This is a genomic window from Paraburkholderia sp. CNPSo 3272 (assembly GCF_024206495.1).
In the GTDB taxonomy this organism is placed as follows: domain Bacteria; phylum Pseudomonadota; class Gammaproteobacteria; order Burkholderiales; family Burkholderiaceae; genus Paraburkholderia.
Genome location: NZ_JAMBPQ010000006.1, coordinates 284026 through 341213 on the forward strand (window position 1 = coordinate 284026; position 57188 = coordinate 341213).

Sequence of the window (57188 nt, forward strand, 5' to 3'; positions counted from 1 at the left end):
CGCCGAGCGCGAGCACGAACATCATCGTGACGGCGATCGAGCCGATCAGCGTGACGGAGAGCAGCAGGCCCTGAATGTTGCGGGTCGTGAGGAAGTCGGGCACCGTTGCGGATAGCACCGCGAACAGCACCACGAACACCACCGCGATGCCCGATTTGTTGATCATGTCCCAGGCCCGCGCGCGCTGGGGGGTAATCGGCGCGGCGGCTTCGTTGACGGTAGGCGTGCCCTGTGGCTGCATGGCTTCACTCATTTCTGGTTCATCGTTTCGGATCGGTCGCGAGCGTCGATTGAAGACGTTTCAGACGCGACCGGCAAGGCAAAAAAACAGGCTTCAGCGCGGCAGCGCCATCTTGATCAGTTCGTCGGGCGAAGCTTCGGCCTTCGGCAGGCTGCCCGCAATTCGCCCTTCGCGCATCACGATGATGCGGTCCGACACGCCGATCACTTCGGCCAGGTCGCTCGACACCATGATGACGGTCTTGCCCGCTTCCGCGAGCTCGTACAGCAGGTTGTAGATTTCGGCGCGCGCGCCCACGTCGATGCCGCGCGTGGGCTCGTCCATCAGGAACACCTCGATGCGTTCGGCGAGCCAGCGCGACAGAATCACCTTCTGCTGGTTGCCGCCCGAGAGCGTGCCGATGGCCGTGTCGCCGTTGCGCGTCTTGATCGCGAGTTTCTTGATGTAGTCCTGCGCGAGATCGCGCTCGCGCCGCGCGTCGAGGAGGAAGCGCGCGGGGCTGAAGTGGCGGCGCGCGCTGATGTTGAGGTTATCGGCCACCGACGCGATCGCGACGATGCCTTCCTGCTTGCGGTCCTCGGGGCAGAGCGCGAGGCCCGCGCGCACGGCGTCGCGCGGGCTCGCGAAATTGACGCGCTTGCCGCCGAGTTCGACGTGGCCCGCGCTGGCGCGCGTCGCGCCGTAAATCAGCTTCATGAGTTCCGAGCGCCCGGCGCCCACGAGCCCGAAGAAGCCGACGATTTCGCCGCGCCGCGCCGTGAACGATACCGGCTCGGCGAGCCCAGGACCTAGCAGGCCCTTCGCTTCGAGCAGGACGTCTCCCGCTTCGCGCGGACGATAGCCGTACACGTCCTCGATCGAGCGGCCCACCATCGCCGCAATGAGGCGATTGCGGTCGAGATCGGCCACCGAATCGAACGTCTCGATGCGCTTGCCGTCGCGGAACACCGTCACGCGGTCGCAGAGCTCATAGACTTCATCCATGCGGTGCGTGACGTAGATGATCGCGCGGCCATCCGCGCGCAGCGCGTTGATGATGCGAAAGAGGTTCTCCGTCTCGCGCGCCGAGAGCGAGCTGGTCGGTTCGTCGAAGGCGATCACGCGCGCGTCGCGCATGAGCGCCTTGCCGATTTCGATCATCTGGCGCTGGCCGATGGAGAGGTTCTTCACCGGCGTGCGCGGATCGATGCGCTCGCCAAGCCGCTTGAGCTCATCCATCGCGCGCTTGACGAGCGTGCCCTCGTCGAGCACGCCGAGGCGATTGGGCAACTGCCCGAGCATCAGGTTTTCCGCCACCGTCAGCTCGGGCACGAGATGCAGTTCCTGATAGATGATCGCGATACCCGCTTCGAGCGCCGCCTTCGTGGTCGTAAAGCGGTGCTCCACGCCACCCAGCTCGAGCGTGCCTTCCTGCGGCTGGTTCACACCCGATAGCACCTTGAGCAGCGTGGATTTGCCCGCGCCGTTCTCGCCCATCAAGCCGTGTACCTCGCCGGCACGCACTTCCAGCGCCACGCGGTCGAGCGCGCGCACGCCCGGGAAGCTCACGGTAATGCCGTCGAGCTCCAGGTACGCGCGATTCCCCTGTTGAGCGCTCTTCACCGCGTTCGCTTGCGCGCTCGCATCAGTCATCGTTTCAGTCATTGCATCCCTGCCCTTTGCTTCGCCTCAGTCTTCTACGCAGTCCTTAGATACCCAGCTCGCTGCGCACGGCCGTCCAGTTGTCGCGCGTCATCAGCTTGCCGGTGGTCTGCGTGTCGGCGGCCGGCTGCTTGCCGTCGCGGATCCACTCGACGAGGTTCTCGGCACTTTCCTTGCCGTGGTTCGTCGAGCTCACGGCGATCGTGCCGTAGAAGCCCGTAGGCTGCTTCTTCTGGAACTCGGCGAACGCTTCGCCTGCGCCGTTGATGCCCACGCCGATCACGTCAGCCGACGGGATATGCAGCTGTTCGGTCGCGCGCACGGCGCCCAGCACGCTTTCTTCGTTGAGCGCGAACACCACCCACTTCTTGATGTTCGGATGCTGGGCGAGCACCGGCGACGCCGCATTGAAGCCGCCTTCGTCGTCGGTGGTCTTTTGCGGGGCGTCGAAGATGTTTTCCTTCTTGAAGCCGCCGGCCAGCAGCGATTGCGTCGCGCCGTCCGTGCGCAGCTTCGCCGTGGGCAGTTCATAGTCGGTGATACGCAGCGCGCCCACTTCTTCCGGCTTCCAGCCGCGGCGCTTCATTTCGTCGGTGATCGCCTGACCGACCTGATTGCCGATCTTGAGCGCCGACATGCCGAGATGCGGCACGCTGGCGATCGGCTTGCCCGACGAGTCGACGAGCTGGTCATCCACCGTCACGAACTTCATGTTGTAGCGCTTGGCGCGCGCCTGGATCGCCGGCCCGAGACGCACGTCGGGCGCGCAGATCACGAAGCCCTGTGCGCCTTGCGCGCCGAGGTTGTCGATGGCGGCGAGCACCTTCTCGCCGTCCGGCGTGCCGATGTTCACCACCGAGAAGTTCTCCTTCTGGCCGAGCGCCGTGGCGGCCTTCTGCTCGTTGATGAACCATGCCTGTTCCGGCATCTTCACGAGGAAACCGATCTTCACGGGCGAGTCGGCGTGCGCCGCCACGTTCATGCCGAGCGGGGCAATGCACATCGCCGCGAATGCGGCACGAAGGGTCAAACGGCGGATCTTGCTGGTCATGCTCCTGTCTCCTCAGGTGTGGTTTGCTGCGTGTGTAATGCTTGAAAGAAGCGTCGTTAGTGGCCGAAGGCCTCGACTTCGACGTGCCTGCCGAGCAGGAACGCGTCCGCCACGAGGCGCAGCGGGCGCACGTCCACGTCGTCGGTGCCGTGGGCGATCAACCAGTGAAAACGCTCATAGAGCGCCGCATATTCCCGTTCCGCGTCGAGCGCGACCGGCTCGCCCGCAATCGCGAGGCGCTTGCCGCCTTCCGCGATCGAGAGCAGGCCGTCCGTGGTCTCCACATCGATTTCCCATTGCTCGACCGGACCGTGGCGCCAGTCGAACTCGGCGCGCACCGGCACGCCATCGGTGTCGATGCAATCGAGTTCGGCCGCAATCGGCGTGGAGCAATCGCTCGGCACATGCAGCGTCGCGCCCTGCAGCAGAACTTCGCGCGGCAGGATGCGCGTGACGATGGAAAGCGCGTTGATGCCCGGATCGAATACGCCGAGGCCACCCGGTTCCCAGATCCACTGTTGACCCGGATGCCAGCGGCGCACATCTTCCTTCCAGCGCACGTGCACGGCGCGAATGGTGCGCTCGGCGAGCCACGCGCGCGCGGGCTCGACGGCGCTCGCGCAGCGCGAATGCCACGTGGTGAACAGCGTGCGGCCGCGCTTTTGCGCAAGCTCGCGCAGTGCCTCGACTTCGCTCACGCTCGCGCCGGGCGGCTTTTCGAGCATGACGTGCTTGCCCGCTTCGAGCGCGGCGCGCGCCTGCGCGTAGCGAACCTGCGGCGGCGCGCACAGCGAGACGGCGTCGAGATCGGACTCGGCGGCTAACAGCGCACCGATGTCCTTGTAGTTGCGCACGTTCTCCACCTGCGCGTTGCGGCTCGCGCTCGCGACGAGCTCGAACCCCGGATTGCCCGTGATGGCAGGCAGATGCTGGTCGCGCGCAATCTTGCCGACGCCGACGATACCCAACGTATAGGACGCTTTCATGACGTATCTCCGCCCCTTCTTTTCAGGGAGATTTTTTATTCTGCATGACGAATGATTTACTTACCCCAGCGCAGCACGAGCGGATCGAGGCGGCGCGCAATGTCGATCAGCTCGGCGCGCGTCGCGGGATTCATCGCGGGCAGCGGGTGGCGCGGCAGTTCGCACTCGATCACGCCGCCTTCCTTCATCAGCGACTTGCAGGCGAGCAGGCCCGCCTGGCGGTTTTCGTGATTGATGAGCGGCAGCCACTTCTGGTACAGCGCGAATGCGTCGTCGGCGCGGCCTTCGCGGTGGGCTACGATAATCGGGCGAATACCGTCCGGAAAACCGCCGCCCGTCATCGAGCCGGTCGCACCGGCGTGCAGGTCCGCGAGCAAGGTGATGGCTTCTTCGCCGTCCCACGGGCCCTCGACGGCCTCGCCCGCCAGCTTGATCAGCTCGCGCAGCTTGTTCGCCGCGCCCGGCGTTTCGATCTTGAAATACGAGACCTGGTCGATCTCGCGCGCCATGCGCGCGAGAAACGCCGCGGAGAGCACCGTGCCGCTCGCGGGCGCGTCCTGGATCATGACCGGAATGTCGATCGCATCCGACACGCGCGCGTAGAAGTCGTAAATCTGCTGCTCGGGCACGCGGAAGGTCGCGCCGTGATACGGCGGCATGAGCATCACCATCGCCGCGCCCTGCTCCTGTGCGCGCTTGCTGCGTGCGGCGGCAACCGGCGTGCCGTAATGCGTGGTCGTCACGATCACGGGCACGCGGCCCGCCACGTGCTCGAGCACGGTGCGCGTGATGAGTTCGCGCTCGTCGTCGGAGAGCGAGAACTGCTCCGAGAAGTTCGCGAGAATGCACAGGCCGTCCGAGCCCGCGTCGATCATGAAATCGACGGCGCGCTTCTGGCTTGCCAGATCCAGTTCGCCCGTTTCGGTGAACGTGGTCGGCACGACGGGGAAAATGCCCTGATAGCGGGGCGTACGGCTCGTAGTCATGTCTTCAGTCCTGCTTGAGAAAGAGTGTCAGCCCGTGCCTTCACGATTCGCTGGCCAGTTGTCCGGTGCCGCGCCCAGGCGTGCGCAGCACCGCGCGCACGGCGAACGTCACGAGCACCGCGAACACCAGCGTGGCCGCGAGAAAGTAAAGCCCGGCCGCCAGGCTGCCCGTCGCGTCCTTGATGAGCCCGATGCCATAGGGGCCGAGATAGCCGCCGAGATTCGCGAGCGAGTTGATCGTCGCGATCCCCACGGCCGCGCTCGCGCCGGTGAGGAACTCGCCGGGCAGCGCCCAGACCACGGCCTGAATCGAGTAGATCGAAAAAGCGGTCAGGCAGATGAACAGCAGTTGCAGCGCCGGCGCGTGAAACCACGCGCTCGCGGCCATCGTCAGCGCCGCGACGCCCGAGACCACGACAATGTGGCCGTAACGTTCGCGATGCTTGTCCGAATGGCGCGGCACGATCAGCAAGCCCACTACCGCGAACAGATACGGCACCGCGGAAAGCAGGCCCGCCGTGGAATCGCTCACGCCGAACGCCTTGATAATGGTAGGCAACCAGAGCGACAAACCATAGATGCACAGCGGAAACGGCAGAAACAGCAGCGCAAGCAGCAGCACGCGGCGGTCCTTGAGCGCGCTAAACGGGTTGCGATGCGTGTCGAGCCGGTAGGCGCGCTGATCGGCGGCGAGTTCGCGCGCGATCCAGCGGCGCTCGTTGTCGTCGAGCCAGTGCGCGTGCGCGGGCGATTCGGGCAACAGACGCAACGTGGGAATGCACAGCAGCACGGCGGGCAGGCCGCTCACGACAAACAGCGTCTGCCAGTTCGACATGCCGAAAAAGCCATGCGTTTCGAGCAGCGCGCCCGCGAGCGGCCCCGTGACGATGCCGGCGATGGGCTGCGCGAGCACGAGCAGGCCGATCACGCGCCCGCGGTGACGCATGGGGAACCACTGCGTGAGGAAATAGAGAATGCCCGGATAGAGACCGGCTTCCGCCGCCCCCAGCAGGAAGCGCAGCGCGTAGAAGCTTTTCGGGCCGCTCACGAGCGCCATCAGCATCGTGATCACGCCCCACGTGAAGAGGATGCGCGCGAACCACACGCGCGCGCCGAAGCGCGCGAGCGCGAGATTGCTTGGCACTTCGCAGAGGAAATAACCGATGAAGAAGAGACCGGCGCCCAGGCCGTAGGCGCCGTCGGAAAGGCCTACGGCCGCGTTCATGTGCAGCTTCGCGAAGCCGACCACGGTGCGATCGACGTACGCCACCACATAGATCAGCGCGAGAAAAGGCAGCAGCCGGCGCGCGATATGGCCGACGATGTGCTGTTCCTCGCTGCTGGCGCTTGCCAGTGCAGCGGGGCTTTCGTGTTGCAGCACCTGCGGGTTCGTCATCGTGTCTCCAAGCTAATTTCTTCTCTTAAGCGGTGCGCCCTTCGTGTTTGCCGCGCTCAGGGCGCCGGCGCGCCCTGACCCATTGCAACAACCGCTCAGTGCGAATGCCGCGGCACCGCCGCTCCGCGCTTGCCCACGAGGAAGTCGAGGTCGCAACCCTCGTCGGCCTGCAGCACGTGATCGACGTAAAGGCGCGCATAGCCGCCCTTGCCCAGCTGCTCCGCCACGCCGGGCGCCGCCGCCGGATCGACATCGCTCAAACGGCGCGCAAGTTCCTCGTCGCCGATGTCCAGATGCAGGCGACCCGATTCGCAGTCCAGCTCGATCCAGTCGCCGTTGCGCACCGCCGCGAGCGGCCCGCCCGCCGCCGCTTCGGGCGCCACGTGCAGGACCACCGTGCCGTAAGCCGTGCCGCTCATGCGCGCATCGGAAATGCGCACCATGTCCTTCACGCCCTGGCGCAGCAGCTTGGGCGGCAGGCCCATGTTGCCGACTTCGGCCATGCCGGGGTAGCCGCGCGGGCCGCAGTTCTTCATCACGAGGATGGAGTCCTTGTCGACGTCGAGCGATTCGTCGGCGATCGTCGCCTTGTAGTGGTCGAAGTTTTCGAACACCACGGCGCGGCCCCGATGCTTGAGCAGCTCGGGCGTGGCCGCCGAAGGCTTGAGCACGGCACCGCGCGGCGCGAGATTGCCGCGCAGGATACAGATGCCGCCGTCTGCGATCAATGGGTTGTCGAGTTGACGGATCACTTCGTCGTTGTAATTGGGCGCCTCGCGCACGTTGTCCCAGATGGACTTGCCGTTGACCGTGAGCGCATTGGGATGCGGCAGGAGGTTCGCTTCGCCGAGCCGGCGCAGCACCGCCGGCAGACCGCCCGCGTAGTAGAACTCTTCCATCAGGAAGCGGCCCGACGGCTGCAGGTCGACGATGGTCGGCGTGTTGCGGCCAATGCGCTGCCAGTCTTCCAGTTCGAGATCGACGCCGATGCGGCCGGCAATCGCCTTCAGGTGAATCACGGCGTTGGTCGAGCCGCCGATGGCGGCATTCGTACGAATGGCGTTCTCGAACGCTTCGCGCGTCAGGACCTTCGACAGCTTCAGGTCTTCCAGCGCCATCTGCACAATGCGGATGCCCGACATGTGCGCGAGCACGTAGCGACGCGAATCGACGGCGGGAATCGCGGCGTTGTGCGGCAGCGAAACGCCGAGCGATTCGGCCATGCAGGCCATCGTCGAGGCGGTGCCCATGGTGTTGCAGGTGCCCGCCGAGCGCGACATGCCCGCTTCGGCCGAAAGGAACTGGTGCAGGTTGATTTCCCCCGCCTTCAGCTCCTCGTGCAGCCTCCAGACCACGGTGCCCGAGCCGATGTCACGGCCTTCGTGCTTGCCGTTGAGCATCGGACCGCCGGTCACGACGATGGCGGGCACGTCCACACTGGCTGCGCCCATCAGCAGCGCGGGCGTGGTCTTGTCGCAGCCGCACAGAAGTACGACGGCGTCGATAGGGTTGCCGCGAATCGCCTCTTCCACGTCCATGGAAGCGAGATTGCGCGTGAGCATGGCCGAGGGACGCAGGTTCGATTCGCCGTTCGAGAACACCGGAAACTCGACCGGGAAGCCGCCCGCTTCATAGATGCCGCGCTTCACGTGCTCGGCGAGCTTGCGGAAATGCGCATTGCAGGGCGTGAGTTCCGACCAGGTGTTGCAGATGCCGATGATCGGGCGACCATCGAATTCGTGATCGGGAATGCCTTGATTCTTCATCCAGCTTCGGTACATGAAGCCGTTCTTGTCCGTGGTGCCGAACCACTGTTGGGAGCGCAGTTTGGGTTTCGTATCCGACATCGTGTTCGTCTTGTGGAGCGGGTAGTTCGCCGAATGCTTCAAGCGATGGATTCGGCACAGTCTAGGGAGAAGTCTGATAACCTTCTAATGAAATAATGGACGCATCCGATATCGAAATCGGCATTAGTATAAACACCTAAAACTATTTGGGAAATCAGGTGGAGACATGCTGGATACGAGCCCCTGGTACGTACGCACGCGGCTGAAAACGCGGCAATTGCTCCTCGTCGTGGCGCTGGCGGAGGAAGGCAACATTCACCGCGCGGCGGCGGCGCTGAACATGACGCAGCCCGCCGCTTCGAAGCTCCTGCGCGAGCTCGAAGACATGCTCGGCGCGGTGCTGTTCGAGCGCATGCCGCGCGGCATGCGGCCCACGCTGTACGGCGACGCGCTGATCCGCCATGCGCGCGCCGTGCTGGGCAGCCTCGACCAGGCGCAGGAGGAACTGAGCGCGCTCAAGGCCGGGCGCCTCGGCCACGTGGCGGTGGGCGCGATCACATCGCCAGGCGTGCGCGTACTGCCCGCGGCCGTTGCGGCGGTCAAGCGCACGCATGCGAACTTGCGCGTCTCCGTGGAAATCGACGCCAGCAACGTGCTGCTCGAACACCTGGCGCAAGACAAGCTCGACGTGGTGCTGGGCCGCCTTTCCGCCGAGCACGACAAGCTCCAGTTGCGTTACGAACCGCTCGCGGGCGAGCCCGTGTGCGCCGTGGTCCGGCCGGGGCATCCCATGCTTGGGGCATTGCAGGACGAGGCCCAGGCGATCGCGCTCGCCGACATTGCGCGCGCGACGTGGGTCGTGCCGCCGGTCGGCAGCGTGCTGCGCCACCGCTTCGAGCTGATGTTCCAGCGCGCGAGCCTCGCGCCCCCCTCGAACGTGGTCGAAACGCCCGCGCTGCTCTTCATCACGCGCGTGCTGGAGCAAAGCGACATGATCGCCGTGCTCACCGAGGACGTGGCGCGCTACTACGCGGCGCACGGCATGGTCGCGATCCTGCCCGTGCCGATGGATTGCCAGATGGACGACTTCGGCATCATCACGCGTGCGGATGGCCTCCTCACGCCCGCGGCGAGCGTGATGATCGAGGCGTTGCGGCAGGTGAGCGCCGACATTTACGGCACGCACGGCGGCGAGCAAGGCGCGCGATAATCGTGCGACGAAACCCGCGCGAGAGGACCGAACCATGCCCGCCAGCCATCCCGCCGCTCCCGACAGCACCGCCATTCGCGTCGCGCTGTGGCGCGCGCTGCACGTCCAGGTCGACGATGCGCCCCACGTGCTCGAAGACGAAACCGGCATGCAGATCGCCGCGCCCGAGTCGAACTGGCGCGAGCGGGCCGATATGCACCCTGCAGGCACGCGCGGCTATCGTGCGTCGATCGTCGGGCGCGCGCGCTTTGTCGAGGACCTCGTGGCCGAACAGACCGTGAAAGGGCTCGCGCGGCAGTACGCGATTCTCGGCGCGGGACTCGACACGTTCGCGCAGCGCCACCCCGAAATCGCCTCGCGCCTGCACGTGTACGAGGTGGACAAGCCGGGCACGCAGGCCTGGAAGCGTCAGCGGCTCATGGAGCTGGGGTATCGCGAGCAGGCCTGGCTGCGCTTCGTGCCGGTCGATTTCGAAGCCGGTGAAACGTGGTGGGAACGGCTCGCAGCGGCCGGGTTCGATGCCGCGAGTCCCGCGGTGATCGCCTCGACGGGCGTCTCCATGTATCTCACGCGCGAAGCGAACCTCGCGACGCTGCGGCAGATCGCGCAGCTCGCACCGGGCTCGACGCTCGTCATGACGTTCCTTTTGCCGCTCGAACTCATCGACGAGCCCGAGCGCTCGCAGCATGCCGCCGTGTATGAACGCGCGAAGGCGGCGGGTACGCCGTTCGTGAGCTTTTTCGCGCCCGATGAGATGCTTGCGCTGGCAAGCGAGGCCGGGTTGCGCAATGCGCGTCATGTTTCGACCGCGGATCTCACCGCGCGTTACTTCGCAGGACGAAGCGACGGGCTAATTCCGGCTAGCGGGGAATCGATTCTTGTGGCGACGGTTTGAGGGGGGTGTCGGTCGCTCTTGTTGTTCCCCCTATGATTGCGGGCCGGCGCACGGTGCGCGAAGCGACGCGCAGTGGAGTCGAGGGCGGCGCCCCCCAAGGTATGCGTCGTGCAGCGCCTCGATACGGGCGAGTCTCGCACGGCGGTAAAACCGCATGCAAGTTGCTGGCCCCGCGCAATCGCGCTGTCGAGACGACCTGGTCTTGATAGGGCAAACGATCTACACTGGAAGTCAGCACAACCGAATAGATCGGCCAGCCGTTGCGGACTGATCGCATCCCGTTTGCCTTCATTATGCGGAGCCTTGTGCTGTCCCTTGCGTCTGGAGGTGGCCATGAAAAAGGAGAGGAAGACTGCACGGCAGATTCTGTCCGTGATCTCCCGCGAGGTTGTTTCGGTCAGCCCCGATGACACGGTGCTCGCGGCGCTGCATTTAATGGCGAAAAGGGACGTCACGACCGTGCTTGTGCTGCAAGGCGGCAAGCTTGCCGGCATCCTGTCCCAGCGCGACTACGCTCGCAAGGTAGAAGTGCTCGGCCGCGATGCCGCCAGCACCAGGGTTGGCGAGATCATGACCACCGAGGTGTTTTACGTGACACCCGAGCACACTTGCGATCAGTGCCTCGCGTCGATGCATACCAGGCGGATCCGGCACTTGCCGGTAATCGAATCCGGGCACGTCATTGGCGTGCTTTCCAGCAGCGACCTCCTGGAAGAACTTTTTCAGGAGGACGAGCATTTCATCACGCTGCTCGAGCATGACATGCTCTATCTGACGATCGATACGGGCGGCGCCTATTAAACGCTCCGCCACTCGCGCCCAGCTCGCGCGGGGCCCCGGATGACAGTCCCCGGCAGTCGCTATGTCCCGCTCAGGTAGTCAGCCGTCGATACGCGCTCAAATGACGAACCAGGCCCTGCGGGTCGCCACGTCTTTCGAGCAGCATTGCCAGATTGTGGTGTGCGTCCGCGTACATCGGGTCGAGTTCGAGGCAGCGCATATAGCTTCGCTCAGCGTCTTCGAAGCGGCCCAGTTCCTCGAACGCAATCGCGCGATTGAAGTGCAACACCGCGTCGTCGGGGAAGTGAGCTAACGCTTCGTCCGACAGTTCAAGCGCATCCTCGCAACGCGCTTCGAGTTCGCACAGCAACGCGCCCAAATCAACGTAGGCAGCATAAAAAGGTTGCGGCGATAGCGCTATCGCCTTGCGGTACGCCCGTTCAGCACCGTTCACATCGGATGCTCTCAGCTGCTCGCCGAGGTCGTACCACTCCTGCGCCTGATGCGCGAGATTCTTTTGTGCAGGCGCCGAGTCGAGAAACACGACGTCGCCCTTGATTTGCGCCACTTCGAAATCCAGCAGGAACTGACCGGTGGCGGCATCCCATTGCGAAGGACCGGTTCGCACGGCCACGTCGTTGCCGACCGCCGATACGCGAATCCCCGTAAGCGGCAACGCATCGGGCAACTCGTCTCTCAGTCGCGTGAGAGCCATGATGATCTTGCGCGGCGCAATGCGCGCATCGCGCAGTTGCAACGCCGTACGCAGCAGCACGACGTCCTGGAACGTGAAGCGGTAGGCGTTTCGCGGTCCCCGCGAAGGCTTCACGAATCCGGCAGCAACGAGGTCCGATACCACCTTTCGGGAAACGCCCAGCATGGCCTGCAATTCGCGCATCGAAATCTCTCGCGCGGCGACTTGTGGCGTCACTTGCGCGCCCGGACCTTGGCAGGCGCTTCAGCGGGCGCCTTGGCGGCACGCGCCGGCGGCTTGCGCGTCTTGGGCGCGACAGGCAGCTCGGTAACGGGCTCCGCGCTCTTGCTGCGCTTCGGCGCCGGAGCGGCCTTCGCTTTTGCGCCACCCTTCAAACTCGCGCGCAAGGCGTCCATCAGGTCGATAACCTGTCCGCCGCCAGCCAGCTCTTCGCGAGCCTCGTGAACGACGACCTGCTTGCCTGCGATCTTTTCGTCGATGGCAGCGAGGATGCGCTTCTTCTCTTCGTCTTCGTACGCAGTCGGATCGTAATTGTCCTCGGCGCCCTGCTCGATAATCTGCAGCGCGAGTTTCATCTCGGTATCGGATACGTCGACATGTTCGACGTTCAGGGCAGCCAGCGAACGAACCTCGTCGGCGTACAGCAGTTGCTGAAAGACGAGCCCATCTTCTTCGGGGCGCACCTGCACGATCCGCGTCCGTCCTTTCGACGCCCATTTCGCCAACGCGCAGCGGCCGCTCTGCACCAGCGCCTGCTGCAACAGGCTGTACGGCTTGCCGCCTCGCTTGTCGGGCGCAATGTAGTAGGCCTTGTCGTAGAAGACCGGGTTGATCGCCTCTTGCGGGATGAAGGCCATGATTTCGACGACGTGGCTCGCCGCGTCTTCCAGCGCCTTTAGCTCGTCGGTGGTGAAGACCACGAAGCGGTCCTTTTCGAATTCGTAGCCCTTGTTCATGCTCGAGCGCTCGACAACGTCGCCCGTCTTTTCGGAGACGTATTGCTGCTTCACGCGCGAGCCGTCGGGCGCCAGCATGTGGAAGCGGATGTCGGACGAACTCTCGGTGGCGGTATAGAGCTTCACCGGAATCGAAACGAGCCCGAAGGACAGCGTCAGGGAAGCGATTGAGCGGGCGGGCATGGACTTCTCCTCGCGGATTTGCACTTTTGGCACGTCGCTTACGCAAAGCGCGTGCCGCCGCCTGGCGGCGGTCGTTTCATTTTAGGAGCTTTATCGCAGATGCCAACGATTGCGCCCCCGACCAGTAATCCGCCCACGGGTCCTGCTGCTGGAAGCTGAGGTACTCGCGGGCCGTTTGTACGGTCCACTGCGCCCCGCTCTTGAGATCGTTCAACTGCGCCCAGGAAACTGGCATCGAGACGCCCATGCCGGGTCGCGCCCGTGCGGAAAACGCCGCGGCAGTCGTCTGCGCCTTGCCGTTGCGCAGGTAGTCGACATAGACCTTTCCGACCCGGTTCGAAGCCCCGGAGGTCGCCGAAAAGCGCTCGGGAATCGTCTTCGCCAGATGGCGCACGAATGCCTGGGAGAACGACTTGACCGCATCGTAGCCCAGCCGCGGGGCAAGCGGCACGACGACGTGCAAGCCCTTTCCGCCGCTCGTCTTCAGCCAGGCTTGCAGATCCAGTTCCGACAACAACGCCTGAACCAGCAGCGCGGCTTCCTGAACGCGCCCCCATTTCACGCCCTCGCCTGGGTCCAGGTCGAAGATGACCCTGTCGGGCTTGTCGAGCCGTCGAACGGTCGAATTCCAGGTGTGAAACTCGACGGTGTTCAACTGTGCCGCCGACAGCAGCGCGTCGACCGTGTCGACGGTCAGCAAGGGCGGATGATTCGGCCAGAGACTGCGGTCGTGAGCCGTCAATCCGGGCATGCCTGTGCTCTCGGCATGCTTCTGAAAGAACAGGTCGTCGGCAATGCCTGCGGGCGCGCGGACCATCGTGATCGGCCGGCCTTTCAGGTGAGGCAGCATCCGTTCCGCGATACTCGCGTAGTAGCGGACCAGGTCCGCCTTCGTCATGCCGGTCGATGGGTCGACGACGCGTTCCGGATGCGTGATTTTCAGCTTCGGTTGCGGCTCCGGCGCCTGCGTCTTTCCCCCCTCCCGGACGACGCCGGTCGGCGGCTTGTCGATGCGCAGGCCTCTGAACGAGGCCTGGCGGATGACGCCATCGGCCGTCCATTCCGCGAACTCGACCTCTGCGACGAGTTCAGGGCGAACCCATCGCTCGCTGCCGGCCGAGCGCCTGGACCATCGGCGCCGCCTTGCGACGTCGACATCAAATGGTGCCGCATCGACCTCGAGCGGCGTCAGCCGCGCCCACAGGTCCCGTGCGGTCCTCGCGTCCCAGCCGGTGCCGACGCTTCCGGCGTCGCGAAGCTTGCCGTCTACGTAGTAACCAAGCAACAGACTGCCGACCTCGCCGTCTTTGCCGCCTCTGCTCGTGAAGCCGCAGATGACCAGTTCCTGCCGCAGTCGGGACTTCGCCTTGAGCCACGTCTGGGTCCGCCCCGATTCATAGGGCGCGTCGCGGCGCTTGAGCATCAGGCCTTCGAGGCCCAGGCCCGAGGCGGCCTCGAACATTTGGGCCGGGGGCGCCTCAAAGTCCTGGCTGAACCGGATGTGCTCACCGGCATTTTGAAGAAGCTGCGCGAGACGCATGCGCCTCGCCCACAGCGGCACCTTCCTGAGGTCTCTCCCGTCGAGGTACATCAGATCGAACAGGAAGTAGACGATGTCCTGATTCGCGTTGCCGTCGATCGCATCTTGCAGCGCAGCGAAACTGGGAAGGCCGTTTTTGAGGACGGTGATTTCGCCATCCAGCCACGCACTGTTGAGCGCGAGCGCTTCGACCTCTGCGGCAAGCGCGGGAAACCTGGCTGTCCAGTCATGACCGCCTCTTGTGATGAGTCGCACATGGCCTTTGGCGACGCGTGAGAGCATGCGATAGCCGTCGAGCTTTGCTTCGGTTATCCAGTCGCCGCTCGTGGGAAGCGATGCCGCCAGGGTCGCAAGCTGGGGCTCGAGTCTGGCAGGCAACGCAGCGGACACCGCCGCGGAAAGATCTATTTCCGACGATCCGCTGCGCGCAGGCCTCGCCACCCTCGGCGCACGTTCCTCGATGAGCCCGAGCGGCTCAGCCGTGACGCTATCGGGAAGCGCCTTGATGACATCGTATTCGGCAAGCGGCTGCGCCCAGGCATCGCGCTTCTTGAACAGCATCCACTGGTCTTGCCTGTCGCCGGCCTTCGATATGCGAACCAGTTCCCAGAGTCCGGCAAGCTTTTCGCCGTGGAGCCGGAAGACCAGCTTGCCGGCAGTCATTCCCTCATGCGGATCACCGACGGGTTCCCAGGTCCCGCGGTCCCACACAATCACGTCTCCGGCGCCGTATTGCTTTGCCGGAATCGTGCCTTCGAAGCCCGCGTAGTCGACCGGATGGTCCTCGACGTGAATGGCCATCCGTTTTTCCTTCGGGTCGTAACACGGGCCTTTGGGTACGGCCCAGGACAGCAGCACCCCGTCGAGTTCGAGCCGAAAGTCGTAGTGCAGTCGGCTCGCCCAGTGCTTCTGCACGACGAAGCCAAGATGTCCATTTTCAGCGGGCGGGCTGGCAGCCGGTGGCGCCGGTTCAGGCGTGACACGGAAATCCCGCTTTGTTTTATAGCGGGAAAGCGGCGGTGATGGCGGATTGCGGTCGCGGGTTGAGGCCATGACGATAGTCTAGGAAGAAGTGTCACCTGGTGCGTCGCAAATGGAATGAACCGAAGCGTTCCCTGTATCAGGCTGCCATCCAGCCGGACCCAAAAGACAAAGCGGGAGCCGGCTCTCGCCGCTCCCGCCAGATCACTTCGTTGTGCTCACAAGCACCGCGAAAAGCCGCGGCCAATGCTTAGCTCATGTGCAGACCGCCATTGAGCGAGAAGTCCGCGCCGGTCGAGAAGCCCGCTTCGTCGGATGCGAGCCACGCCACGATCGAGGCGATTTCCATCGGTTCGCCGAGGCGCCGCACCGGAATGCTGTCGACGATCTTCGAGAGCACTTCGGGCTTCACCGCCTTCACCATGTCCGTGCCGATATAGCCGGGCGAAACGGTATTGACGGTCACGCCCTTGGTCGCCACTTCCTGCGCGAGCGCCATGGTGAAGCCGTGAATGCCGGCCTTGGCCGTGGAGTAATTCGTCTGACCGAACTGGCCTTTCTGCCCGTTCACCGACGAAATGTTGATCACCCGCCCGAAGCCCCGCTCGATCATGCCGTCGATCACCTGCTTCGTGACGTTGAAGAGGCTCGTGAGATTGGTGTCGATCACCGCGATCCAGTCTTCGTGCGTCATCTTGCGGAAGACGACGTCGCGCGTGATGCCGGCGTTGTTGACCAGGATATCGATTTCCCCGACGTCCTTCTTCACCTTCTCGAACGCAGCAGCCGTGGAGTCCCAGTCGGCCACGTTGCCTTCAGACGCGACGAACTCGTAGCCCAACGCCTTTTGCTCATCGAGCCAGCGCGTCTTGCGCTGCGAGTTCGGGCCGCAGCCCGCGACCACCGTGTAGCCATCCTTGTGCAGACGCTGGCAGATGGCCGTTCCGATGCCGCCCATGCCGCCGGTCACGTAGGCAATACGCTTTGCCATAGATCCTCCTTTTGCTTTAGGGGGTAGGTGAGTTGGGAAAGACTCTGGAGGATGGAGTCAGTTTGACGAGCGCCACCAAGCCGGGCGATGGGGAAATACCCGTACAGGAAAACGCCTGCCGCAATCCTTCCGTAAGACAGCGTGTGCCGGCCTTCGCTCGATGCCGACGGACACCCGGATCAGCGTAGCAGCGTCCTTTGAGGGACACAAGACGATCACGCCCTCGGACGTGCGCAAAAGCACACAATTACCTGGCATGCCTTAATAAATGCATGAGGGGAAATGTGTTTTGCATAAAGACACGGCCCGGCTCCATTCGAGGCCGGGCCGTACGCAGACTCGCTGCGCAGGAATCAAACAAGCATCAAAGGCCGGCGGCGAGGCGCTCGTTGCCAAACCCCTCGGGCAAATCCGTCACGTATTCGAGCCGCCCCACTGCTTCAAGCAGCGAGCGGCCGGCAATCGTGAGCGACAGGCGGCGGTGGCCTTCCGTCCATTGCTCGAGCGCCACCAGCTGACGCTCGAGCAGCGTGTCCAGTTCCTGGCGGTTCATGTCGATCTGATCCGGCGAATGGCGGACCAGCATCAGCGTGGCGAATTCTTTCGGGCTCAGCAATGTCGTCTCCCAGTAACTTTCATGCCGCAACCAGGGGCACAGAGCCGCATATGTTCGAGGTTTAATGTGACACGGGCGTGACTGTCACAATTTCGCTCCCGCACTATATTGAGTTTGCATATCGGGCGGTGCCGCCCTCTTTGCGGCCGGCGGCGTCTGTGCCGGCAGAAGCGCCGTGCCGCATTCCTCCACGAGGTTGCGCAGTGAGGTCGGGAAGAGCGTGCCGGGGTCGTCGGCAATGCCTGCGCCGTCGTCGCGCAGCGCCGCGCCGATGCCCACCACGATGGTCGCGTCAGGCGCACGCTCGCGCAGGCGCCGCACGAGATTGCGCAGGTACGGCGCCGACTCGGGCGCATCGAGCGACACCACACAGATGGCCGGCGAGCGCTCGTCGATCATGGCCCCGCGCGTGGCGCGCACTTCGTCGTAGGTGGTGGCCGTGCAAGGGATATTGCGCCGCATGAGCAACTGGCCGACGATCGCCACCGCCACGTCGTCGAACGCGCCGCGTCCGGGCACGCAGAGCACCTCGCCCGCGTCCGGCGAGAGCGTGAACTCGATCACCCGCGCGCCTTCGTCCGCGCCTTCAACGGACTTCCTGGCGCTCTCCCCCTCGGGTGCGGCGTGACGCGAATCGTCCACGGACTCGAGATCCTCGACGATATCGAGCAGCGCCTGGTTGATGCGCGCGACCTGCTCGGCGGGCAGCACGCCGCGCAAGGCGTCGTTGCGCGCGAAGCGCAGGCCCTCGAACGCCACCTGCTCGTAATAGTCGATGAGCGGCATGCCGGTGAGCAGCCGGTCCGCCTGCAGCAGTGCCTCGTGGGGATCGTCGGCGAGCAGGCGCTGGTAGCACATCTGCGCGGGCGTAAGGGCGGGCTGGTCGCCAAGCAGGATCGTGAGGAAGTTCAGCCGGTCCACGTAGCGGCCCAGCGTGACGATGCACAACGTGAGCGGAGTGGAAAGCACGAGCCCCACGGGCCCCCACAGCCAGCTCCAGAAGATCGCCGCCACCACCACGGCCAGCGGCGAGAGGCCCGAGCGCTTGCCGTAGAGCATCGGCTCGGCGAACTGCCCCGCCACCACGTCCACGACGATGAAGAAGATCAGCGTCGTCACGCCCATGGTCCATTGCGGCTGCGTGGCCGCGGCGACGATCGTCGCCATGATCGCGGCGATCCAGATGCCGATGTACGGCACGAAGCGCATGAGCGCCGCCACCGCGCCGAACAGCAGCGCGCCCGGCACGCCGATGCCGGCCAGCCCCAGCGCAATCACCCCGCCCACCGTGACGTTCACGCCGACCTGCGCGACGAAGTAGCGCGAGAGCCGCTGCGAGGCATCGTTGATGGCGGTCGTGGTGCGGTGCAGGTCGTCGGAGCCGAACACGCTGATGAGCCGGTCGCGCAGGTCCTCGCGCTGGAACAGGATGAAGATCGTGACCACGAGCACGATGAAGGTCGTTTCCAGCGGTGCGATAGCCGGGGCGAGCGCCTTTTGCGCGAGCGTAAGCGGCGTGGGCGCGGGCGTATGGACCTCCACGGGCATCGGCTGCTGCGGCTGGTTGCGCGCTGCGCGGCCGCGCGGCTGCGGCGGCGCGGGCGGCGGCGTGGGCGTCACGCGCTGCAGCGCGGTGGCGGCCCGCGACATCAGCGAGTCGGCGCGGCCCACGGTTTTTTCCTGCACCGTTTTCACTTTCTGCCCTATCTCTTCCTGGTACTCCGGCAGGGAGGCGGAAAGCTGATACACCTGCGCGGCGATCAGCGCGCCCACGCCGGCAAGCGCGAGCACGGTGGACAGCACAGCAACGAGAATGGCGAGGAACTGCGGCACATGAAAGCGCCGCAGCGTGGTCACGAGCGGCGCCAGCAGAAAGCTCAGCAGCACCGAGAGCGTAATGGGAATCAGCACCGCGCGCCCGAAGTACAGGCCGCACACCACGACCACGCCTGTAATGACGGAGGCGAGGCCGTGCAGCGTCGGCGGGCTTGGCGGAAACACCCGGTTGCGGCGGCCCTGCGGCGGCAGCGGGAAATTCATGTCGTTTTGGATCGGCAAAAAAAAACATCGGGGCCGCGCCGGCTCGGGCAAGCGCACGGCCCATCTATACGCACGAGGCGCACCTGGAAATGGTACAGCGCCTCCACACGCGAGGCGCAACCGTCCAGATTTTCGCAGGTCGCGAGAGGCGGACGCAAAAAGCGCGCGTCACTGCGTCTGCGTCTTGCCCGTGACGAGCTCCTGATTGCGCGCGGTGAGGAACTGGATGAGCCCATCCACGCCGCCCTGCTGGATCTTCTCGTTGAACTGCTGGCGATAGGTCTGTATCAGCCACGCGCCGAGCACGTTCAGGTCGTACAGGCGCCAGCCTTGCGGCGTCTTGTACAGGCGGTAATCGATTTCAACCGGATTGCTGTTGGTCTGCGCGAGCGTGCGCACGACGACGTCGGTGTCGCCCGGCGAGCTGCGCATGGGCGGGTACTCGATCTTCTGGTCAGGCTTCAGTTGCGCGATGGCGCCCGAGTAGAGATGGATCAGCAGCAGCTGGAACTGCTGCTCGATCTGCGCTTGCTGCTCGGGCGTCGTGGTGCGCCAGTGCGGCCCCATGGCGAGGCGCGTGGTGCGGCGAAAATCGACGTACGGAAGAATGTCGCGGTTGACGATATCCTGAATGCGCGCGATATCGTCGGGCGCGATGGCCTTGGTGCGAACTTCGTCGAGGATCTGCTGCGTGGCGGTCTTGATGAGCGCCTGCGGGTCCGACTGGTCCACCTGGACCGATTGAGCAAACGCCGCCGTAGCGGGCAGGAACGACAGACACCACGCAAGCAGCGCGGTCATGCGGAATAGCCTGGTCATCGATATCTCTGGGCAATGGCGGGAGCGGCGAGCGGGCGCGAATTCGATGAGCTGCACGCATCGCGCGAGCGCACGCCAGCGCTCAGTCTAGCGGGTCAGGCGCACTCTGGCAGGATCGCTGTGCGGCTCGTGGCGATCGCGCGCGTATGACTTCACGCGCGGGGCGTACGAGCCCGTGCATCGGATTCCGTGAGGAACGCCTCGAGCCCGAATAGCCAGGCCACGCAAAACGACAGACGCGAGAGCACGGCGGGCATCGGATCGCCTTCGCTGTCGTCGGTGCCCTCCCCCAACGCGTTCTCGCCAGAAGCGAGTGCGCCTCCCAGTGGCGCGGACGTGGTCGATAAAGGCGATTGCTGGCGAGAAATGGCTTTGGACTCCATGGCTGCGGTACTCCTCGGTGCGGACCGGATTGTGATTGGCGCTATGGCGAAGCAAAACCCATACCAAGTCACGGCGTGATGCCCGGCCCGGCCGCAGCAACGTCCGCGCACCCGCACGCGACATGCGCCCTGTAAAAACTACACGCGCGTTACGGCAAAGCGGAGCAGCCCGCGCGCGCCAGGCCCAACAGTGGTTGCACGGGCAAGCGGGCACGTAAAACGCATGCAGCCGCACGCCCGCCCGCTCGCTCGCCCTGCCTGCCCGCGTAATCGGTTCAATTGCAATGCAATCAGGATCGAATCACTACGATGGTGTAAGGTTCAGCGGTTCGTCTCGACGACGAGGCGCGCGCCCATCGCTCAGGAGATCGCATGAACACACCGGAACAGATTCGCATTGCGGACATCCTCAGCCAGCATCGCGACACGCTGCTCGCCGAATGGCTGCGCCTGCATCTGCCGATCGCGCTGCGCCGCGGCCTCGCGATGGAGGGGGAAATTCGCGAGCAGTTCTCCGCGTTCCTCAACATCTTTCTCGACACGCTGCCGAACACCGAAACCTTCGACTCGGGCCGCCCGGAGTGGGAGCCGGTACGCGCGTTCCTGGCGGAGATGTCGGCGCACCGCGCGCGTCAGGGCTACACGCCGCTCGAGACGGCCACCTTCGTGTTCTCGTTCAAGGAGCCGCTCTACGCGCGCCTGCACGCGGCCTTTTCACATAACCCCGTCGAATTCGCCCAGCTGAGCTGGCAGGTGAACCTGCTGCTCGACGGCTTCGGCCTCTATACCACCGACATTTTCCAGAAGAGCCGCGAAGCGATCATCGCGCGCCAGCAGGAAGAGCTGCTCGAGCTTTCCACGCCCGTCGTGCAGCTTTGGGAAGGCATCCTCGCGCTGCCGCTCATCGGCACGCTCGATTCCGCGCGCACCCAGGTCGTCATGGAGAGCCTGCTGCAGAAGATCGTCGACACGGGCGCGGGCCTCGCGATCATCGACATCACGGGCGTGCCCACTGTCGACACGCTCGTCGCGCAGCATCTGCTCAAGACCGTCGCCGCCGCGCGCCTCATGGGCGCGGACTGCATCATCAGCGGCATCCGCCCGCAGATCGCGCAGACCATCGTGCATCTGGGCGTCGATCTCACCAACGTCACGACCAAGTCCACGCTCGCCGACGCCTTCGTCATCGCGTTGCAGCGCATCGGCGCGACCATCATCTCGCCGAAGGCCACGGCCTGAACGCCACTCAGCGCCACTGAAGCACGGGAACCGCACACGATGGAACGCATTCCGATTCTGCGCCTCGGCGACTGCCTGATCGTCACGATCCAGGTGGACATGCACGACCGCCTCGCGATCGCACTGCAGGACGACCTCACCGAGCGCATCGTGAAAGAGTCGGCCAAGGGCGTCCTGATCGACATCTCGACGCTCGACGTGGTCGACTCGTTCATCGGCCGCATGATCAGCAATACGGCCGCCATGGCGATGATGCTCGACGCGCAGACCGTGGTCGTCGGCATGCAGCCGTCCGTTGCGATCACGCTGGTCGAGCTCGGTCTCACGCTGTCGGGCGTGCGCACCGCGCTGAACGTCGAAAAAGGCATGGCGCTGCTCAAGCAGCGCCAGCTCCGGTGAGTCCCATTACTCCCTTAGCTAGCACGTCTTTTGCGTTCAACATGAATAGCAACGACACGACCGGAAGGCTTGCGGCCCAGGTGAGCCTGAGATCGGACGAGGAAATCGTCCGGCTGCGACAGATCGTGCGCGACGCCGCCATCGCGCAGGGTTTCTCGCTCATCGAGCAGACCAAGTTCGTGACGGCGGCGAGCGAGCTCGCACGCAATACGCTGCAGCATGGCGGCGGCGGCGATGCGCGCCTCGACGTGCTGGAAAGAGGTGTGCGCGTGGGACTGCGGCTCTCGTTCGTGGATCAAGGTCCGGGGATTGCTGACATCGAGCGCGCGCTGCAGGACGGCTTCACGAGCGGCAATGGCCTGGGCTTGGGCCTTGGCGGCTCGCGGCGCCTGTGCGACGAATTCACGATCGAATCGACTCCGGGTGCCGGCACGACGGTCACCATCACGAAATGGAAAATACGCTAGACGGCGCGGCCGGCTCCGCCGGCGGCAGCCACCGCTCCTTCGAGATAGGCGACGCCAGCAGCGTCGCCTATGCACGGCGCGGCGCCGCCGAAGCCGGGCGCATTGCCGCGCTCACCGAGACCGACGCCGGACGCCTTGCGATCGTGCTCACCGAAGCGGCCACCAACATCCTGAAGCATGCCGGCCACGGCGAGTTGCTCGTGCGCGCGCTGGAGGGCGCAGTGGAGCTGATCGCACTCGACGGCGGCCCCGGCATGACCGACGTTGGCGCCGCGCTCACCGACGGTCACTCCACCACCGGCACGCCTGGCACCGGGCTCGGCGCGATCCGGCGGCTCTCCAACCAGTTCGCCATTTACTCGCAGCCGGGCGCGGGCACGGTGTTGCGCGTGCTCGTGCAGAAAAGCGGCGTCAACGCAGCGCACGCGGCGTTCACCCGACCCGAGATCGGCGGCGTCTGCGTGCCTTACCCCGGCGAGGAAGTCTGCGGCGACGGCTGGCAGGCGCAGGCCGACCAGAGCGGCCTCACCCTCGCACTCGCCGACGGCCTCGGCCACGGCGCCCAAGCGCACGTCGCCGCGGTGGCCGCGCTCGACGTGCTGCGCCGCCGCGCCGGTCTCGCGCCCGCCGCGCTCATGGAACTCTCGCACGCGGCCCTGCGCCACACGCGCGGCGCAGCCCTCGCGCTCGTGCGCATCGATCTCGTGCGCGGCGCGCTCGCATTCTGTGGCACGGGCAACATCTCGGCGGTCGCGTACGGCGCGGGCCGCCCCATCGATAAGCGCGCTTCAGCCGGCCACGCGCAGCGGCCCGCGGGCGCAGGCGCACCGCCCGCGCGCGAGTGCTACCAGCTCGTCTCGCGCAACGGCATCGTGGGCCACACGATGCGCGGCATCCAGGAGTTCGAGCTGACGTGGAACGAGAACGCGCTCCTCGTCCTGCATTCGGACGGCATCGGCACCCGCTGGGACCTCGCCGCCTGGCCCGGCCTCGCCAACCAGCCCGCCGCCATGATCGCGGCCGTCCTCTACCGAGACTTCGCGCGCCGGCGCGACGACGCCACCGTCGTCGTCGTGCGCGCCCGCCCCGGAGTACAGTTGAACCATGAATAAGCCACTGCTGCGCATCCGTCTGCAAACCGCCCAGGACGTCGTCGCCGCGCGCCGCCGCGCGCGCGAACTGGCCGCTGGGCTCGGCTTCTCGCAGCTCGACCAGACGCGCATTGCGAGCGCCGTCTCCGAAATCGCCCGCAACGCGTTCGAATATGCAGGCGGCGGCGAAGTCGCCTTCGCGCTGCAAGGCGAGCGGCCGCGCGAAGCGCTCGCCGTGCAGGTGAGCGACCAGGGCCCCGGCGTGCGCGAACTCGAAGCCGTGCTCGACGGCACCTATCGCTCGCCCGGCGGCATGGGCCTCGGCATCACGGGCAGCCGCCGCCTCATGGATCGCTTCGAAATTCGCTCGTCGGCTCGCGGCACGACCGTGATCATGGCGCGCGACTTGCCGCATGAGCGCGGCGAGGGTAGCGGCCCGGAACTCGAGCGCATCGTGCGCGAACTCGCGGCACGCAGTCCGCTGGAAGGCCCTCACGGCGACTCGCTGGAAGAACTGCAGCAGCAGAACCGCGAACTCGTCACCGCGCTCGACGAACTGCGCGAACGCCAGGAAGACCTCTCGCGCCTCACGCAGGAGCTGGAGGCGACCAACCGCGGCGTGGTCGCCCTCTACGCCGAGCTCGACGAGCGCGCCGAGGAACTGCGCCGCGCCGACATGATGAAGACACGCTTCCTCTCGAACATGAGCCACGAACTGCGCACCCCGCTCAGTTCGATCCGCGCGCTCGCGAACCTGCTGCTCAACCGGCTCGACGGCGACCTGAGCGTGGAGCAGGAACGCCAGGTCAAGCTGATTCTTTCGTCTGCCGAAAGCCTGGGCGAGACCGTGAACGACCTGCTCGACCTCGCGAAGATCGAAGCTGGCAAGACCGAAGTCGTGCCCGCGTGGTTCGATGCCGCCGACCTCTTCGCCGCGCTGCGCACCATGCTCGTGCCGCTGCTCGATACGCCGGACGTGACGCTCGAGTTCGGTTCCACGGCAGGGCTGCCGCAGCTCTACACCGACGAACCCAAACTCACGCAGATCCTGCGCAATTTCGTTTCGAACGCGCTCAAGTACACGGAACGCGGGCAGATTCGCGTGGGCGCCCAGTGCATGCCCGGCGACGGCGACGAGGCGCGCATCACCTTCTTCGTCGCGGATACGGGCATCGGAATTGCTCCCGAACACCACCAGATCATTTTCGAGGAGTTCGGCCAGGTGCAGAACCGCCTCCAGCAGCGCGTGAAGGGAACGGGTCTTGGCCTGCCGCTGTGCCGCAAGCTTGCGGCGCTGCTGGGCGGCGAAGTGGGTGTGGAAAGCGAGCCCGGCGTGGGCTCCACGTTCCGCCTGAACGTGCCGGTGTGCCTCGCGACGTCCGTCGAGGGCGAATCCGAGACCTCCGGGGGCGCGGCGCCATGAACGCGCACACCACGCTTATCCTCAACGTCGACGACAACGAAGGCGCGCGCTACGTCAAGTCGCGCGTGCTGCGCCACGCCGGCTACCCCGTGATCGAAGCCGCGACAGGCCAGGCCGCGCTCGAAGCCGTGCGCGAACAGGCGCCTGCGATCGTGCTGCTCGACGTGAAGCTGCCCGACATCAGCGGCATCGAGGTGTGCCGCCTCATCAAGGCGGACGCGCAGACGAACTCCACGCTCGTGCTGCAAACCTCCGCCGCCGCGGTGCAAACGCGCGACAAGATTCTCGCGCTCGACGGCGGCGCCGACAGCTATCTCACCGAGCCCGTCGAGCCCGCCGAGCTGGTGGCGAACGTGCGCGCGCTCCTGCGCCTTTACGCGGCCGAAAAAGCGCTGCGCGACGCCGACCGCCGCAAGGACCGCTTCCTCGCGACGCTCGCGCACGAACTGCGCAATCCGCTCGCGCCGATTCGCAACGCCATCGAACTGCTCGACCCGCGCCACGGCGCGAACGACGTCATGCGCGCCGACGCGCGGCAGATCGCAAGCCGCCAGGTCGAGCATCTCGGCCGCCTCGTCGACGACCTGCTCGACGTCTCGCGCATCTCGCACGGCAAGATCGCGCTGCAGATGAGCACGCTCGACCTGCGCGAGATCGTCCAGATCGCTGTGGAAACGAGCCGGCCCTTCCTCGACGCGAAGGCGCAAACGCTCACGGTCGAGATCGACTGCGAGCCGTGCCATGTGACCGGCGATGCAATACGCGTGGCGCAGATCATCAGCAACCTGCTTTCCAACGCCGCGAAGTACACGGCCGAAGGCGGCCAGATCGCGTTGCGGCTCGAAGCGGACGTCTACGAGATCCTGATTCGCGTGCGCGACAACGGCATTGGCATCGCGCCCGACGAGCTGCCCTATGTGTTCGAGCTTTTCATGCAGTCGCGCGAAGCCGTGAAGCGCGCCGACGGCGGCCTCGGCATCGGCCTCGCGCTCGTGCGCGAACTCGCGGAACTGCACGGCGGCTCGGCGAGCGCGCATTCGGACGGGCTTGGACTCGGCTCGGAGTTCGTCGTGCGTCTGCCGCTCGCGCGGGCGCCGCAGTGCGAAGCGCCGCGCGACGAGCCGCATGGCGCGCGGGAACAGATCGCGCCGCCGCGCCGCCGCGTGCTGATCGCCGACGACAACGTCGATTCCGCTTCCTCGCTGCTCATGCTGCTGGAGCTCGAAGGCCACGAGGTCCGCGTGGCGCACGACGGACCGGGCGCACTCGCACTCGCGCAGAGCTTCCTGCCCAATGTGGCGATTCTCGACATCGGTTTGCCTGGCATGGATGGACACGCACTGGCGAAGGCGCTGCGCGCCGCGCCGGCCACCGCGCACGTGCAATTGATCGCGCTCACGGGCTACGGCCAGGAGCGCGACCGCCAGGCAGCGAGCGAGGCCGGCTTCGATCGGCATCTCGTCAAGCCCGCGCCGTTCGAAGAAATCCTGCGGGAAATCGAAAACGCGCCGCCGGATTGAGTGGCGCCGCGCGGTCCGCCTGCCGACCGTTCGCGCTACCCAGGTCCCGTTCGCGCCCGTTTCCCCGCGCTTCGTCGCATCCCCCTCGCCCCCCCCGCCGCCACTCACCACACTGCAGACATCGCCCCCGCTCGACTCGCCAAGGAGAGCCGCATGTCTGCCATCATTGCCGCGCACGTCGTCGCCGCAACGCTTTCTGTCATACTCGGAACCGCCGTCATGCTGACCGAAAAGGGCAGCCCCCGGCACAAGTGGCTCGGCCGTCTCTGGGCGCTGACGATGTTCGCCGCCGCGCTCAGTTCGTTCGACATCCGCGAGCTGCATCCGGGGCATCTGTCCTGGGTGCACGGCCTGTCGCTGCTGACGTTCGCGACCGTCGGGCGCGCGATCTGGGCGATCCGCCACGGCAATGTCCGCGGCCATCGCCTCGCAATGCGCGGTTCGTTCTTCAGTCTCCTCGCTGCCGGTCTCGCCGCCGTTGCGACGCCGCACCGGTTGCTCAACCTCATCGTCACGAGCTGGATCGCATGATTCCTGGCATGCACGTCGAGTTTCCGAACGCCGCCGCCCGCCTCCCCGCGCCGGCGGCCAATGTCCTGCTCGCCGGGTTCGCGCGCGAGGGCGTGATCGTCGTGATCGGCAACGCGCTGATTGCGGTCGCGCTGACTGTCGCAGGCGTGCACGGGCGATTCATCGACAACCTCGTCTTCAGCCAGGCGATCGGGCTTTCGATCATGCTGCTGCTCGACGTCAGCCGCTTTTTCCTGCAACGCCACAATGCGCTCACGGGGCCGCGCCTCGCCCTCGCGATGGTGCTCGCCATCGTACTCGGCGCGTCTCTCGGGCGCGGCATTGCGAGCGTGGTGCTCGGAATCGGCTTGCACAACGCGTTCGCGACGAAGGATCTCGCGCTCACCGGCTGGATCGCGCTGACCGCCACGCTGCTCGTCACCTGGTATGGGTGGTCGCGCACGCGCATTGCCGAACTGAGCGAACAGGTCGCGCGCACGGCATGGCAAAAGGAAGCCGCCGAGCGCACGGCGCTCAGCGCGCGCCTGCAAGCGCTGCAGGCGCAGATCGAGCCGCACTTTCTGTTCAACACGCTGGCGACCCTCGACAGCCTGATCGCGTCCGACCCGCCGCGTGCGCGCGAGCTGCTCGCGAGCCTCAACCGCTTCCTGCGCGCGACGCTGGAGGCCTCGCGCGCGCAAAGCGAAACGCTCGCGGTGCAGTTCAAGGTGCTCGACTCGATGCTCGCCGTGCACGCCATGCGCATCGGCCCGCGCCTCGCCTACGCGCTCGACCTGCCGCACGATTGCGCCGACCTCCCGGTGCCGCCCATGCTGTTGCAGCCGCTCGTGGAGAACGCACTCAAGCATGGCATTCAGGGAGCGCTCGAGGGCGGCAGAGTCGACGTCCTCGCACGCCGCGACGGTGAACATGTCGAGCTGAGCGTGACCGATACCGGACCGGGCTTCGGCGCGACGCCGGGCACCCAGGGCGCGGGCGTCGGGCTCGTGAACGTGCGCGAGCGGCTTGCGGCGCTCTATGGCGAGCAGGCGTCGCTCACGCTGATCGAGAACGTTCCGCATGGCCTCGTTGCGCGGGTCCGGCTGCCGCTGCGCGATACGGCTGCCGCAAGCGTGCGGGAAACCGAATCATGAAACGCCACACGCCCGCCGATACGGCGCCACACGGCGACGCCTCGCACCGCTCGCCCGACACCCCAACCGCGCTGATCGCCGAGGACGAGCCGCTGATCGCCGCCGCCCTGGAGCGAGAACTAGCCGCCGCGTGGCCCGAACTGCGCATCGTGGCGACGGCCGGCAACGGCGAAGAAGCCATCGAACGCATCGGCGCGCTCGCGCCCGACGTCGCGTTCCTCGACATCGCCATGCCGGGTGCAACCGGCCTCGATGTCGCGCGCGCGTGCGCGAATCTCGCCGCGCCGCCGCAGATCGTGTTCGTGACCGCCTACGACGCCTACGCGCTCGAAGCCTTCGAGGCCGCGGCCATCGACTATCTGCTCAAGCCCGTCGAAACAGCGCGGCTCGCGCGCACGGTGGAGCGCCTGCGCGCCCGGCTCGCGCGAGCGGCGGCGAACGACACCGAAGCGCCGCAGATGCAGGCCGATCTCCAACGCGTGCTGCGTCAGCTGGAAACGATCACCGAGGACGTCCGCGAAGCGCGCGCCGGTGCGCGAGCGGGCAATGCCGATAGCGCAGCGCGCGGGACGCCGCTGCGTTATCTGCGCGCCTCCAGCGGCAACGACATCCGCATGGTGCCGGTGGAAGATGTTTTGTACTTCGAAGCAGCCGACAAATATGTCGTGGTCACGACACGCAGCGGCGAACTGCTGATCCGCACGAGCCTGCGAGAGTTATGCGCACAACTGGACCCGGCGCGCTTCTGGCAGGTTCACCGCGGCACGGTGGTCAACGTGGACCAGGTGGAATGCGCCTCGGTCAGCGCGATCGGGAAGATGACGTTGAGGCTGCGCGGCCACGCGGGCGCACTCGACGTGAGCCGCCAGTACGCACACCTGTTCAAGCAGATGTGACGGGCGCCGCCAAACGGCAAACGCCTTCAACGCGGCTCTATTTTCGAATACCGCTGGGGCGGCTCGCCCATCGTCTTGCGAAACATCGAGATGAACGCGCTTGAATTCGCATAGCCGAGTTCGGCCGCGATCTCCGCCACCCGCACGCCTTGGGCGAGCTTCGACACGGCCTCGACGATGCGCAACTGCTGGCGCCAGTGGCCGAACGTCAACCCCGTCTCGTCCTTGAAGCGCCTCGCGAGGGTGCGCTCGCTCGCCCCCACGCGCTCGCCCCAAATCGCGAGCGAGTCGCCGTTGGCCGGCGCCGCCAGCAGGAAATCGCAAATCTGCCGCAAACGCCGGTCGAGCGGCAGCGGCAACCCGCCGCCCGAGGCCTCGCCCGCAGCGCATTTCACTGAGCAACAGCGGCGTTATGAGCGCGTAGCGGCTCTGCGGGTCGTGCTCGCGGTCTTCGACCAGCGCCCCCACCAATTCGCGCAACAGCGGCGAAACCCGCACCGCGTGGCATGCGGATGCCGGCCACGGCGACGCCTCCGGCTCGAACGACACGCTATGCATGCTCACCGCGCTCGTCGCGATCAATTCATGGCCCATACGCGGCGCGATCCACAGTCCGCGCTGCGGCCCGAGCGTCCACATGCCGATGGGCGTCATCACACGCAGCACCCCGCTCACCGTGAAAACGAACCGCCCCTGATCGTGCGAATGCCACGTTGCCCTATGGGCGGCGCCATATTTATAGCTTGTCGCCATCATTGGCAGTCGCCCTTGCGGTGCAGGACTTCAAGCCGTTCTCGACATAACTGGTCCACAATCGTTAATTCCTTCGCTGTTTAACGAACAAATAAGCTGTTTTGCGCAATTTAATTTCCCGCACACGGAGCCGCGGGTCATCGTGTTTCTTCTTTTGCATCCGATGAATATTGAGTGCTAATGCGAACGATAATGATTATCGATAATGTGAATGATTATTGCAGAAAACCGGTCTGGCGGCCTAGACGGCCCCTCCCTCCTGCGCCGCGGCACTGCCGCCGAGATACGTGGCGCGCACGCGGCTGTCGTCGGCCAGCTCATGGGCCGAACCCGCGAGCGCCACGCGGCCGCCTTCCAGCACATAGGCGCGGTTTGCGATGCGCAGCGCCTGGCGCGCGTTCTGCTCCACGAGCAGCACCGCCGTGCCCGCGTGGCTGATGCGCGCGATCACTTCGAAGATCGCGCGCACGAGCTTGGGCGCGAGCCCCATGGAAGGCTCATCGAGCAGCACGAGTTTGGGCTTGAGCATGAGCGCGCGCGCAATCGCGAGCATCTGCTGCTCGCCGCCGCTCAGCGTCCCGGCAAGCTGGTCCTTGCGCTCGCGCAGCCGGCTGAATGTTTCGTATGCCTGAGCAATGCCCTGATCGAGCGCGCCGGCATCGCGCCGCAACAGGTAGCCGCCCAGGCGCAGGTTCTCCTCGACCGTCAACCCGCCGAAAATACGGCGCCCCTCCGGCACGTGCCCGATCCCGAGCGCGACGATGCGATGCGACGGCAGCCCGACGAGCGCCTGCCCCTCGAACCCGATGCTGCCGCCGCGCGGACGCAGCAGCCCGGAGATGGTGCGCAGCGTCGTGGTCTTGCCCGCGCCGTTGGCCCCCAGCAGCGCGACGATCTCACCTGGCTCGACATCGAGCGAAACGCCGTGCAGCGCTTCGATGTTGCCGTAGTTCACGCGCAGGTCGCGAACGTCGAGGAGCTTGCCACTCGCGTCTACCCCCATAGCGACTTCTCCCCGTCCGTGGCGTCGGGTCCGTCGTCTTCCTCGGCCGTGCCCAGGTAGGCGTCGATCACTACCGGGTCGTTCTGGATCTGCACGGGCGTGCCCTGAGCGATGATCTCGCCATGATCCATCACGATGATGCGGTCGGACACGCCCATCACGAGCGCCATGTCGTGTTCGATCAGCAGCACGGTCACGCCCAGGTCGCGGATGCGGCGGATCTGCGCCATCAACGCGTGCTTTTCGGTTGGGTTCATGCCGGCGGCGGGTTCGTCGAGCAGCAACAGGCGTGGCTGGCTCGCCAGCGCGCGGGCGATTTCCAGCCTGCGCTGATCGCCATAGGGGAGGTCCGAGGCATATTCGCTCGCGCGCGCGCCGAGCCCCACCAGATCGAGCCAGCGCTGCCCGAGCGCGCCATGCTCGGCGGCTTCGGCGCGCGCGGCGCGCGTGCCGACGAGTTCCGCGACGAGCGCCGTGTGCAGGCGATGATCCATGCCGATCAGCACGTTCTCGAACGCGCTCATATGGTTGAACAGGCGGATGCCCTGAAACGTGCGCGCGATGCCGCGATGCACGTTGCGATGGGGCGCACCGCCGCCAAGCGGCTCGCCGCGCCAGACGAGGCGGCCGCCGCTCGGGCGGATCACGCCCGTCAGGCAGTTGAACACCGTGGTCTTGCCCGCGCCGTTCGGGCCGATCAACGCGAGAATCTCGCCGCTGCGCACCTGGAATGTGATGCCGCCGATCGCGCGCACGCCGCCAAAGCGGCGTTCGAGGTCATGCACCTCGAGCAGCGTCTCGCGCGCGGCGGCGGCTTCGAGGCCGCCGCTATCGGCGAGGGAAACGGCCGTCTCGCTTTCCTTGCCCGCCGCTTCCGCCGCTTCCGCTTCGTGCGCCACCGTCTCTTCCTCGGGCCGCGGCGCGGCGCGCCTCACGCGCGCGGGCCACAGTCCTTGCGGGCGCAACAACATGAGCACGACTAGCGCCACGGCAAAGCCGAAAATGCGCCACAGGTTCAAAAAGCGCAGCATTTCCGGCAGCCCCGCGACGATCAGCGCGCCGAGTATCACGCCGGGAATGCTGCCGCGTCCGCCCATCACGACGACGATGAGGATCGTCACCGACTGCAAGTACGTGAACGCGGTGGGGTCGATCGTGCCGAAGCGCGCGGCGAACAGACTGCCCGCGAGGCCGCCGATCAGCGCGCCGATCACATACGCGAGCATCTTCACGCGCAAGGTCGCAACACCCACCGCCTCGGCGGCAGCTTCGTCCTCGCGGATGCTGGTCCACGCGCGCCCGAGCCGCGAGCGTCCGAGCCGCACGGCGAACACCAGCACGACGATGAAGAACGCCATGCCCAGCACATACACCGAGCGCGGCGAGCTGAACTCGAAGCCGAACAGGTTCGGCGGCTCGATGCCGTAAATGCCGTTCGGGCCGCCGGTAATGTCGAGATTGGTGGCGACGATGCGCGTGATCTCGCCAAAGCCGAGCGTGACGATGGCGAGATAGTCGCTACGCAGGCGCAGCGTGGGATAGCCGATCACGACACCGGAAGCGCCCGCGAACACCAGGCTGAACGGCAGCGTCGCCCAGAACGAGAAGTGCAGCAGCGTTTCGAGCAGCGCCGTGGTATAGGCGCCGATGGCGAAAAACGCCGCGTAGCCGAGGTCGAGCAACCCGGCATAACCCACGACGATGTTCAACCCGAGGCCCAGAATCGCGTAGGTGATGATGGTGAGCCCGACGTCGACGATATAGCCGCTCGCGAACTTGGGCAGCGCGATCGCCAACGCGATCAGCACGCCGGAAACGACCCATGAGGTGTCCGTGGCCCGCGCGCGCATGTCTCACATCCTCTCGACCACGCGTTCACCGAACAGCCCGGTGGGCTTCACCACGAGCACGGCGATCAGCACACCGAACACGAACACGTCGGTCCACTGGGAGGATACATACCCCGCGCCGAACGCCTCCAGCAAGCCGATCAGGAAGCCGCCCACCATCGCCCCCGGAATATTGCCGATGCCGCCGAGCACGGCCGCCGTGAACGCGCGCAGCCCGAGCACGAAGCCCATGAAGAAGTTGATCTGCGTGTAGAAGAGCCCTTCCATGACGCCCGCGACCGCGGCGAGCGCCGAGCCGATGAAAAACGTGAGCTGGATGAGCCGCTCGACGTCGATGCCCATGAGCCGCGCCGCATCCTGGTCGATGGCGAGCGCGCGCATGGCCGTGCCGACAAACGTATGGTGTACGAACAAATACAGCGCGATCATCAGCGCGAAGCTGGCCGCGATTATGCCGAGCTGCGCAAACGTGATATGCACTTGCGCAACGTCGAAGCCGGTATGCGTGAGCAGGTGCGGGTACGTGCGAAATCCCGCTCCGTAGGCGATCAGCACGCCGTTCTCCAGCAGTAGCGATACGGCTAGCGCCGTAATGAGAATGGACAGGCGCGGCGCGCGCAGCAAGGGCTGATAGGCCACGCGCGCGATCGCCACGCCGAGCACGCCGGTCGCGAGCATGGCCGCCGCGAAGGCCACGAACAGCGCGAGCACGAGCGGCAGGCGAGCGGCCGCGAGCGCGGAGAGCGCGGTCCAGCCCACGAACGCGCCCACCATGAAGAGATCCCCGTGTGCGAAGTTGATGAGCCGGATGATGCCGTAGACCATCGTGTAGCCGAGGGCGACGAGCGCGTAGAACGAGCCGATCGTCAGCCCCTCGATGACGAACTGGAAAAAGGTGCTCATGAGCGGCCCAGCGCGCCTACTTCATTGCCACCCACTTGCCGCTGGCATCCTGGCGTTGGTAAGGCTCGAACTGATCGTTATGCACGACGACCGTGATGTACACGGCGCGGCTGCGGTCGCCCTTCGGATTGAAGCCGATCGTCCCCGTGGCGCCCTGGTAGTCCGTGATCTTGTGCAGCGCGGCGCTGATGTCGGCGGGTTTTGCCGACTTGCCGTCGGCGATGGCCTTGGCGGTCACGCCCACGGCGTCGTACTCGTACACCGAGTACGGCCCCGGCCCCTGGCCATAGGACTTGTTGTACTGATCGAGGTAGTCGTGCGCGCCTGGCAGAAACTGCGCGAGCGGCGCAGTCGTGATGATCATGCCGTCAGCGGCCGGTCCTGCCGTCTTCATGAGCGTGGGGTCATTGGTGCCGTCGCCGCCCATGAAGGTCATCTTCAGACCCACCTGGCGCGCTTCCTTCACGAGCAGACCCGCTTCGGAGAAATAACCCGTGTAGTAAATCACGTCCGGCTTGAGCGAGGAAACCTTGGTGAGCGTGGGCGAATAATCCATCTGGCCCGGCGTGATCGAGTCCGCATACACCACGTCCACGCCCATCTTCTTGAGCGATTCCACGGTGTTCTGCGCGAGACCCTTGGCATAGGTCGTGTTGTCGTCGATCACCGCCGCGCGCTTCGCGTGCAGCGAATTCTTGATGAAGCTCGCCGCGAACGGCCCTTGCTCGTCGTCACGGCCGATCGTGCGGAACACGTTGTCGTAGCCCATTTCCGTGAGCTTCGGATTGGTCGAGGCATCGAGCACGTAGGGAATGCCGGCGCGGTGGAAGGCGGTCAACTCGGGCAGTGCCGCGCTCGAGCAGTAGCCGCCCGCCACGGCAACCACGCCCGCGTCCACGAGCTTCTGCGCGGCCTGTACCGCCGTTTGCGCGTCGCACGCGTCGTCTTCGGGCACGAGTTCGATCTGCTTGCCGAGCACGCCACCCGCCGCGTTGATCCTGGCGGCCGCGAGCTTGGCGCCGTTCAGGATATCCGTGCCCGCTGCGGCGCTGCTGCCCGAAAGCGGCACCGGCACGCCGATTTTGATGGTCTGCGCTTGTGCGAGTCCAGGCGCTAGCGCGGCGAGCGAAAAGAGCGTGAGCGCGAGGGTTGCATGCAGCGCGCCATTGTTCTGAGGATTCATATGAGCGGCTCCTGAGCGTGGACCCGACCGGGCGATGCCGCAACGCAGGCGAGCCCGCGCGGTCAGTTAGCGAAACGAAATAATTCGTTCGGTGCGATGCCCTGCAGGTCTTGCTCGCTCATGGCGCGCAGCTTGCATGGGTACCGGCGCATAACGACTTATCCATGATAGATGCATGCCATCATTTAGCTGCTATAGGGTATGCGCGTATACAAATTGCGTGCGCTCGCGCCAGCGTGAAGGTACTTTGTATACAGGCACGGAGGGGCGCGGATGAAGACCATCGTACTGGGCGGCGGCATCGCAGGCGTCACGAGCGCGTATTACCTTGCGCGCGACGGCCGCGATGTCACCGTTATCGAGCGACGCCCAGGCGTTGCGCTCGAAACCAGTTTCGCCAACGCGGGGCTCGTCGCGCCGGGCCATTCCTACACGTGGGCCTCGCCCCGTGCCCCGAAAATCCTGCTCAAATCGCTCTTCGTCGAGGGCCAGGCGCTGCGCCTGCGCCTGAGGGCCGATCCGCACATGTGGGCATGGTGCGCGCAATTCCTGCTCAACTGCACCGAGGCGCGCTCGCGCGAGAACACCTCGCGCAAGGTGCGGCTGTGCCGCTATTCGCAGCACCAGCTGCAGGAGGTCACGGCGCGCGAGCAACTCGAATACGACCTCATCAGCCGCGGCCTGCTCTATCTCTATCGCGACGCCGCCTCGTTCGAGCGCGGCCGCGCCCACATGTCGATCCTCGTGGAAAACGGATTGCCGCTCGAAACGCTCGACGCCGCCGCCGTCGCGGCACGCGAGCCCGCGCTCGCCCACGCGCGCGAGCGCATCGCGGGCGCGATCTACTGCCCCAGCGACGCAAGCGGCGACGCGCATCGCTTCACGCGTGGGCTCAAGGACGTTTGCGAACGTATGGGTGTGCGCTTCGTGTTCGACGCCCCGATCGAGGCCATCGAATCCGCCGGCGATCGCATTGCCGGGGTGCGCACTAGCGCGGGCATGATCCAGGGCGACGACTACGTGCTAGCACTCGGCTCCTGGTCGCCGATCCTCGCGCGGCCGCTCGGCTACCGCATCGCGGTCTATCCTGTGAAGGGCTATTCGGCCACGTTCCCCTGCGGACCCGGACACCGCCCGCCCGAGATGGGTGGCGTGGACGAGAATCACCTCGTGGCATGGGCGCGGTTTGGCGCGCGCCTGCGCTTCACGGCCACCGCGGATTTCGCGGGCTACGACACGCGCCACACGGCCGCCGATTTCACTTCCATGATGCAGGCGGCGCGCGAACTCTTTCCCCAGGGCGCCGATTACACGCAGCCGGCCTACTGGGCCGGACTACGCCCGATGACACCGGAGGGCACGCCGCTGATCGGCCGTACGCGCCATCGCAACCTCTTTCTGAATACGGGTCACGGACACATGGGCTGGACCATGTCGTGCGGCACCGCAAAACTGCTCGCCGACATCATGGCCGGGCGCGAGCCCGAACTCGACATGACGGGATTGACGCTGAGATGACCGCTACCGCGCCGCTGCAAAATCACGAGGATGCCTACACAAAGCTCGACTTCGCGCTCGACGGCGGCATTGCCCGCCGCGCCGCGATCGGCCTCGTCGTGCTGGCCACCGATCACACGATCGAGTACGAATGGCGCCATCTGTTGCGCCAGCCGGGCGTTGCGTTCTACGAGAGCCGGCTCGAGAATTCGCCGGACATCACACCGCCGCGCCTCGCGGAAATCGAGGCACGCATCGCGCCCGCGGTGAGCCTCATACTGCCTGGCGAGCGTCTCGACGTGGTGGCGTTCGGCTGCACGTCGGCTTCGATGGTAATAGGCGAAGAGAAGGTCGCGGCGCGCATCCGCGAGGCGCGACCCGATATTGCCTGCACCACGCCGATCACGGCCGCGCTCGCCGCGCTCAAAGCGCTCGAGGTCCGCCGCGTGGCGCTGCTGACGCCCTACGTGCGCACCATCAACAACTTCATGCGCGATTACATCGAGGCGCGCGGCGTGGCCGTCACGCGCATGGCTTCGTTCGAGCATGCGGACGATAACGAGGTGGCGCGCATCGATGAGAATTCGATTCGCAGTGCGATAGAAACGCTGGCACGCCACGACGATGCCGATGCGGTGTTCGTGTCGTGCACCAGCCTGCGCGTGGCCGCGCTCGTGCCTCAGATCGAAGCGCAGACCGGCAAGCCGGTGCTGTCGAGCAACTACGCGATGGCGTGGCACGCGCTGCGGCTCGCGGGGGTGCAGGATAGCGAGCCGCAGCTGGGGCGCCTGTTGGCGCGGCAGTGCCAGTGACCTTCAATGCGTAACGCGATGATCGGTCAACTCCGCGAACATCAGCTGATGAAATCAGGCGTAGACAGGCTTGCCAGCCAGCGCGCTGCGAATCGCACCGCCGAGATCGCCGGCGGCGAACTTTGCCACATAGCCGCTCGCGCCTGCATTCTTCACGTGCGCTTCATTCGCGGTGCCGGTGAGCGATGAATGGATCACCACCGGAATATCCACGGTGCGCGGGTCCGCCTTGATCTTGCGCGTCAGCGTGAAACCATCCATTTCCGGCATTTCGAGGTCGGTGAGCACGAGCGCAATGCGATCCTTCGCGCGCACGCCCTCGCGCTCCGCGCTCGTCGCAATCGCGTCGAGCTGCTTCCACGCTTCGAGGCCCGTCTTCGCCATCGTGTATTCTACGCCGAGCGCCTTGAGGCTCTGGCCGATCAGCTCGCGCGCGAAACCCGAGTCGTCGGCGGCCAGCACCTTCGCGCCCGGCGGAATCATCGCGGGCTCGCCCACGTCTTCCTGCACGACCGCGCCGTGCTGCGCCGGGAACACGTCGCGCAGCACCTGCTCCACGTCCACCACCTGCACGAGCTTCTTGCTCTCCGGGTCGTTCTCGAGCCGTGCGATGCTAGTCACGCGGTTGCCCATCGTGACGTCGGCGGTCAGCACCTGGCTCCATTCGAGCCGCACGATCTCGTCGACACTTTCGAGCGCGAAGCCCTGGGTGGAGCGCGCGAATTCGGTCACGAGCAGGATGTTCCGGCCCGTGGCCGGCTCGCAGCCCATGAGCCGCGGCAGGTCGATCACGGGCATCACCTGGCCGCGGATGTTCGCCGCGCCCAGCACGTAGGGCGACGACGCCGCAATCGGCGTGATCGCCGGCATGCTCAGGATTTCCCGTACCTTGAAAACGTTGATGCCGAAGACTTCGCCAACCTCGCTGCCCGGCGCCGCGCCGAGACGGAAAAGCAGCAGCTCGAACTGGTTCGTGCTCGTCAGGCGGGTTCGTTCGTCGATTGCGAAGCCGCTATCCATGATTCTCTCGTGTCCTTTACGTGTGGCGCGATGCGTCCCGCATCCGCTCCCTGCCAACGTCTACGGCCTGGCGCAAGAAATCTTGAGCCTGCCGCTCCCGCACGACCGTGCCGGATCAGGACGCGCTCACACGCTTACACGCTCACACGCTCACGCGCCCTCGCTCACGCGCCCGGCGGCATGCTCGCGCAGCAGCGCCGCGCAGGCCTGGGCGCTCACCGGTTTGCCGAACAGGTAGCCCTGCTGCCGCTCGCAGTGCAGCGAGCGCAGAAACGACGCCTGCTCGGGCGTCTCCACGCCTTCCGCGGTCACACGCATGCCGAGCGAATGCGCCATCGCCACGACGGCCTGGGTAATCGCCACCGAGTCGCGGTTGTCGGGCAGACCCGCCACGAACGTGCGATCGACCTTCAGGTGGTGCAGCGGAAAACGCTTCAGATACGAAAGCGACGAATAGCCGGTGCCGAAGTCGTCCACCGAAATGCGCACGCCAATATCGTTCAGCGCGTGCAGGAGAGGCAGCACGCTCTGGCTGTCGCTCATCAGAATGCCTTCGGTAATCTCCACTTCGAGGGCGCCGGGCGCGAGCCCCGTGCGGGCGAGGCACCCCTGCACCTCATCGACCAGCCCGTCCGCGATCTGGCGCGGCGAGAAGTTGACCGCCATGACGAAGTCGGGCGCGAAGAGGCGCCGCCACTGTGCGGCCTGGCGGCAAGCGTGCTCGAGCACCCACTGGCCGATCGGGATGATCATGCCAGTGTCCTCGGCCACGGGGATGAACTCGACCGGCGAGACCTGGCCCAGTTCCTCGCTGTGCCAGCGCAGCAGGGCCTCCGCGCCGATCATGCGGCCGCTTTCGCCATCCACGATCGGCTGATAGACGAGGCCTAGTTCGCCCGAAGCGAGCGCGCGGCGCAGCCCCCGCTCGATCTGGAAGCGGCGCTGCAGGCGCTGGCGCAGTTCGGTCGTGAAGAACTGGAACTGGTTGGTGCCGCGCTGCTTGGCCGCGTACATGGCCGAGTCGGCGTTGCGCATGAGTGCGGCGGCGCTGCGGCCATCGTCGGGATACACGCTGATGCCGATCGAGGCGCCCAGGTAGTACTCGTTGCCCGCCACCGCGAATGGCGCGGCAATCGCGCCGAGGACGCGCTGCGCGAGCGCGACGAGTTCGTCCGCGCTCTCATAGCAGCACACCGCAATCACGAATTCGTCGCCGCCCACGCGCGCGAGCGTGTCTCCCTCGCTCACGCAGCCGGTGAGGCGCCGCCCCACGTCGAGCAGCAGCGAGTCGCCGGCTTCGTGGCCGCCCGTGTCGTTGACCTTCTTGAAGCCGTCGAGATCGACGAAGAGGAGCGCGGGCTTTGCCGAACACGTGGCCCGCTCCAGCATCGCATGCATGCGCTCGGCGAGGAAGGTGCGGTTGTACAGGCCGGTGAGCGCGTCGCGCGTGGCGAGATAGCGCAATTGCTGCTGCGCCTCGCGCACGGGTCCGATGTCCGTGAACGAGACCACCACGGAAATCGGCTCGCTTTCGCCGGGCCGGAAGATCGGCAGCACGTTCTCGCTCACCCAGACGGTCTCGCCATCCGCGAGTTCGAGGCCGACCGTCTCCCCGAGTACCGCCTCGCCCGTTTCGAGCGCCTTCATGCTGGGGCGCTTCGAGGTGGGCAGGGGCTTGCCGCTTTCATCGAGCACGCGCGGAATCATCTTCATGATGCTCAGGCCGATGGCGTCCTCGGGCAGGCGCAAGAGACGACGCGCGCTGCGGTTGCAGGCGAGCACGGTGTCGTCGCGGGCCTGCATCACGATGCCTTCGTTGAGGTGGTCCACCACGAGGCGATGGTGCTCCTCGCTGAGCGCGAGACGCTCGGCAATGGTCTGCTGGTTGAGCATGGCCGCGACGCTGCGGGCGATGTCGCACAGCAGCGCCTCCTCGGCCGCACTGGGCCGCCAGGGCCGGCTCTGGTACACGGCGAGCGCGCCCAGCACGCCGCTGTGGTCGCCGTCGAGCGGCGTGGACCAGACCGCGCGCACGCCGCTGTCGAGCGCGATGCGGCGGTATTCGCCCCACTCGTGCGCGAGTTCGAAGTCGTCGACGCAAATCGTGCGCCGTTCGAAGATTGCAGTGCCGGACGGGCTCGTGCCGGGACCGACCGGCGTGCCGTCGAACGCGGCGTGATACTGCGCCGGCAAGTTCGGCGCGCTGCCAATGCGCAGGCGCTGGCCGTCGGCATCGAGTTGCAGGACCGCGCAGTTCGCGCCCGCGCCCAGCAGCCGACCAGCGCGGCAGCAGACCTCCGCCAGCAGTTCCGGCAGCGGCATGCTGCGCGACACCAGCCGCAATACGCTGCGCTCCTGTGCGAGCGCTTCATCGGCGCCGGTGGATGCCCCGCCCGGTTCCTTCGACACCTCCGACTGACCGCCCCGTGATCCCGCTGCGCCGAACGCTGCCGCCGCTTGGGAATAGACCATACCTTCTTCCCCTCTTGTTGCCGCGGCGCGTGCAGTGCAAGTAACGTCCGCGGCCGGCTCGATCTCTAGTGTGGTGCGCGGCAAACCGCCCGCTGTGAGGCGAGCGACTACGCCGCCCCTGCATTAACGGCAAGGGCGGCGCGATCTTGAAGCTTGGGAGGGAAAGGCGCGGGGCCGGCGGCGAGCCGGATAACAGGGCGCGGACGAGTAGGCGCGCCAGGTGGACGGGGAGGCGCGGCGCATGGGTGGTCGCGAGGGTAAACGCCTACACGTGCCGGCACGCAGCAGAAACTGCCTTACGCCTGGCTCTTTTCGCTGCCTTCGCCGCTGCCGTCCTTGTGGAACACGCGCTTGGTTGCGCGCTTCGTGGCCTCGTAGCCTTCGCGCGACGCATGCGCGATGCCGTGGCCCACTGTCTTCGCCGCGTGCGCGGTGGCGTGGCCGAAGTCGCGTGCGGCGTGGCCGGTTTTCGTGGCCGCTTCCTTCGAGTCGTACTTGATGTTCTCCTTCACTTCGTGAAGGTCGGCGTGCGCCATCGAACTGGCCATGCCCAGCACGAGCGCGGCAAGTATGAACCGTTTGGATTTCATCATCGGGCTCCCTTTTGTATTGTCATCGAATGACGGCGGACGCGTCGAGCATGACTGCCGCGCGTCCCGTAAGCAGCACGCGGCCCTCGCCGCGCACTGTAAAACCATAGAGTATCGTGTTGCCGCCGCCGCTCACACGTTCGGCTTCGATCGCGAGCGGCGCGGCGAGCGTGTCGAGGCGCTCGGCATGCGCCGCCACGCTGCGCACGCTCGCAAGAAAACCCACGCGCGGGCGGCCCGCCGCCGCGCCATCGAGTGCACCGAGCAACGCGCCATGCACCGCCATGGCTTGTGCCGCGTACTCCACGCCACACACCGCCGCAAGGCGACCGCGCGAGCGCAACGGGTTATGCGGATCGCGATGGCTCGTCGCCACGCAGCGGATATGCGTTTCGTCCCACCCCTGTACGGCGTCGAGCAGGCACATCGCTCCGCTGTGCGGGATGCGCGCCGCGATCCATGCGCGGTCGAGCGGTGCGCTCGGCGCGGCGTTCGCGATCACGTCCGCAAGCGTAGCCGGCAAGGTAGCTTGCATCGTCATGCACCCGCTGCAGAGGCGTCCAGGGGCGCAACGTCGATTTGCACGCGCAGCTCCGGCATGTAGTCGATGACCACGCTCGCAGGCTGGCCGGACGCGTCCATGCGCGCGAGCGCTTCGAGTAGCGGCAGCACGCGCGCGGCGGGATTGTTCGTGCGCAGCGCTTCGAGTTCGGGCGAGGCGAGCGGGGTCGCGAGCGCTTCGGTGAGCGTCACGTCGAGGCGGGCGAGCGTCGCCGCGCTCGCCTGCGGCGCGAGCACGAGCGCGACGCCGAATGCATCGGCCACGGGACGCAGCGCGTGCAGCGGCTCGGGATAGTCGGCGTCGTAGGCGATCAGCAAGGTGGGCACGCCATCCACCGCCACCTGGCACGCGCTTTCGAGCAGCCCCGCTGCGAAACTGCCGTCATGCGCGCATAGCACGTTCGATGCGGCCCGGTCGCGCGTCGCGATGCTCCAGTAGCCAGCGGGCGCGTTATGCACCGAGTTGTGAAAACGCGTGGGCGAAAGCAGGCGGTCGTCGCCAGCAAGCGCGTCGCAGATTATGTGGCAGTTCTGACCATCTCCACCCGAGGCCGCGAACACGGCGGCGAGCGTCGTCGCGTCGCGGCCGCTCGCTGCGACGGCTTCGTGGCCCACGGCGAGCGCGGTCTTGACGACGGCCCCGGTACGGCGGCGCTCTGCGGCCGGCAGCCCTTCCGGCGGCGGCAGCACGGTGCGTGCGCTCGCGTAGGGCGTGCGCGCGGCGAGCACGTCGGCCGCCTGGGGCCAGTTGGCGAGACCCGGGCCGATCACGCCGACGCTTTCGATGAATGCGGAAAGTTTCATGGCAGTCATCCGTGATGTGCGCGGTCCGCGCGGCCGAACAGGAGGCTGCAGTTCGTGCCGCCAAAACCGAATGAGTTGCTGAGCGCCGCGCCGACTTGCGCCTCGCGGCTTTCCAGCACGTAGTCGAGGCCGAGCGCGGCGTCGGGCTGCGTGGTGTTGACGCCGGCGGGCACGAAGCGATGGCGCAGAGCCAGCGCCGCGATCACGGCTTCGAGCGCGCCCGCCGCGCCGAGGGTATGCCCCGTCGCGCCCTTGGTCGAACTGCACGGCGTGCGCTCGAACAGTGCGTTGACCGCGCGGCTTTCGGCGACGTCGTTGCTCGGCGTGGCCGTGCCATGTAGATTGATGTAGCCGATTTCGCTTGCGGCCACGCCCGCGGTGGAAAGCGCCTGCGCCATCGCGGCGCGCGCGCCGAGCCCATCGGGATGCGGCGACGACATGTGGTGCGCGTCGCTCGATTCGCCCACGCCGAGCAGCAGGATGGCGTCGTCGTCCAGCGTGTCGGGCGTGCGCTCGAGGAAGGCGAACGCGGCGGCCTCGCCGATCGAAATGCCGTTGCGGTTGATGTCGAACGGTCGGCACGGATCGCGCGAAAGCAGTTCGAGCGAGTTGAAACCGTACAGCGTCGTCAGGCAGAGCGAATCGACGCCGCCCACCACGGCCGCATCGATCAGCCCCGCTTCGATCATGCGGCGCGCGGAGCCGAACACCTTCGCGCCCGAAGAACAGGCCGAAGAAATCGACGTGGCCGGCCCGCGCAAGCCGAAGTACGCGCGCACGAACGAAGCCAGCGCGAACGGGTTGTGCGTCTGCGCGTAATGAAAGCCCGGCCTGAGCGCGCCGCTTTCCAGGTCGCGCTGCCGGTAGGCGTTTTCGGTTTCGAGAATGCCCGAGGTGCTGGTGCCGACGAACACGCCCACGCGCTCAGCGCCATAGCGCGCGACGGCGGCCTGAATGTGTTCGGCAAAACCGTCCTGGGTGAAGCCGATCTGCGCGAGACGGTGGTTGCGGCACGCGTAGTCCGCCAAATCGGCGCGCAGCGTCTCGTTCTCGAGGCCCGCCACTTCGCCTATCCATGTATCGAGGTCCGCGCGCGCGAAGTCGCAGCGCGCGAGGCCGCCCCGCTCGCTGCGCAGCGCGTCGAGCGTCGCGTCGAGCCCGCGCCCGAGGCAGCTGGTAGCGGTGAAATGCGAAAGGATCAGTGGTTTCACGTCAGTCGTTCCGTTGGCGCAGCGGTGGAATCAGGGTTGACCGGCTTCGCCGTCGAGGCACGCGCGCAGTGTGGTCCACTGCAGCTGGCGTTCGGCGGCGGCGCGCAGGAGCGGCGGCAGCACGTCGAGCACGAGCGGCTTGCCGCGCGCGTCGCGCGCCGCGTGGCCGTCGTGCACGAGCAGGATATCGCGCGCAGCGAGGCCATCGAGCAGGCGGTGCGTGACCGTGCCGGCCTCTTTCGCGCAGGTGTCGAAGCCGCGCCGCGTCCAGCTCGCGAGGTGCAGGCCGAGGCCGCACAGCACCGGCTCGAGGAACGGATTGCGCAGGCCCGCCGGTGCGCGGAAAAAGCGCGGCGGCGTCCCTGCGATTTCGGTCAGCGTGCGCTGCGCCGCCTCGATCTCGCGCTTCATCACGCGCGGCCCCGAGAGCGAAAACGTATGCCGATGGCTCTGGCTATGGTTCTCGACGGCATGGCCGCGCGCCGCGATCGCTTCGACCAGATGCGGGTAGTCTTCCGCCAGTTCGCCGATGCAGAAGAACGTTGCGCGTGCATCGAAACGGTCCAGCAGATCGAGCACGCGCGGAGTCACTTCGGGGTCCGGACCATCGTCGATGGTGAGCGCGATGCGCTGCCCCGCGTGTTCGGGCAGGCGCGTCCAGTTCGGGCCGAGCAACGCGCAGCGCGGCCACAGGCCCGCGGCGATGAGCGCGAGATGCGACGCCACAACGCTGCCCGCGGCCCACGGCCACGCGTGCGGCTGCGCGACCACGGCGGCGGCGGCCGCCGCATGCAGCGCCGCCGCGCCGCCAATGAACGGCGACGGCTTCCAGCGGCGCGCCGTGGCGGACGCGGGCGTCACACGCGCAGCGGGCAACGAAGCCGAGTTCATGCGCGGCCTCCGTGCGGGTGGGTCATCTGTGCGCGTTCGGTGCGCGGGCGCGCCGGCCGCTGCTGCTCTGGGGTATCGGCGGCCACGCGCGCCTCGGCGCTGCTGCGTACGAGGGGCGGCGCGAGAATCGCCGCGAATACGAGCGCGAGCATCGCGCCCGGCCCAACCGTCAGCCCGAACGTTTCGAGCAGCGGCACATGAGACAGCGAGAGCAGCCCGAAGCCCGCTACCGTCGCGAGATTGGCGACGAGCAGCGAGACGAGCGTGCGCGGCGCGATGCCCGCTTCGTCGTCGCGCTTGCAGAAGAAGAGCGCATAGTTCGAACCCACCGCGACGATGAGCAGCATGCCGACGAGGTGCAGGATGGTGAGCGACACGCCCGCCAGCGCGAATCCCGCCGCCACGACCAGCACCGCCGCGACGAGCGGCGCGAGCGCACGCGCCGCGCGCGCGAAGGAGCGCAGCGCGAACGCCAGCAGCACGACGATGACGACGAAACCCGCGAGCGACAGACGAATGTCTTCGTGCACGTAGTCGACGTACATTCGGTCGGCTTCGGCCTTCATATCGACGAACAGCGCGCCCGGCACGTTCGCGCGGGCGACGGCGTCGCTTACCAGGCTGGCGTCGAGGCTCGGCGTATTCACGGCCTGCGCGGCCTGTGCGTTTTGTGAATGGCGCGGCGCGCGCAAGGCGAGCATGGCGCTCCACTGGCCGTCGCGCTGGGTCAGGAGCGCATCGACGGCGAGCGCCATCGACGTGCCCTTGAGATCCGCGCGCGTGACGAGCGGCGCCTTGCGCGCCGCCTCGACGTCGGCGAGGAACGGCGTGAAGGCGTCAGGCCTCACGTCCACCGGCTGGTTCCTGATCGCCTCCTGCAGGCGCACCGCGAGCACGTCCTTGCCGGGCAGGCTCGCGAGGCGCGCACGCTGGGTGGCGTCGCTCGGCAGGTAGCGCGCGGGGCTCTCGAAGCCACCCAGCACGCCACGCTCGACGAGCGGCTGCAACTGCGCGCCGACTTTCTCCGCGCCCTCGAGCGCGGCCTGCTCGCTCGCGGCCGGAATCACCACGAGATAGCGCACGTCGGGCGCGCCCACGTCCGCGCGCAAGCGTGTGTCGAGCGCCTGGCTCGCGGCGGGCACGGGGCTCAAGGAGGCAAGCTCGCGGCTCCAGAGATCGTCGCGATGCAGCCAGAGCGACGCCAGCGCGGCGAGCACGAGCGCCGCGAGCGGCCAGCGCAGGCGCGGCGCGGCATGCGCCAGGCGCGCGAGCGCCGCCCCGATGCGCGACACGTCGCGAATCGCGACTGCGCCGCCGCTCAGTTGCGGCAGCACGAAACGCGTGACAAGCGCGGCGCTCACGAGGCCCGCGATCGAATACAGCCCGAGTTGCACGAGGCCGGGGAAGCCCGAGAACAGCATCGTCGCGAAGCCGCACACCGAGGTCAGTACGCCAAGGCGGACGGTCGGCCAGTAAGCGGCGAGCCATGCGCGCATCGTCTCGCGGCCCTGCGGTCCACCGCGGGGGCCGTCCTGCGACGACTGCACGAACAGATAGATCGAGTAGTCCACCGCCTCGCCCATCAGTGTCGTGCCGAAGCCGAGCGTCAAGCCATGCACCGTGCCGAACACGAGCGAAACCGTGGCAATGCCCGCCGCCACGCCCGAGAACACCGGCAAGAGCCCGAGCCCAAGCGTGCGCGGCGAACGGTACAGCGTGAGCAGCAGTGCGACGATCAGCACGAGGCTCAGCGCGGAGAGGCGTTCCACGTCGTGGCGAATCGCGTCGCGCGTGGCGACCCCGAACACGCCCGGCCCCGTCAGCGATACCTGGTAGGCCGAAGCATTTGGCAAGGTGCGCGTGGCGGCGGCAAAGGCGGCGCGCACGGCGTCGATGGCGTGGGACTGGGCGTCGGTATCGGAGCCGGCGGCCGCCGTTTGCGCCACGAGCACGGCGCGCCGGCCGTCGCGCGAGGCCCAGACGCCGCCGCGGCTCGCAGGCTGCGCCGCGCTATCGAGCTGGCCGACCATCGCCGCCACTTCGCCCGTCGGGTCGCGCGGCAGCAGGTCCTTGGCAACGAGGCCCGCCGACGAAGTCAGCAGATCGAGGCTCTCGCCCAGCGCCTCGTGCAGCCCCTGTTCCGTGAAGTGTTGCGGCGTGACCGCGGGGCTCAGCACATAGCGGTGCGCGAACATGAACTGCTCGTCGCGCGCGTCGTTCTGGCCCGAGCCGTTGTGAATTGCCACGAATTGCGGGTCGGCGCGCAAGCTCGCCGCCACGCGGCGCGAAAGCTCCGCGCGCGTACTCTCGTAGCCGCCGTCGATGCCGATCAGAATGAGCCGGGAGGCCAGACCGTCGCGCAGTTGATCGACGAGCACTTGCTGCGTGGGGCTCGGCGAGCGCGGCAGAAACGCCGAGAGATCGGCGGTGAAGTTCGCGCGCCCGATCGCCACCGCGCACGCGACGAGGCACAGCAGCCACACCGCAACGGCGCGGCGCTGCACGAGCGCGAAGCCGCGCGCAAGGACCGGATGGGCGCGCGGGTCCATCAGTTCGCGTCCGCGGAAAGGGCGTGCAGGCGCATCACCGAATGATCGCCGTCTGCCTGCTGGATCGCGACGCTGCGCATCGCGTCGCGCGTGCCGTCTATCGTGATCGTGTTCACCACCTTGCGCATGCGCGAGTCGAGCGGCGTGAGCGTGAGCGTCCAGTCGTCGCCCTCGCCCGTGAGCGCGACTTTGTACACCTGCTCCAGCGCGAAGCGGTTGCCCGCGAGCGTCGCACGGATGCTCTCGATGAACGCGCCCAGCTCCGGATAGCGCGCGAGCGCCAGCGTGTATTTGTGGTTCTCGCGCTGCACGGTGAGCATGTCGCCGTCCACCACGAGGTGCTCGGGCTTCGGGTTCTGCGTGATCTTTTCCAGATGATCGGGCGCGACGAACACGAGTTCGCCCGACGACTCGACGGGCTGCGTGGCGATCGAGAGGTACTTCGTCTCGGTGAAGCTCGCGCGGCCGGACTTGCGCTGCGCGAGCGTGGACATCAGGCGGTCGAGCGTCCAGGCGGGCTGCGCGCTTTCGGCGGCCTGTGCCGGCACGGCAGGCGCGGCCGCCGTCATGACGGAAGCGGCGATGAAAGCAGCGCTCGCCAGCGCACGCAGGCTGCGCGCGCGCAAGGTTGCGCAACGGCGGTTCGCGCTCATGCGTCGGTCACCTCGTGCACGGGAAGCTCGGCATGGGGGCGCGCCTCGCGGCGGCGCAGCGGGGCCGGCGCCGGCGCCGCAGTTGCCGATGCCGGTGCGCCAACCATCGCGCCTTGCCTGCCGCCCTGCCAGAAGTCGTAGTAGTTGAACCAGTTGTACGGCGCCATGCGGCAATAACGGTCGAGCAGCGTAACGTAACGCACGAGCGCCGCGTCGATGGCGCGCTGGCGCGACTCGCGCGGCACATCGGTGAAGTCCGCCAGCGTTTCGAAGTGCACGTCGTAGCGATTGCCGCCGCGATACAGGCCCGTCATGAAGAGCACCGGGCGTTTGAGCATCGCGGCCATGTAGAGCGGCCCGAGCGGGAACGCCGCCGGCTCGCCGAGAAACGCCATGCGGCGCATGGTGGCGGCGTCGCCGGCGAGCAGCGTGCGGTCCGCGAGCATACCGACCATGCAGTTCTGGTCGAGACGCTCGTGCACCTTCAGCATCGAGCCGACCTGGCCGAGCCCTATCACTTCGGGCTTCGCCGCGGGATTCACGGCAGCGAGCGTCGCATTGATCTTCTGCGCGTTCTCTTCGTACATCGTCACCACCACGCGCAGGTCGGGCCGCGTGCGGCCGAGCGCACGCACGATCTCAAAGCTGCCGAGGTGCGCGCCCATCAGGAACACGCCGCGCCCCTTGGCGAGCGTCTCGTCCACGAGCGTATGGCCGTGCGGGCGGATATCGAACATGTCGAAGCGCGCGTTCGCCAGATAGATGCGGTCGTGGATCGTCGAGGCGAACGTGAACACGTGGCGGTACACGTCGCGCCAGTTCGCGGGACGGCCCAGCACGCGGCGCAGGTAGTCGCGCGAGGACGCGCACGCGCGCGGCGAAAACAGCACGAAATACAGCGCGATCAAATGCAGCAGCACGCGGCCCGCGCGGCGGCCGAGGCGCAGCGAGAGCCACGTCATGATGCGCAGGAGCAGCGTGTTGCTGCGCTCCTGCTGGTTCGCCCAGTCGGTGCGCTTCGTCATGGCTGCGCTCCGTTTTTTTCGTCGCTGATGACGCCGCTCGCGACATCGCGCGCGCCCGCGCGCAGCGTGAAGCGGATCGCGCCGCTCGCCGCCGCGTCCCAGGCGAGGTCCAGCGTTTCACCGGGCGCGGCCGGGCTCAGAAATTTCGCGGTGCTGAGCTTGAACGTGGTGAACGGCCGGTTCAGCGCGTCGCCGATCGCGTCGATGGCGTGATCGAGCAGCACGACGCCGGGCACGATCGGGTGTCCCGGGAAGTGGCCAGGCAGCGCGGGATGATCGGCGGGAATCGTGAACGAAAGCGCGGACGCCGGTTTGGCCAAAGCATCGCCCGCTTTCTGCGCGGCCGGCGCGAGGCCGCCGCGCATCTGCCGCGCGACGAACGCCGCGAGCACGTCATGCGGCAGCTTGCCGGTGTCGTTGCGCGGCAGGGAATCGACGAACAGGAGCGGACGCGGCAGAAACGCGCGATCGATGCGCTCGCGCAGCGCGCGCTGCAGATCGGCGAGCGCAAGCGTCGGCGCGACCACGAGCGCGACGAGACGCTGCACGACGTCGTGGCCCGTGCGCGCATCGTGCTCCAGGTGCGCGGGCATGAAGAACACACCGTCCACCACGCCCGGAATCGCGTTGAGCTGATGGTTGAGGTAGGCGAGCGAGGTCCGCTTGCCCGCGATGTTGACGAGGTCCGCCTTGCGCCCGTGCAGCAGGAAACGCTGCGCGTCGAGCAGTTCGATGGCGTCGCCCATCGGCACCGGCTCTTCCACGTGGCCGCCCGATACCCACATCGTCGGGCCTTCGTCGTCCTGGGCCGCGCTTTCGCGCGCTTCGAAGCGAATCTTCGGGAACAGCTGCCACGTTGCGCCCTTCGCGGTGCGGCGCGTCGCGATCTGGCCGGTTTCGGTGCTGCCGTAAATTTCGACGAGGGGCGCCCTCAGGCGCGTTTCCGCTTCGAGCGCGAGCTTTTCCGAGAGCGGCGCGGTGGCGGAGAGGACCAGCTCGGCCGCCGGTAGCGCGTGATCGGTGGCGAGCAGCGCGCGCAGATGGATCGGCGAAGTCACGAGCACGCGCGGGTGCGGCACGGCTTCGAGTTCGTCGCGGATATCGACGGGATAGAACGGCAGCCGGTTGCTGAACGCGAAGCCGCCGATCAGCGGGAGCAGCACGGTCACTTCGAAGCCGTACATGTGCTGCGGCGGCACGGTGCCGACGATGGTGCAGTCGGGCGCGGCCAGCAGGCCGTGCCGCTCGGCCGACGCGCGCACGCCGGCCACCAGCACGCCCCACGTCTTGGGATGCGGCACCGGCGCGCCGGTGGAGCCCGAGGTGAACACGTAGGCCACGACGCGCGAAGCGTCGATCCGCGGGACGACGAAGGGCGCGTGCTCGTCTGCTTCCTGCGGGGCTTCGGGATACGCGAAACGCGGCAGGTCGATAGCGCAATCGGGCGCGTCGTGGAGGCAGAACGCATCGGGGGCGAACGAGGCGAGCTGGCGCACCGTCTCCGGCGTCTGCGTGGACGGCAGCAGGCTGATGCGGCCGGACACGAACGCCGCGCACAGGCCCACCGTGAAGCGGTAGCGGTCGCGGCAGACGTTGAACACGTGGCCGCCCGCCGGCAGCGCCGCGGCCACACGCGTGACATCGGCGAGGAACGCGCGGACCGTGACAGGCGCACCGTCGCGCCAGGCAATGACCTGGTCGGGCGACGTATGAAAAACGAGCGGATGAGTCTGCATAACTTCAGTCAATACGGATTCCTGCGTTGTTGTTCCCTGCTTTGATTCAGGCTGGCGAGCGGCATCCATGATCAGGAGTGCTCCGCGTGCGCCTGGGTCGTCTGCCGGTATGCGCGGATCGCGTCGAGCATGCCGGCATTCGCCTCGCCAGGCAGCACGAAACGCCGGCATGCGTGCTCGGCGACGAACATCACCGCCACGAGCGGCAACGCCAGATAGTTGGCGAACGTCGACCACGCGACGATCGGTGCAACCGCGAACATCAGCGTCGAAACGCCGGCAATCGCGACGAAAAAAACCGTCCATGCGAGCGTGATCTGGCGCGTATAGCGCGCGACGGACGGCGTCAGCGCGCCGCCGTGGATCATCGACGCGAACTGCGTGCAAAGCGGCACGCGACCCGCCGCGAGCGTGCGCCCGAACAGCAACGCCATCGCGAGGTTGAAGCTCACATGCTCCAGATACAGTCCCCACTCAAAGTGCCAAGCAAGCGGCGTGCGCATGAACCACACCGTGAGCACCACGAGCGTCCACAGCGGCAGCAGCCACGCCCGGCGCGGCGAACGCGCGGCGGCGGCCAGCGCGATCGCGAGCGGGGGCACGAGCGCCATGGCCAGGCCGAAGCCGTGCGCGCCGGGCGTCGCGACCGCGTAGTGCGCGCCGATTTGCCAGGCGGCCACGGCCGTCACTCCGAGGGCAGCGCGCGCCGCCGCGGCCACGGCGCTCACCGCCCGCCTCCGCGCACGCGCGCGCCAGAGGGCCGTGCGCAGGGCGCCGGCGGGCGGTCGGCCCCGGTGCGACCCAGGGCGGTCTGGCTAAGCAAAGAGGGCATCTGGCAAATATCGCAAATGGACTCGTAAGTGAATCGTAGGGTAAGGCAAGCGCCCCGAATCCTCTTAAGAAACGCAAGTATCGGGCCGGTTTTTTGCAAGCGTGTTCAGGCACGCACATTTTAAGATTGGCGGGACCCGATCACCTGTCCTGCCGGATGCCGGTTTGTAACTGAATGTTCGGAATCGCGTTAGGCGGGTTTTTTGTCCGATCCAGACAGGCCCGAAGCCGTGCAAGCGTCTCGCGCGTTCCGATCGCAAAAAAGCGCGGCGCTTGGCACCGACCCTCTGTAACCCTTTCGGCTGGGAGCACGGTATACGCACCGATACCCTTCACTTAGAATCCTGGTAACTTTTACATCAAACGAACCCTAAAAACGGGTGGCCGGCGCTTTCGGCCCGCACGCCCGGAGAGCCCACGCATGATGAACGCACTGGAACAAGAGCTCGCCACGCAGATCGTGAAAGAGCTGAATCTCGAAGATGTCTCGCTCGACGAAGTGGGCGCCGACACTCCGCTCTACGGCGAAGGCTTCGGGCTCGACTCGATCGACATTCTGGAAATTGCGCTGCTGATCTCGAAGAAGTACGGCTTCGAGTTACGCTCGGACAATCCGGAAAACGAGAAGATCTTCGCGACGCTCGGCACGCTGGCCGCCTACGTCGCGGCGCACCGCGTGCGCTGATCGTGCGCGGCGCGCGGTGCCATGACTGCCGGCGCTGGCCAGGACCTGGCCAGAATTGAGGGAGGAGAACCCATGCGTGCACTCGTCACTGGCGGCAGCGGCGCACTAGGCCAGGCCATCAGCGTTGCGCTCGCGCAGGCGGGCCACGAGGTCTGGGTGCACGCGAACCGGCGTCTGGCCGAGGCCGAGGCCGTCGCGCAGCGCATCGTCGCGGCCGGCGGCAGCGCGCACGCCATCGCCTTCGATGTGACCGACGCCGACGCGGCCGAAGCCGCGCTCGCACGGCTCGTGGAAGACGCGCCCGTGCAGATTCTGGTGAACAACGCGGGCATACACGACGACGCGCCATTGGTCGGCATGCGCCGGGAGCAATGGCGCCGCGTGATCGACGTCTCGCTCAACGGCTTTTTCAACGTGACCCAGCCGCTTCTCATGCCGATGATCCGCACGCGCCGCGGGCGCATCGTCAACATCGCCTCGCTCGCGGGCGTGATGGGCAATCGCGGCCAGGCGAACTACGCGGCCGCGAAAGCCGGGCTGATCGGCGCGACGAAATCGCTCTCGCTGGAGCTGGCTTCGCGCGGCATCACCGTGAACGCCGTGGCGCCCGGCATCATCGAAACGCCGATGGCGGAGCACGCGTTTCCCGCCGAGCGCATCAAGCAGCTCGTGCCCGCGCAGCGCGCCGGCCAGCCCGCGGAAGTCGCGGGCATGGTGGCGTACCTGGTGTCCGACGCGGCCGCCTACGTGACAGGGCAAGTGCTCTCGATCAACGGCGGCCTGGCCTGAACACGCGGCGCGTTTTTCGCCGCTGCATCCTCTGAGGAAATACGAGTGTCTGTGCAACCCTTCGACGCAAAGCGGCAGTCGCGCTCCGCGCCCGGCACAAGCACGGGCGCGAGCGCCGAAGCATCCGGATACGAAGCGCCCGCGCACGATGCGCCGGACCTTCGCCCAGGCGGTTATGCGCGCACGGCGACGCGACCTAAAATTTTTTCAGGGTCTCACGCTGCAGAGGCAGCCGCTGCCATGGCCACGCCTTCGTCCACGCATCTCGTCCTGATCCCGAGCTACAACCCGGGCGCCAAGCTCGACGAGACCGTGCGCGGCGCACGCGCGCAATGGAACCCCGTGTGGGTCGTGGTGGACGGCAGCACGGACGGCAGCGCCGCGCGCCTGCAGGCCATGGCCAACGACGACCCCGGCCTGCACGTCATGGTGCTGCCCGCCAACCGGGGCAAGGGCGGCGCGGTGCTCGCGGGGCTCGAAGCCGCCGCGGCGCGCGGATTCACGCACGTGCTGACAATGGACTCCGACGGCCAGCACCCCGCCGCGCTGATCCCCGAATTCATGGCCGCCTCGCAGGCCGCGCCCGAAGCCATGGTGCTGGGCCGGCCGAAGTTCGACGCGAGCGCGCCGCAACTGCGCGTGCAGGGACGACGCCTGTCGAACCTCTTCGCCGACTTCGAGACGCTGTGGGCCGGCATTGGCGACTCGCTGTACGGCTTTCGCGTGTACCCGATCGCGCCACTGAAGGCGATCATGCACCGCCAGACGTGGATGCGCCGCTTCGACTTCGATCCCGAAGCCGCCGTGCGCCTGTGCTGGGCCGGCGTGCAGCCCATCCAGATCGAGGCGCCGGTGCGCTACTTCGGCGCCGATGAAGGCGGCGTTTCGCATTTCAATTACGTGCGCGACAACCTGCTGCTCGCGGGCATGCATCTGCGGCTCGTGAGCGGGTTCGCGCTGCGCCTGCCCCGCTTGCTCGGCAAGCGCCTGCTTCCCTGATCGCTTATTGGCTCGCTACGCCGTGGCGCGCTGCGTAGCGCTCGTGCGATAGTCGGCCAGCAAGCGCTCCTGCTTTTTGCCGGCCGCAGCGAGATTGCGCGCCTTGACGTGGCCGAAGCCGCGAATCTCGTCGGGCAGCGCCGCCAGCTGCAGCGCGACGGGCATGCGCTGGGCGTCGAGGCTCGCGCAGAATTCGTCCACGAGCGCCACGTATTGCGCAATCGAGCGGCGTTCGTCGCGACGCTCTCCGGTCTTGCCGAACACGTCGAACGCCGTGCCGCGCAGCCCCTTCATGCGAGCCAGCGTGCGCAACACCGGCAGCACCCAAGGACCGAAACGGCGCTTCACGAGATGACCGTGCTCGTCGCGCTTCGCGAACAACGGCGGCGCGAGCCAGAAGTTCAGCTTGTAGTCGCGTCCCGGCTCGCCTTCGAACTGCTCGCGCAGCTTCTGCAGATACGCAGGATCGGCATACAGACGCGCGACCTCGTACTCGTCCTTGTAAGCCATGAGCCTGGCGAGATTCACGGCCACGGCGCGCGTGAGCGGCAGCTTCGCGTCGCCGCCGCCAAGCGCCGTCTCTTTCTCACGAATGCGCTCGACCACGCGGCGATATTGCTCAGCATAGGCGCTGTTCTGATATGCGGTGAGCAACGCTTCGCGCGCGGCAATCACCTTCTCGAGCGATTCGGGCATGTGCAGAACGACGGCTTGCGGCTGTGCCGGCGCTTTGGTGAGTGTGCGCACGACCGCCTCGCCATGATGCGCGACGTAGCGGCCCCAGTTGAACGCCTGCTGGTTCTTCTCCACGGCCACGGCGTTGAGTTCGATCGCGCGACGAAGATGCGCGAGTTCGAGCGGTAGCCAGCCCTTTTGCCACGCATAGCCCAGCAGCAGCGGGTTGCTGTAGATCGTGTCGCCGAGCAAGGCCAGCGCGAGCGCATTGGCGTCCACGAACGCACAGCCCTCGCCGATGCTCGCGCGCAGTTCGTCCTCGGTTTGCGCGCCCGGGAACGTCCACTTCGGATTCTTGACGAATTCCGCTGTCGGCGTCGCGCCGCTGTTGATTGCCGCGACCGTCACGCCATGCTGGGTGCGCGATAGCACGTCACCCGAAGCGGAGACGATCGCGTCGCAGCCGATCACGAGGCGCGCCTCGCCCGTGGCGATGCGCGTGGCGTGCAAGGCGGCGGGCGTCGCCGCCACCTGCACGTGGCTCAGCACGGCGCCGCCCTTTTGCGCGAGCCCGGCCATGTCGAGCACGGTCACGCCCTTGCCCGCAAGATGCGCGGCCATGCCTATCAAGCCGCCGATGGTCACGACACCCGTACCGCCGACGCCCGTCACGAGGATGCCGTAAGGCTTCTCCAGTTGCGGGAGCTCCGGCATGGGCAACGCGTCGAAATCGATCGAGGCGGCGCTGGACACGTTTGCCGCGCGCGGCTTGCGCAACTGCGCGCCCTCGGCCGTCACGAAGCTCGGGCAAAAGCCCTTCACGCACGAGAAGTCCTTGTTGCACGACGACTGGTTGATCTTGCGCTTCGTGCCGAGCGGCGTATCGAGCGGCTCGACGGAAAGGCAGTTCGATTGCACCGAGCAGTCGCCGCAGCCCTCGCACACGGCGTCGTTGATGAACGCGCGGCGCGCCGGGTCGGGATAGGCGCCGCGCTTGCGGCGACGGCGCTTTTCGGTGGCGCAGGTCTGGTCGTAGATCAGCACCGTGGTGCCCGCGATTTCGCGCAATGTCCGCTGCACGCTATCGAGCTGGTCGCGATGATGAACATCCACGCCCGTCGGCAAAACGATATTGGCGCCGTATTTTTGCGGCTCGTCCGTGACGATGACGATGCGCTTCGCGCCTTCGGCATGCACCTGATGCGCGATCTGCGGCACGGTGAGCACGCCGTCCACGGGCTGGCCGCCCGTCATCGCCACCGCGTCGTTGTAGAGAATCTTGTAGGTGATGTTGGCATTCGATGCGATGGCCGCGCGAATCGCCAGCAGTCCTGAGTGAAAGTAGGTGCCGTCGCCGAGATTCACGAACACGTGCTTGTCGCCCGAGAAGTGCATCTGGCCGAGCCACGCCACGCCCTCGCCGCCCATCTGGCTGAAGGTTTCGGTCTTGCGGTCCATCCACATCGACATGTAGTGGCAGCCGATGCCCGCCAGCGCGCGCGAGCCTTCGGGCACGTTCGTCGAGGTGTTGTGCGGGCAGCCCGAGCAGAACCACGGCTTGCGCTCCACCGTCACGCGCGGCTTCGCTGCCTCGCGTTCCTTCGCCTCGATGATCGCCACCCGCGCGAGCATGCGCGCGCGAACTTCCTCGGGCACGTCGGCGCGCGCGAGACGCCGCGCAATGGCCTTGGCGATCAGCGCGGGCGAGAGTTCGTAGTGCGCGGGCAGCAGCCAGTTGCCGCGCGGCACCGACCATTCGCCGCCTTCGTTGTCGCGCTCGTCGAATTTGCCGTAGATCTTGGGGCGCACGTCTTCGCGCCAGTTGTAGAGCTCTTCCTTGAGCGCATATTCGAGAATCTGGCGCTTTTCCTCCACCACGAGAATTTCTTCGAGACCGGTGGCGAAGCCGCGCGCGTCCTGCGCGTCGAGCGGCCACACACAGCCCACCTTGAGCACGCGCACGCCGATCTGCGCGCAGGTTTCGTCGTCGAGGCCGAGGTCGGTGAGCGCCTGGCGCACGTCGAGATACGCCTTGCCCGCGGTCATGATGCCAAAGCGCGCGCGCGGCGAATCGATCACTACGCGGTTCAGGCGGTTCGCTCGCACGTATGCGAGCGCGGCGTACCACTTCTCGTCGAGCAGCCGCGCTTCCTGGGCGAGCGGCGTGTCGGGCCAGCGGATATTGAGGCCGCCTTCGGGCATCGTGTAGTCGGCGGGCGTGACGATCTCCACGCGATCCGGGTCGAGGTCGATCGACGCGGTCGACTCGATCACGTCGGTCACGCACTTCATGGCGACCCAAAGGCCCGAGTAACGGCTCATGGCCCAGCCGTGCAAACCGTAGTCGAGATATTCCTGCACGTTCGCGGGATAGAGCACGGGAATGCCCGCCGCGATGAGCGCGTGCTCGGACTGGTGCGCGACCGACGACGACTTCGCCGCATGGTCGTCGCCCGCGAGCACGAGCACGCCGCCGCGCGCGTCGCTGCCCGCGGAGTTGGCGTGCTTGAACACGTCGCCGGTGCGGTCGACGCCGGGGCCCTTGCCGTACCACATGCCGAACACGCCGTCGCGCTGCGCGCCGGGCCAGAGATTGATCTGCTGCGTGCCCCACACGGCGGTGGCGGCGAGGTCTTCGTTCACGCCGGGCTGGAACACGACGTCGTGGGCCTGGAGATGCTTTTTCGCCTTCCAGAGCGACTGGTCGAGCGCGCCGAGCGGCGAGCCGCGATAGCCGGAGACGAAGCCCGCGGTGTTCAGGCCGGCCTTGCGGTCGCGCGCCTTTTGCAGCATGGGCAGG

Annotated in this window: 50 protein-coding genes and 1 pseudogene (2 of these 51 only partly in view); 17 read left to right on the plus strand and 34 right to left on the minus strand. The window is 66.8% G+C overall.

The annotated features are described in order from the left end of the window. The 7 genes from araH to M3I53_RS10780 form a co-directional block, all read right to left on the minus strand. Positions 1-253, minus strand: the 5' end (the start) of a protein-coding gene (araH, locus tag M3I53_RS10750) for an L-arabinose ABC transporter permease AraH (RefSeq protein ID WP_254315920.1). The gene continues 758 nt to the left of window position 1, outside the view; only the first 253 of its 1011 coding nucleotides appear in the window; its start codon is at positions 251-253; its stop codon lies off the left edge, out of view. An 81-nt stretch (positions 254-334) separates the two neighbouring features. Continuing rightward, positions 335-1873, minus strand: coding sequence for an L-arabinose ABC transporter ATP-binding protein AraG (araG, locus tag M3I53_RS10755; RefSeq protein ID WP_254315976.1), 1539 nt, complete (start codon positions 1871-1873; stop codon positions 335-337). 55 nt (positions 1874-1928) lie between these two features. Beyond that, positions 1929-2933, minus strand: a complete 1005-nt coding sequence (locus M3I53_RS10760) for an arabinose ABC transporter substrate-binding protein (protein WP_069265832.1) — start codon at positions 2931-2933, stop codon at positions 1929-1931. 56 nt (positions 2934-2989) lie between these two features. Next, entirely contained in the window at positions 2990-3919 is a 930-nt protein-coding gene (locus tag M3I53_RS10765) for a Gfo/Idh/MocA family protein (protein ID WP_254315921.1), read from the minus strand. Between the two features lie 56 nt (positions 3920-3975). Beyond that, positions 3976-4905 (minus strand): dihydrodipicolinate synthase family protein, encoded by a 930-nt coding sequence (locus tag M3I53_RS10770; protein WP_254315922.1) that lies wholly within the window; start codon positions 4903-4905, stop codon positions 3976-3978. 40 nt (positions 4906-4945) lie between these two features. Then, a complete protein-coding gene (locus tag M3I53_RS10775) occupies positions 4946-6301 on the minus strand; it encodes an MFS transporter (RefSeq protein ID WP_254315923.1) in 1356 nt (451 codons plus the stop codon). 95 nt (positions 6302-6396) lie between these two features. Beyond that, the gene (locus M3I53_RS10780; RefSeq protein WP_254315924.1) at positions 6397-8148 is read right to left on the minus strand and encodes an IlvD/Edd family dehydratase; all 1752 of its coding nucleotides are present in this window, start codon (positions 8146-8148) and stop codon (positions 6397-6399) included. A gap of 166 nt (positions 8149-8314) precedes the next feature. Here M3I53_RS10780 and M3I53_RS10785 point away from each other — a divergent pair, with 166 nt between their 5' ends. The 3 genes from M3I53_RS10785 to M3I53_RS10795 all read left to right on the plus strand — a co-directional run bounded on the left by M3I53_RS10785 (position 8315) and on the right by M3I53_RS10795 (position 10994). Continuing rightward, entirely contained in the window at positions 8315-9298 is a 984-nt protein-coding gene (locus M3I53_RS10785) for a LysR substrate-binding domain-containing protein (protein WP_254315925.1), read from the plus strand. A 34-nt stretch (positions 9299-9332) separates the two neighbouring features. Next, positions 9333-10193 (plus strand): class I SAM-dependent methyltransferase, encoded by an 861-nt coding sequence (locus M3I53_RS10790; RefSeq protein WP_254315926.1) that lies wholly within the window; start codon positions 9333-9335, stop codon positions 10191-10193. 333 nt (positions 10194-10526) lie between these two features. Beyond that, on the plus strand, positions 10527-10994 hold the full coding sequence (locus tag M3I53_RS10795; protein ID WP_254315927.1) for a CBS domain-containing protein: 468 nt from the start codon (positions 10527-10529) through the stop codon (positions 10992-10994). 70 nt (positions 10995-11064) lie between these two features. Here M3I53_RS10795 and M3I53_RS10800 read toward each other — a convergent pair whose 3' ends face one another. From M3I53_RS10800 to M3I53_RS10835, 8 genes are all read right to left on the minus strand, one after another. After that, the gene (locus tag M3I53_RS10800) at positions 11065-11871 is read right to left on the minus strand and encodes a tetratricopeptide repeat protein (protein WP_302057643.1); all 807 of its coding nucleotides are present in this window, start codon (positions 11869-11871) and stop codon (positions 11065-11067) included. A 29-nt stretch (positions 11872-11900) separates the two neighbouring features. Further along, a complete protein-coding gene (locus M3I53_RS10805) occupies positions 11901-12827 on the minus strand; it encodes a Ku protein (protein WP_254315929.1) in 927 nt (308 codons plus the stop codon). A gap of 76 nt (positions 12828-12903) precedes the next feature. Beyond that, positions 12904-15420: a DNA ligase D gene (gene ligD / locus M3I53_RS10810; protein ID WP_254315930.1), complete on the minus strand. Its 2517-nt coding sequence runs from the start codon at positions 15418-15420 to the stop codon at positions 12904-12906. 178 nt (positions 15421-15598) lie between these two features. Then, positions 15599-16339: a 3-ketoacyl-ACP reductase gene (locus M3I53_RS10815; RefSeq protein ID WP_254315931.1), complete on the minus strand. Its 741-nt coding sequence runs from the start codon at positions 16337-16339 to the stop codon at positions 15599-15601. Between the two features lie 364 nt (positions 16340-16703). Continuing rightward, positions 16704-16955, minus strand: a complete 252-nt coding sequence (locus M3I53_RS10820) for a hypothetical protein (RefSeq protein ID WP_254315932.1) — start codon at positions 16953-16955, stop codon at positions 16704-16706. An 84-nt stretch (positions 16956-17039) separates the two neighbouring features. Further along, the gene (locus M3I53_RS10825; protein ID WP_254315933.1) at positions 17040-18995 is read right to left on the minus strand and encodes an AI-2E family transporter; all 1956 of its coding nucleotides are present in this window, start codon (positions 18993-18995) and stop codon (positions 17040-17042) included. A 168-nt stretch (positions 18996-19163) separates the two neighbouring features. After that, on the minus strand, positions 19164-19814 hold the full coding sequence (locus M3I53_RS10830; RefSeq protein ID WP_254315934.1) for a phospholipid-binding protein MlaC: 651 nt from the start codon (positions 19812-19814) through the stop codon (positions 19164-19166). A gap of 152 nt (positions 19815-19966) precedes the next feature. After that, positions 19967-20197: a hypothetical protein gene (locus tag M3I53_RS10835; RefSeq protein ID WP_254315935.1), complete on the minus strand. Its 231-nt coding sequence runs from the start codon at positions 20195-20197 to the stop codon at positions 19967-19969. Between the two features lie 372 nt (positions 20198-20569). On the opposite strand from M3I53_RS10835, the gene M3I53_RS10840 reads away from it, so the two are divergent. The 9 genes from M3I53_RS10840 (at position 20570) to M3I53_RS10880 (ending at position 28896) form a co-directional block, all read left to right on the plus strand. Next, positions 20570-21436 carry an STAS domain-containing protein gene (locus M3I53_RS10840; RefSeq protein ID WP_254315936.1) on the plus strand — a complete coding sequence of 289 codons (867 nt, stop codon included), beginning with the start codon at positions 20570-20572 and terminating at the stop codon, positions 21434-21436. 39 nt (positions 21437-21475) lie between these two features. After that, entirely contained in the window at positions 21476-21835 is a 360-nt protein-coding gene (locus M3I53_RS10845) for an STAS domain-containing protein (protein ID WP_254315937.1), read from the plus strand. A gap of 41 nt (positions 21836-21876) precedes the next feature. Further along, positions 21877-22302, plus strand: a complete 426-nt coding sequence (locus tag M3I53_RS10850) for an ATP-binding protein (protein ID WP_254315938.1) — start codon at positions 21877-21879, stop codon at positions 22300-22302. After that, positions 22287-23414 (plus strand): ATP-binding protein, encoded by a 1128-nt coding sequence (locus tag M3I53_RS10855; RefSeq protein ID WP_254315939.1) that lies wholly within the window; start codon positions 22287-22289, stop codon positions 23412-23414. The genes M3I53_RS10850 and M3I53_RS10855 overlap by 16 nt, the downstream gene beginning before the upstream one ends. Next, complete coding sequence (locus M3I53_RS10860) at positions 23407-24816, plus strand: ATP-binding protein (protein WP_254315940.1); 1410 nt, start codon at positions 23407-23409, stop codon at positions 24814-24816. The genes M3I53_RS10855 and M3I53_RS10860 overlap by 8 nt, the downstream gene beginning before the upstream one ends. Beyond that, the gene (locus tag M3I53_RS10865; protein WP_254315941.1) at positions 24813-26336 is read left to right on the plus strand and encodes a response regulator; all 1524 of its coding nucleotides are present in this window, start codon (positions 24813-24815) and stop codon (positions 26334-26336) included. Before M3I53_RS10860 ends, M3I53_RS10865 begins: the two co-directional genes overlap by 4 nt. 153 nt (positions 26337-26489) lie before the next feature. Next, positions 26490-26867, plus strand: a complete 378-nt coding sequence (locus tag M3I53_RS10870) for a DUF2306 domain-containing protein (RefSeq protein WP_254315942.1) — start codon at positions 26490-26492, stop codon at positions 26865-26867. Continuing rightward, the gene (locus tag M3I53_RS10875; protein WP_254315943.1) at positions 26864-28000 is read left to right on the plus strand and encodes a sensor histidine kinase; all 1137 of its coding nucleotides are present in this window, start codon (positions 26864-26866) and stop codon (positions 27998-28000) included. The genes M3I53_RS10870 and M3I53_RS10875 overlap by 4 nt, the downstream gene beginning before the upstream one ends. After that, complete coding sequence (locus M3I53_RS10880) at positions 27997-28896, plus strand: LytTR family DNA-binding domain-containing protein (protein ID WP_254315944.1); 900 nt, start codon at positions 27997-27999, stop codon at positions 28894-28896. Before M3I53_RS10875 ends, M3I53_RS10880 begins: the two co-directional genes overlap by 4 nt. Before the next feature lie 26 nt (positions 28897-28922). Here M3I53_RS10880 and M3I53_RS38440 read toward each other — a convergent pair whose 3' ends face one another. The 6 genes and pseudogenes from M3I53_RS38440 to M3I53_RS10910 all read right to left on the minus strand — a co-directional run bounded on the left by M3I53_RS38440 (position 28923) and on the right by M3I53_RS10910 (position 34588). Next, on the minus strand, positions 28923-29291 hold the full coding sequence (locus M3I53_RS38440; RefSeq protein WP_254315945.1) for an AraC family transcriptional regulator: 369 nt from the start codon (positions 29289-29291) through the stop codon (positions 28923-28925). Positions 29292-29385: 94 nt separating this feature from the next. Continuing rightward, positions 29386-29652: pseudogene (locus tag M3I53_RS38600) on the minus strand (AraC family ligand binding domain-containing protein); the annotation flags it as partial. 238 nt (positions 29653-29890) lie between these two features. Further along, complete coding sequence (locus M3I53_RS10895; RefSeq protein WP_254315947.1) at positions 29891-30652, minus strand: ABC transporter ATP-binding protein; 762 nt, start codon at positions 30650-30652, stop codon at positions 29891-29893. Next, positions 30643-32502: an ATP-binding cassette domain-containing protein gene (locus tag M3I53_RS10900; protein WP_254315948.1), complete on the minus strand. Its 1860-nt coding sequence runs from the start codon at positions 32500-32502 to the stop codon at positions 30643-30645. Before M3I53_RS10900 ends, M3I53_RS10895 begins: the two co-directional genes overlap by 10 nt. A 3-nt stretch (positions 32503-32505) precedes the next feature. After that, a complete protein-coding gene (locus tag M3I53_RS10905; protein ID WP_254315949.1) occupies positions 32506-33405 on the minus strand; it encodes a branched-chain amino acid ABC transporter permease in 900 nt (299 codons plus the stop codon). Positions 33406-33421: 16 nt separating this feature from the next. Continuing rightward, positions 33422-34588, minus strand: a complete 1167-nt coding sequence (locus M3I53_RS10910) for a branched-chain amino acid ABC transporter substrate-binding protein (RefSeq protein WP_254315950.1) — start codon at positions 34586-34588, stop codon at positions 33422-33424. A gap of 273 nt (positions 34589-34861) precedes the next feature. On the opposite strand from M3I53_RS10910, the gene M3I53_RS10915 reads away from it, so the two are divergent. Together M3I53_RS10915 and M3I53_RS10920 are read left to right on the plus strand one after the other, a co-directional pair. Then, positions 34862-36106, plus strand: a complete 1245-nt coding sequence (locus M3I53_RS10915; protein ID WP_254315951.1) for a D-amino acid dehydrogenase — start codon at positions 34862-34864, stop codon at positions 36104-36106. Next, positions 36103-36897: an aspartate/glutamate racemase family protein gene (locus M3I53_RS10920; RefSeq protein WP_254315952.1), complete on the plus strand. Its 795-nt coding sequence runs from the start codon at positions 36103-36105 to the stop codon at positions 36895-36897. Before M3I53_RS10915 ends, M3I53_RS10920 begins: the two co-directional genes overlap by 4 nt. A gap of 54 nt (positions 36898-36951) precedes the next feature. On the opposite strand, the gene M3I53_RS10925 is transcribed toward M3I53_RS10920, so the two are convergent. From M3I53_RS10925 to M3I53_RS10980, 12 genes are all read right to left on the minus strand, one after another. Then, a complete protein-coding gene (locus tag M3I53_RS10925; protein WP_254315953.1) occupies positions 36952-37917 on the minus strand; it encodes a chemotaxis protein in 966 nt (321 codons plus the stop codon). A gap of 150 nt (positions 37918-38067) precedes the next feature. Continuing rightward, positions 38068-40389: a bifunctional diguanylate cyclase/phosphodiesterase gene (locus M3I53_RS10930; protein ID WP_254315954.1), complete on the minus strand. Its 2322-nt coding sequence runs from the start codon at positions 40387-40389 to the stop codon at positions 38068-38070. A gap of 296 nt (positions 40390-40685) precedes the next feature. Next, positions 40686-40979: a hypothetical protein gene (locus M3I53_RS10935; RefSeq protein ID WP_254315977.1), complete on the minus strand. Its 294-nt coding sequence runs from the start codon at positions 40977-40979 to the stop codon at positions 40686-40688. A gap of 22 nt (positions 40980-41001) precedes the next feature. Continuing rightward, complete coding sequence (locus M3I53_RS10940; protein WP_254315978.1) at positions 41002-41514, minus strand: hotdog family protein; 513 nt, start codon at positions 41512-41514, stop codon at positions 41002-41004. A 2-nt stretch (positions 41515-41516) separates the two neighbouring features. Further along, positions 41517-42344, minus strand: a complete 828-nt coding sequence (locus M3I53_RS10945) for a beta-ketoacyl synthase chain length factor (protein WP_254315955.1) — start codon at positions 42342-42344, stop codon at positions 41517-41519. Between the two features lie 5 nt (positions 42345-42349). After that, positions 42350-43555 (minus strand): beta-ketoacyl-[acyl-carrier-protein] synthase family protein, encoded by a 1206-nt coding sequence (locus M3I53_RS10950; RefSeq protein WP_254315956.1) that lies wholly within the window; start codon positions 43553-43555, stop codon positions 42350-42352. Between the two features lie 30 nt (positions 43556-43585). Continuing rightward, entirely contained in the window at positions 43586-44446 is an 861-nt protein-coding gene (locus M3I53_RS10955) for a polysaccharide deacetylase family protein (RefSeq protein ID WP_254315957.1), read from the minus strand. Then, positions 44443-46995 carry an MMPL family transporter gene (locus tag M3I53_RS10960; RefSeq protein ID WP_254315958.1) on the minus strand — a complete coding sequence of 851 codons (2553 nt, stop codon included), beginning with the start codon at positions 46993-46995 and terminating at the stop codon, positions 44443-44445. The genes M3I53_RS10955 and M3I53_RS10960 overlap by 4 nt, the downstream gene beginning before the upstream one ends. Continuing rightward, the gene (locus tag M3I53_RS10965; RefSeq protein WP_375542494.1) at positions 46995-47648 is read right to left on the minus strand and encodes an outer membrane lipoprotein carrier protein LolA; all 654 of its coding nucleotides are present in this window, start codon (positions 47646-47648) and stop codon (positions 46995-46997) included. The genes M3I53_RS10960 and M3I53_RS10965 overlap by 1 nt, the downstream gene beginning before the upstream one ends. Then, entirely contained in the window at positions 47645-48673 is a 1029-nt protein-coding gene (locus M3I53_RS10970) for an acyl-CoA synthetase (protein ID WP_254315959.1), read from the minus strand. The genes M3I53_RS10965 and M3I53_RS10970 overlap by 4 nt, the downstream gene beginning before the upstream one ends. After that, positions 48670-50409 (minus strand): AMP-binding protein, encoded by a 1740-nt coding sequence (locus M3I53_RS10975; protein ID WP_254315980.1) that lies wholly within the window; start codon positions 50407-50409, stop codon positions 48670-48672. Before M3I53_RS10975 ends, M3I53_RS10970 begins: the two co-directional genes overlap by 4 nt. A 71-nt stretch (positions 50410-50480) precedes the next feature. Continuing rightward, the gene (locus M3I53_RS10980) at positions 50481-51137 is read right to left on the minus strand and encodes a hypothetical protein (RefSeq protein ID WP_254315960.1); all 657 of its coding nucleotides are present in this window, start codon (positions 51135-51137) and stop codon (positions 50481-50483) included. A 527-nt stretch (positions 51138-51664) separates the two neighbouring features. Between M3I53_RS10980 and M3I53_RS10985 the strand changes: the two genes are divergently transcribed. From M3I53_RS10985 to M3I53_RS10995, 3 genes are all read left to right on the plus strand, one after another. Continuing rightward, entirely contained in the window at positions 51665-51925 is a 261-nt protein-coding gene (locus tag M3I53_RS10985; protein WP_254315981.1) for a phosphopantetheine-binding protein, read from the plus strand. Between the two features lie 72 nt (positions 51926-51997). Further along, complete coding sequence (fabG, locus tag M3I53_RS10990; protein WP_254315961.1) at positions 51998-52714, plus strand: 3-oxoacyl-ACP reductase FabG; 717 nt, start codon at positions 51998-52000, stop codon at positions 52712-52714. A gap of 240 nt (positions 52715-52954) precedes the next feature. Further along, positions 52955-53713 (plus strand): glycosyltransferase family 2 protein, encoded by a 759-nt coding sequence (locus M3I53_RS10995; protein ID WP_254315962.1) that lies wholly within the window; start codon positions 52955-52957, stop codon positions 53711-53713. 15 nt (positions 53714-53728) lie between these two features. Here the strand turns inward: M3I53_RS10995 and M3I53_RS11000 are convergent, their stop codons facing one another. Next, positions 53729-57188: the 3' portion of an indolepyruvate ferredoxin oxidoreductase family protein gene (locus M3I53_RS11000; RefSeq protein ID WP_254315963.1), read on the minus strand. 122 nt of this gene lie beyond the right edge of the window; 3460 of the gene's 3582 nt are visible here — the last part of the coding sequence; its start codon lies off the right edge, out of view; its stop codon occupies positions 53729-53731.

What these genes read in the sequence shown, in the direction of transcription:
- M3I53_RS10815 (WP_254315931.1), bottom strand. Translation starts at nt 16,339, where the DNA reads ATGGCAAAGCGTATTGCCTACGTGACCGGCGGCATGGGCGGCATCGGA.
- M3I53_RS10770 (WP_254315922.1), bottom strand. Translation starts at nt 4,905, where the DNA reads ATGACTACGAGCCGTACGCCCCGCTATCAGGGCATTTTCCCCGTCGTG.
- M3I53_RS10830 (WP_254315934.1), bottom strand. Translation starts at nt 19,814, where the DNA reads ATGACCAGGCTATTCCGCATGACCGCGCTGCTTGCGTGGTGTCTGTCG.
- M3I53_RS10940 (WP_254315978.1), bottom strand. Translation starts at nt 41,514, where the DNA reads ATGCAAGCTACCTTGCCGGCTACGCTTGCGGACGTGATCGCGAACGCC.
- M3I53_RS10835 (WP_254315935.1), bottom strand. Translation starts at nt 20,197, where the DNA reads ATGGAGTCCAAAGCCATTTCTCGCCAGCAATCGCCTTTATCGACCACG.
- M3I53_RS10855 (WP_254315939.1), top strand. Translation starts at nt 22,287, where the DNA reads ATGGAAAATACGCTAGACGGCGCGGCCGGCTCCGCCGGCGGCAGCCAC.
- M3I53_RS10930 (WP_254315954.1), bottom strand. Translation starts at nt 40,389, where the DNA reads ATGGTCTATTCCCAAGCGGCGGCAGCGTTCGGCGCAGCGGGATCACGG.
- fabG (WP_254315961.1), top strand. Translation starts at nt 51,998, where the DNA reads ATGCGTGCACTCGTCACTGGCGGCAGCGGCGCACTAGGCCAGGCCATC.
- M3I53_RS10945 (WP_254315955.1), bottom strand. Translation starts at nt 42,344, where the DNA reads ATGAAACTTTCCGCATTCATCGAAAGCGTCGGCGTGATCGGCCCGGGT.
- M3I53_RS10845 (WP_254315937.1), top strand. Translation starts at nt 21,476, where the DNA reads ATGGAACGCATTCCGATTCTGCGCCTCGGCGACTGCCTGATCGTCACG.
- M3I53_RS10935 (WP_254315977.1), bottom strand. Translation starts at nt 40,979, where the DNA reads ATGAAATCCAAACGGTTCATACTTGCCGCGCTCGTGCTGGGCATGGCC.
- M3I53_RS10775 (WP_254315923.1), bottom strand. Translation starts at nt 6,301, where the DNA reads ATGACGAACCCGCAGGTGCTGCAACACGAAAGCCCCGCTGCACTGGCA.
- M3I53_RS10905 (WP_254315949.1), bottom strand. Translation starts at nt 33,405, where the DNA reads ATGAGCACCTTTTTCCAGTTCGTCATCGAGGGGCTGACGATCGGCTCG.
- M3I53_RS10840 (WP_254315936.1), top strand. Translation starts at nt 20,570, where the DNA reads ATGAACACACCGGAACAGATTCGCATTGCGGACATCCTCAGCCAGCAT.
- M3I53_RS10925 (WP_254315953.1), bottom strand. Translation starts at nt 37,917, where the DNA reads ATGGATAGCGGCTTCGCAATCGACGAACGAACCCGCCTGACGAGCACG.
- M3I53_RS10790 (WP_254315926.1), top strand. Translation starts at nt 9,333, where the DNA reads ATGCCCGCCAGCCATCCCGCCGCTCCCGACAGCACCGCCATTCGCGTC.
- ligD (WP_254315930.1), bottom strand. Translation starts at nt 15,420, where the DNA reads ATGGCCTCAACCCGCGACCGCAATCCGCCATCACCGCCGCTTTCCCGC.
- araG (WP_254315976.1), bottom strand. Translation starts at nt 1,873, where the DNA reads ATGACTGATGCGAGCGCGCAAGCGAACGCGGTGAAGAGCGCTCAACAG.
- M3I53_RS10955 (WP_254315957.1), bottom strand. Translation starts at nt 44,446, where the DNA reads ATGAACTCGGCTTCGTTGCCCGCTGCGCGTGTGACGCCCGCGTCCGCC.
- M3I53_RS10975 (WP_254315980.1), bottom strand. Translation starts at nt 50,409, where the DNA reads ATGCAGACTCATCCGCTCGTTTTTCATACGTCGCCCGACCAGGTCATT.
- M3I53_RS10760 (WP_069265832.1), bottom strand. Translation starts at nt 2,933, where the DNA reads ATGACCAGCAAGATCCGCCGTTTGACCCTTCGTGCCGCATTCGCGGCG.
- M3I53_RS10870 (WP_254315942.1), top strand. Translation starts at nt 26,490, where the DNA reads ATGTCTGCCATCATTGCCGCGCACGTCGTCGCCGCAACGCTTTCTGTC.
- M3I53_RS10900 (WP_254315948.1), bottom strand. Translation starts at nt 32,502, where the DNA reads ATGCGCGCGCGGGCCACGGACACCTCATGGGTCGTTTCCGGCGTGCTG.
- M3I53_RS10895 (WP_254315947.1), bottom strand. Translation starts at nt 30,652, where the DNA reads ATGGGGGTAGACGCGAGTGGCAAGCTCCTCGACGTTCGCGACCTGCGC.
- M3I53_RS10910 (WP_254315950.1), bottom strand. Translation starts at nt 34,588, where the DNA reads ATGAATCCTCAGAACAATGGCGCGCTGCATGCAACCCTCGCGCTCACG.
- M3I53_RS10860 (WP_254315940.1), top strand. Translation starts at nt 23,407, where the DNA reads ATGAATAAGCCACTGCTGCGCATCCGTCTGCAAACCGCCCAGGACGTC.
- M3I53_RS10765 (WP_254315921.1), bottom strand. Translation starts at nt 3,919, where the DNA reads ATGAAAGCGTCCTATACGTTGGGTATCGTCGGCGTCGGCAAGATTGCG.
- M3I53_RS10780 (WP_254315924.1), bottom strand. Translation starts at nt 8,148, where the DNA reads ATGTCGGATACGAAACCCAAACTGCGCTCCCAACAGTGGTTCGGCACC.
- M3I53_RS10965 (WP_375542494.1), bottom strand. Translation starts at nt 47,648, where the DNA reads ATGAGCGCGAACCGCCGTTGCGCAACCTTGCGCGCGCGCAGCCTGCGT.
- M3I53_RS10805 (WP_254315929.1), bottom strand. Translation starts at nt 12,827, where the DNA reads ATGCCCGCCCGCTCAATCGCTTCCCTGACGCTGTCCTTCGGGCTCGTT.
- M3I53_RS10960 (WP_254315958.1), bottom strand. Translation starts at nt 46,995, where the DNA reads ATGGACCCGCGCGCCCATCCGGTCCTTGCGCGCGGCTTCGCGCTCGTG.
- M3I53_RS10850 (WP_254315938.1), top strand. Translation starts at nt 21,877, where the DNA reads ATGAATAGCAACGACACGACCGGAAGGCTTGCGGCCCAGGTGAGCCTG.
- M3I53_RS10785 (WP_254315925.1), top strand. Translation starts at nt 8,315, where the DNA reads ATGCTGGATACGAGCCCCTGGTACGTACGCACGCGGCTGAAAACGCGG.
- M3I53_RS10920 (WP_254315952.1), top strand. Translation starts at nt 36,103, where the DNA reads ATGACCGCTACCGCGCCGCTGCAAAATCACGAGGATGCCTACACAAAG.
- M3I53_RS10825 (WP_254315933.1), bottom strand. Translation starts at nt 18,995, where the DNA reads ATGAATTTCCCGCTGCCGCCGCAGGGCCGCCGCAACCGGGTGTTTCCG.
- M3I53_RS10865 (WP_254315941.1), top strand. Translation starts at nt 24,813, where the DNA reads ATGAACGCGCACACCACGCTTATCCTCAACGTCGACGACAACGAAGGC.
- M3I53_RS10800 (WP_302057643.1), bottom strand. Translation starts at nt 11,871, where the DNA reads ATGCGCGAATTGCAGGCCATGCTGGGCGTTTCCCGAAAGGTGGTATCG.
- M3I53_RS10995 (WP_254315962.1), top strand. Translation starts at nt 52,955, where the DNA reads ATGGCCACGCCTTCGTCCACGCATCTCGTCCTGATCCCGAGCTACAAC.
- M3I53_RS10915 (WP_254315951.1), top strand. Translation starts at nt 34,862, where the DNA reads ATGAAGACCATCGTACTGGGCGGCGGCATCGCAGGCGTCACGAGCGCG.
- M3I53_RS10985 (WP_254315981.1), top strand. Translation starts at nt 51,665, where the DNA reads ATGAACGCACTGGAACAAGAGCTCGCCACGCAGATCGTGAAAGAGCTG.
- M3I53_RS10875 (WP_254315943.1), top strand. Translation starts at nt 26,864, where the DNA reads ATGATTCCTGGCATGCACGTCGAGTTTCCGAACGCCGCCGCCCGCCTC.
- M3I53_RS10795 (WP_254315927.1), top strand. Translation starts at nt 10,527, where the DNA reads ATGAAAAAGGAGAGGAAGACTGCACGGCAGATTCTGTCCGTGATCTCC.
- M3I53_RS10880 (WP_254315944.1), top strand. Translation starts at nt 27,997, where the DNA reads ATGAAACGCCACACGCCCGCCGATACGGCGCCACACGGCGACGCCTCG.
- M3I53_RS10970 (WP_254315959.1), bottom strand. Translation starts at nt 48,673, where the DNA reads ATGACGAAGCGCACCGACTGGGCGAACCAGCAGGAGCGCAGCAACACG.